This is a genomic window from Escherichia sp. WS547 (genome assembly GCF_046486065.1).
GTDB classification, from domain to species: domain Bacteria; phylum Pseudomonadota; class Gammaproteobacteria; order Enterobacterales; family Enterobacteriaceae; genus Escherichia; species Escherichia coli.
Genome location: NZ_JBJQMA010000030.1, coordinates 1 through 56,071 on the forward strand (window position 1 = coordinate 1; position 56,071 = coordinate 56,071).

52 protein-coding genes and 2 pseudogenes are annotated in these 56,071 nt (G+C 51.5%); 32 read left to right on the plus strand and 22 right to left on the minus strand.

The features are described 5' to 3' along the window. Positions 1-222 precede the first annotated feature (222 nt). Positions 223-1,458 (plus strand): anaerobic sulfatase maturase, encoded by a 1,236-nt coding sequence (locus tag ACJHWK_RS21055; protein WP_001521759.1) that lies wholly within the window; start codon positions 223-225, stop codon positions 1,456-1,458. A gap of 101 nt (positions 1,459-1,559) precedes the next feature. Here the strand turns inward: ACJHWK_RS21055 and aslA are convergent. The 5 genes and pseudogenes from aslA to hemC form a co-directional block, all read right to left on the minus strand. Then, positions 1,560-3,215 (minus strand): annotated as a pseudogene (gene aslA, locus ACJHWK_RS21060) (arylsulfatase AslA). 678 nt (positions 3,216-3,893) lie between these two features. Next, positions 3,894-5,090 carry a protoheme IX biogenesis protein HemY gene (gene hemY / locus ACJHWK_RS21065; protein WP_000921791.1) on the minus strand — a complete coding sequence of 399 codons (1,197 nt, stop codon included), beginning with the start codon at positions 5,088-5,090 and terminating at the stop codon, positions 3,894-3,896. A 2-nt stretch (positions 5,091-5,092) separates the two neighbouring features. Beyond that, on the minus strand, positions 5,093-6,292 hold the full coding sequence (gene hemX, locus ACJHWK_RS21070; protein ID WP_000139095.1) for a uroporphyrinogen-III C-methyltransferase: 1,200 nt from the start codon (positions 6,290-6,292) through the stop codon (positions 5,093-5,095). Between the two features lie 21 nt (positions 6,293-6,313). After that, positions 6,314-7,054 (minus strand): uroporphyrinogen-III synthase, encoded by a 741-nt coding sequence (gene hemD / locus ACJHWK_RS21075; RefSeq protein ID WP_000026054.1) that lies wholly within the window; start codon positions 7,052-7,054, stop codon positions 6,314-6,316. Continuing rightward, positions 7,051-7,992 carry a hydroxymethylbilane synthase gene (hemC, locus tag ACJHWK_RS21080; RefSeq protein WP_001303155.1) on the minus strand — a complete coding sequence of 314 codons (942 nt, stop codon included), beginning with the start codon at positions 7,990-7,992 and terminating at the stop codon, positions 7,051-7,053. The genes hemD and hemC overlap by 4 nt, the downstream gene beginning before the upstream one ends. A gap of 386 nt (positions 7,993-8,378) precedes the next feature. On the opposite strand from hemC, the gene cyaA reads away from it, so the two are divergent. After that, positions 8,379-10,925, plus strand: coding sequence for a class I adenylate cyclase (cyaA, locus tag ACJHWK_RS21085; RefSeq protein ID WP_000281696.1), 2,547 nt, complete (start codon positions 8,379-8,381; stop codon positions 10,923-10,925). Between the two features lie 39 nt (positions 10,926-10,964). On the opposite strand, the gene cyaY is transcribed toward cyaA, so the two are convergent. Together cyaY and ACJHWK_RS21095 are read right to left on the minus strand one after the other, a co-directional pair. Further along, on the minus strand, positions 10,965-11,285 hold the full coding sequence (gene cyaY / locus ACJHWK_RS21090) for an iron donor protein CyaY (RefSeq protein WP_000999947.1): 321 nt from the start codon (positions 11,283-11,285) through the stop codon (positions 10,965-10,967). 122 nt (positions 11,286-11,407) lie between these two features. Further along, a pseudogene (locus ACJHWK_RS21095) lies at positions 11,408-11,562 on the minus strand (DKNYY family protein); the annotation flags it as partial. Positions 11,563-11,750: 188 nt separating this feature from the next. Between ACJHWK_RS21095 and lptM the strand changes: the two are divergent. The 6 genes from lptM (at position 11,751) to uvrD (ending at position 17,374) form a co-directional block, all read left to right on the plus strand. After that, positions 11,751-11,954 (plus strand): LPS translocon maturation chaperone LptM, encoded by a 204-nt coding sequence (gene lptM / locus ACJHWK_RS21100; protein WP_000799889.1) that lies wholly within the window; start codon positions 11,751-11,753, stop codon positions 11,952-11,954. Positions 11,955-11,990: 36 nt separating this feature from the next. Next, positions 11,991-12,815 (plus strand): diaminopimelate epimerase, encoded by an 825-nt coding sequence (gene dapF / locus ACJHWK_RS21105; protein ID WP_001160654.1) that lies wholly within the window; start codon positions 11,991-11,993, stop codon positions 12,813-12,815. Continuing rightward, on the plus strand, positions 12,812-13,519 hold the full coding sequence (locus ACJHWK_RS21110; RefSeq protein ID WP_000812803.1) for a DUF484 domain-containing protein: 708 nt from the start codon (positions 12,812-12,814) through the stop codon (positions 13,517-13,519). The genes dapF and ACJHWK_RS21110 overlap by 4 nt, the downstream gene beginning before the upstream one ends. Further along, positions 13,516-14,412 (plus strand): tyrosine recombinase XerC, encoded by an 897-nt coding sequence (gene xerC / locus ACJHWK_RS21115; RefSeq protein WP_000130691.1) that lies wholly within the window; start codon positions 13,516-13,518, stop codon positions 14,410-14,412. Before ACJHWK_RS21110 ends, xerC begins: the two co-directional genes overlap by 4 nt. Continuing rightward, the gene (gene yigB / locus ACJHWK_RS21120; RefSeq protein ID WP_001213584.1) at positions 14,412-15,128 is read left to right on the plus strand and encodes a 5-amino-6-(5-phospho-D-ribitylamino)uracil phosphatase YigB; all 717 of its coding nucleotides are present in this window, start codon (positions 14,412-14,414) and stop codon (positions 15,126-15,128) included. Before xerC ends, yigB begins: the two co-directional genes overlap by 1 nt. An 83-nt stretch (positions 15,129-15,211) precedes the next feature. Next, positions 15,212-17,374, plus strand: coding sequence for a DNA helicase II (uvrD, locus tag ACJHWK_RS21125; RefSeq protein ID WP_000383407.1), 2,163 nt, complete (start codon positions 15,212-15,214; stop codon positions 17,372-17,374). Between the two features lie 44 nt (positions 17,375-17,418). On the opposite strand, the gene ACJHWK_RS21130 is transcribed toward uvrD, so the two are convergent. Together ACJHWK_RS21130 and ACJHWK_RS21135 are read right to left on the minus strand one after the other, a co-directional pair. Then, positions 17,419-18,321, minus strand: a complete 903-nt coding sequence (locus ACJHWK_RS21130) for an S-adenosyl-l-methionine hydroxide adenosyltransferase family protein (RefSeq protein ID WP_000751627.1) — start codon at positions 18,319-18,321, stop codon at positions 17,419-17,421. 82 nt (positions 18,322-18,403) lie between these two features. Continuing rightward, on the minus strand, positions 18,404-19,168 hold the full coding sequence (locus tag ACJHWK_RS21135) for a phosphodiester glycosidase family protein (RefSeq protein WP_001521766.1): 765 nt from the start codon (positions 19,166-19,168) through the stop codon (positions 18,404-18,406). Between the two features lie 161 nt (positions 19,169-19,329). Between ACJHWK_RS21135 and ysgD the strand changes: the two genes are divergently transcribed. After that, positions 19,330-19,386, plus strand: coding sequence for a protein YsgD (gene ysgD / locus ACJHWK_RS21140; RefSeq protein ID WP_211180520.1), 57 nt, complete (start codon positions 19,330-19,332; stop codon positions 19,384-19,386). A gap of 151 nt (positions 19,387-19,537) precedes the next feature. Further along, positions 19,538-20,488: a magnesium/cobalt transporter CorA gene (gene corA / locus ACJHWK_RS21145; RefSeq protein WP_000947159.1), complete on the plus strand. Its 951-nt coding sequence runs from the start codon at positions 19,538-19,540 to the stop codon at positions 20,486-20,488. Positions 20,489-20,528: 40 nt separating this feature from the next. Here the strand turns inward: corA and ACJHWK_RS21150 are convergent, their stop codons facing one another. From ACJHWK_RS21150 to yigI, 4 genes are all read right to left on the minus strand, one after another. Next, positions 20,529-21,020 carry a DUF943 family protein gene (locus ACJHWK_RS21150; RefSeq protein WP_170886202.1) on the minus strand — a complete coding sequence of 164 codons (492 nt, stop codon included), beginning with the start codon at positions 21,018-21,020 and terminating at the stop codon, positions 20,529-20,531. Further along, positions 21,017-21,865 carry a YPO3983 family protein gene (locus ACJHWK_RS21155; RefSeq protein ID WP_021516929.1) on the minus strand — a complete coding sequence of 283 codons (849 nt, stop codon included), beginning with the start codon at positions 21,863-21,865 and terminating at the stop codon, positions 21,017-21,019. The genes ACJHWK_RS21150 and ACJHWK_RS21155 overlap by 4 nt, the downstream gene beginning before the upstream one ends. 310 nt (positions 21,866-22,175) lie before the next feature. Then, complete coding sequence (gene rarD, locus ACJHWK_RS21160) at positions 22,176-23,066, minus strand: EamA family transporter RarD (protein WP_000339104.1); 891 nt, start codon at positions 23,064-23,066, stop codon at positions 22,176-22,178. 51 nt (positions 23,067-23,117) lie between these two features. Next, complete coding sequence (gene yigI / locus ACJHWK_RS21165) at positions 23,118-23,585, minus strand: acyl-CoA thioesterase YigI (RefSeq protein ID WP_170886201.1); 468 nt, start codon at positions 23,583-23,585, stop codon at positions 23,118-23,120. A gap of 164 nt (positions 23,586-23,749) precedes the next feature. On the opposite strand from yigI, the gene pldA reads away from it, so the two are divergent. From pldA to rhtC, 3 genes are all read left to right on the plus strand, one after another. After that, complete coding sequence (gene pldA / locus ACJHWK_RS21170; RefSeq protein ID WP_001521770.1) at positions 23,750-24,619, plus strand: phospholipase A; 870 nt, start codon at positions 23,750-23,752, stop codon at positions 24,617-24,619. Between the two features lie 132 nt (positions 24,620-24,751). Next, positions 24,752-26,581 (plus strand): ATP-dependent DNA helicase RecQ, encoded by a 1,830-nt coding sequence (gene recQ / locus ACJHWK_RS21175; RefSeq protein ID WP_000035581.1) that lies wholly within the window; start codon positions 24,752-24,754, stop codon positions 26,579-26,581. A gap of 63 nt (positions 26,582-26,644) precedes the next feature. After that, entirely contained in the window at positions 26,645-27,265 is a 621-nt protein-coding gene (gene rhtC, locus ACJHWK_RS21180) for a threonine export protein RhtC (RefSeq protein ID WP_001521771.1), read from the plus strand. Between the two features lie 61 nt (positions 27,266-27,326). Here the strand turns inward: rhtC and rhtB are convergent, their stop codons facing one another. After that, entirely contained in the window at positions 27,327-27,947 is a 621-nt protein-coding gene (rhtB, locus tag ACJHWK_RS21185; protein ID WP_000171710.1) for a homoserine/homoserine lactone efflux protein, read from the minus strand. 110 nt (positions 27,948-28,057) lie between these two features. On the opposite strand from rhtB, the gene pldB reads away from it, so the two are divergent. The 3 genes from pldB (at position 28,058) to bioP (ending at position 30,863) form a co-directional block, all read left to right on the plus strand. Next, positions 28,058-29,080: a lysophospholipase L2 gene (pldB, locus tag ACJHWK_RS21190; protein ID WP_000487664.1), complete on the plus strand. Its 1,023-nt coding sequence runs from the start codon at positions 28,058-28,060 to the stop codon at positions 29,078-29,080. Between the two features lie 7 nt (positions 29,081-29,087). Continuing rightward, positions 29,088-29,888, plus strand: a complete 801-nt coding sequence (yigL, locus tag ACJHWK_RS21195) for a sugar/pyridoxal phosphate phosphatase YigL (protein ID WP_000285352.1) — start codon at positions 29,088-29,090, stop codon at positions 29,886-29,888. 75 nt (positions 29,889-29,963) lie between these two features. After that, a complete protein-coding gene (bioP, locus tag ACJHWK_RS21200; RefSeq protein WP_001551984.1) occupies positions 29,964-30,863 on the plus strand; it encodes a biotin transporter in 900 nt (299 codons plus the stop codon). Here the strand turns inward: bioP and metR are convergent. Then, positions 30,751-31,704, minus strand: coding sequence for an HTH-type transcriptional regulator MetR (gene metR / locus ACJHWK_RS21205; RefSeq protein ID WP_000573618.1), 954 nt, complete (start codon positions 31,702-31,704; stop codon positions 30,751-30,753). The two genes, bioP and metR, sit on opposite strands and share 113 nt — an antisense overlap. A 117-nt stretch (positions 31,705-31,821) precedes the next feature. Between metR and metE the strand changes: the two genes are divergently transcribed. Then, positions 31,822-34,083, plus strand: coding sequence for a 5-methyltetrahydropteroyltriglutamate--homocysteine S-methyltransferase (gene metE, locus ACJHWK_RS21210; RefSeq protein ID WP_001521774.1), 2,262 nt, complete (start codon positions 31,822-31,824; stop codon positions 34,081-34,083). A gap of 168 nt (positions 34,084-34,251) precedes the next feature. Here the strand turns inward: metE and ACJHWK_RS21215 are convergent, their stop codons facing one another. The 4 genes from ACJHWK_RS21215 to ACJHWK_RS21230 form a co-directional block, all read right to left on the minus strand. After that, the gene (locus ACJHWK_RS21215) at positions 34,252-34,497 is read right to left on the minus strand and encodes a MarR family transcriptional regulator (protein ID WP_311439646.1); all 246 of its coding nucleotides are present in this window, start codon (positions 34,495-34,497) and stop codon (positions 34,252-34,254) included. A 74-nt stretch (positions 34,498-34,571) separates the two neighbouring features. Continuing rightward, entirely contained in the window at positions 34,572-34,829 is a 258-nt protein-coding gene (locus ACJHWK_RS21220) for a hypothetical protein (RefSeq protein WP_001521776.1), read from the minus strand. Further along, positions 34,826-35,959, minus strand: coding sequence for a type VI secretion system tube protein TssD (gene tssD, locus ACJHWK_RS21225; RefSeq protein WP_001521777.1), 1,134 nt, complete (start codon positions 35,957-35,959; stop codon positions 34,826-34,828). Before tssD ends, ACJHWK_RS21220 begins: the two co-directional genes overlap by 4 nt. A 391-nt stretch (positions 35,960-36,350) precedes the next feature. Beyond that, positions 36,351-37,163, minus strand: a complete 813-nt coding sequence (locus ACJHWK_RS21230) for a dienelactone hydrolase family protein (protein WP_001521778.1) — start codon at positions 37,161-37,163, stop codon at positions 36,351-36,353. Positions 37,164-37,424: 261 nt separating this feature from the next. Here ACJHWK_RS21230 and udp point away from each other — a divergent pair, with 261 nt between their 5' ends. The 9 genes from udp to tatD all read left to right on the plus strand — a co-directional run bounded on the left by udp (position 37,425) and on the right by tatD (position 45,330). Beyond that, a complete protein-coding gene (gene udp, locus ACJHWK_RS21235; protein WP_000045180.1) occupies positions 37,425-38,186 on the plus strand; it encodes a uridine phosphorylase in 762 nt (253 codons plus the stop codon). 140 nt (positions 38,187-38,326) lie between these two features. Beyond that, positions 38,327-39,754: a DNA recombination protein RmuC gene (rmuC, locus tag ACJHWK_RS21240; protein ID WP_000347717.1), complete on the plus strand. Its 1,428-nt coding sequence runs from the start codon at positions 38,327-38,329 to the stop codon at positions 39,752-39,754. Positions 39,755-39,848: 94 nt separating this feature from the next. Then, positions 39,849-40,604 carry a bifunctional demethylmenaquinone methyltransferase/2-methoxy-6-polyprenyl-1,4-benzoquinol methylase UbiE gene (gene ubiE / locus ACJHWK_RS21245; RefSeq protein ID WP_000227958.1) on the plus strand — a complete coding sequence of 252 codons (756 nt, stop codon included), beginning with the start codon at positions 39,849-39,851 and terminating at the stop codon, positions 40,602-40,604. Between the two features lie 13 nt (positions 40,605-40,617). Beyond that, entirely contained in the window at positions 40,618-41,223 is a 606-nt protein-coding gene (ubiJ, locus tag ACJHWK_RS21250) for a ubiquinone biosynthesis protein UbiJ (RefSeq protein WP_001309097.1), read from the plus strand. Next, positions 41,220-42,860, plus strand: coding sequence for a ubiquinone biosynthesis regulatory protein kinase UbiB (gene ubiB / locus ACJHWK_RS21255; RefSeq protein ID WP_000187543.1), 1,641 nt, complete (start codon positions 41,220-41,222; stop codon positions 42,858-42,860). Before ubiJ ends, ubiB begins: the two co-directional genes overlap by 4 nt. A gap of 78 nt (positions 42,861-42,938) precedes the next feature. After that, the gene (tatA, locus tag ACJHWK_RS21260) at positions 42,939-43,208 is read left to right on the plus strand and encodes a Sec-independent protein translocase subunit TatA (protein WP_001295260.1); all 270 of its coding nucleotides are present in this window, start codon (positions 42,939-42,941) and stop codon (positions 43,206-43,208) included. A 3-nt stretch (positions 43,209-43,211) separates the two neighbouring features. Then, positions 43,212-43,727, plus strand: coding sequence for a Sec-independent protein translocase protein TatB (gene tatB / locus ACJHWK_RS21265; RefSeq protein ID WP_000459600.1), 516 nt, complete (start codon positions 43,212-43,214; stop codon positions 43,725-43,727). Between the two features lie 2 nt (positions 43,728-43,729). Beyond that, the gene (gene tatC, locus ACJHWK_RS21270) at positions 43,730-44,506 is read left to right on the plus strand and encodes a Sec-independent protein translocase subunit TatC (RefSeq protein ID WP_000109943.1); all 777 of its coding nucleotides are present in this window, start codon (positions 43,730-43,732) and stop codon (positions 44,504-44,506) included. 41 nt (positions 44,507-44,547) lie between these two features. Further along, positions 44,548-45,330 (plus strand): 3'-5' ssDNA/RNA exonuclease TatD, encoded by a 783-nt coding sequence (tatD, locus tag ACJHWK_RS21275; protein WP_001521781.1) that lies wholly within the window; start codon positions 44,548-44,550, stop codon positions 45,328-45,330. On the opposite strand, the gene rfaH is transcribed toward tatD, so the two are convergent. Beyond that, positions 45,327-45,815 (minus strand): transcription/translation regulatory transformer protein RfaH, encoded by a 489-nt coding sequence (gene rfaH / locus ACJHWK_RS21280; protein WP_001192406.1) that lies wholly within the window; start codon positions 45,813-45,815, stop codon positions 45,327-45,329. The genes tatD and rfaH overlap by 4 nt on opposite strands. A 166-nt stretch (positions 45,816-45,981) precedes the next feature. Here rfaH and ubiD point away from each other — a divergent pair, with 166 nt between their 5' ends. Together ubiD and fre are read left to right on the plus strand one after the other, a co-directional pair. Next, positions 45,982-47,475, plus strand: a complete 1,494-nt coding sequence (gene ubiD, locus ACJHWK_RS21285) for a 4-hydroxy-3-polyprenylbenzoate decarboxylase (RefSeq protein ID WP_000339783.1) — start codon at positions 45,982-45,984, stop codon at positions 47,473-47,475. 45 nt (positions 47,476-47,520) lie between these two features. Further along, a complete protein-coding gene (fre, locus tag ACJHWK_RS21290; RefSeq protein WP_001306785.1) occupies positions 47,521-48,222 on the plus strand; it encodes an NAD(P)H-flavin reductase in 702 nt (233 codons plus the stop codon). A 182-nt stretch (positions 48,223-48,404) separates the two neighbouring features. Here fre and fadA read toward each other — a convergent pair whose 3' ends face one another. Both fadA and fadB read right to left on the minus strand, forming a co-directional pair. Next, complete coding sequence (gene fadA, locus ACJHWK_RS21295; RefSeq protein WP_001521782.1) at positions 48,405-49,568, minus strand: acetyl-CoA C-acyltransferase FadA; 1,164 nt, start codon at positions 49,566-49,568, stop codon at positions 48,405-48,407. A 9-nt stretch (positions 49,569-49,577) separates the two neighbouring features. After that, positions 49,578-51,767, minus strand: coding sequence for a fatty acid oxidation complex subunit alpha FadB (gene fadB, locus ACJHWK_RS21300; RefSeq protein WP_001521783.1), 2,190 nt, complete (start codon positions 51,765-51,767; stop codon positions 49,578-49,580). Positions 51,768-51,956: 189 nt separating this feature from the next. On the opposite strand from fadB, the gene pepQ reads away from it, so the two are divergent. Genes pepQ through hemG form a run of 4 tightly spaced genes read left to right on the plus strand, consistent with a single transcriptional unit; the run spans position 51,957 to position 55,949 of the window. Then, a complete protein-coding gene (gene pepQ, locus ACJHWK_RS21305) occupies positions 51,957-53,288 on the plus strand; it encodes a Xaa-Pro dipeptidase (protein WP_000444561.1) in 1,332 nt (443 codons plus the stop codon). Next, the gene (locus tag ACJHWK_RS21310) at positions 53,288-53,902 is read left to right on the plus strand and encodes an IMPACT family protein (protein ID WP_001296979.1); all 615 of its coding nucleotides are present in this window, start codon (positions 53,288-53,290) and stop codon (positions 53,900-53,902) included. The genes pepQ and ACJHWK_RS21310 overlap by 1 nt, the downstream gene beginning before the upstream one ends. A 38-nt stretch (positions 53,903-53,940) precedes the next feature. Then, positions 53,941-55,392, plus strand: coding sequence for a Trk system potassium transporter TrkH (gene trkH, locus ACJHWK_RS21315; protein WP_000545669.1), 1,452 nt, complete (start codon positions 53,941-53,943; stop codon positions 55,390-55,392). 11 nt (positions 55,393-55,403) lie between these two features. Beyond that, positions 55,404-55,949, plus strand: a complete 546-nt coding sequence (gene hemG, locus ACJHWK_RS21320) for a menaquinone-dependent protoporphyrinogen IX dehydrogenase (protein ID WP_000853963.1) — start codon at positions 55,404-55,406, stop codon at positions 55,947-55,949. Positions 55,950-56,071: the final 122 nt, after the last annotated feature.

The following is a 56,071-nucleotide window of genomic DNA, read 5'->3' on the forward strand; positions in this document are numbered from 1 at the left end:
GAAGTTGGATGCAAATGTCAGATCGTGTGCGCCTGTTAGGGCGCGGCTGGTAAGAGAGCCTTATAGGCGCATTTGAAAAACCTCCGGCTATGCCGGAGGATATTTATTTTTCTGTGCATTTCGTCACTTTCCCTTCGCAATAAACGCCCGTAATAACTCATTGCGCCACGGTATGATTTCGCCCTTAACTTATTGAAGGATGACTTCAGGCAAGGAGCGACCATGCTGCAACAGGTTCCAACGCGTGCTTTTCATGTGATGGCGAAACCGAGCGGTTCCGATTGTAATCTGAACTGTGACTACTGTTTTTATCTCGAAAAACAATCCCTTTACCGCGAAAAGCCAGTCACGCATATGGACGATGACACGCTGGAAGCGTATGTCCGTCACTATATCGCTGCCAGCGAAACCCAAAACGAAGTGGCTTTTACCTGGCAGGGCGGCGAACCAACGTTACTCGGGCTGGATTTTTACCGCCGAGCCGTGGCGCTACAGGCGAAATATGGTGCTGGCAGGAAGATAAGTAACAGCTTCCAGACTAACGGCGTTCTGCTTGATGACGAATGGTGTGCATTTCTGGCAGAAAATCATTTTCTTGTTGGGTTATCGCTGGATGGTCCGGCTGAGATCCATAATCAATATCGCGTGACCAAAGGCGGCAGACCAACGCATAAGCTGGTGATGCGTGCCCTGACGCTCCTGCAAAAACATCATGTCGACTATAACGTGCTGGTCTGCGTAAATCGCACCAGTGCGTTACAACCTTTGCAAATCTATGATTTTCTGTGTGATGCAGGCGTTGAGTTTATCCAGTTTATTCCTGTGGTCGAACGCCTGGCTGATGAAACGGCTGTTCATGCTGGACTTAAGCTACATGGTCCCGGCGATATTCAGGGCGAACTGACGGAATGGTCGGTACACCCCGAGGAGTTCGGTGAATTTTTGGTGGCGATATTCGACCACTGGATCAAACGCGACGTCGGCAAGATTTTCGTGATGAATATCGAATGGGCGTTTGCCAATTTTGTCGGTGCGCCAGGAGCGGTTTGCCATCATCAGCCAACCTGTGGGCGCTCGGTGATTGTTGAACACAACGGCGACGTTTACGCCTGCGATCACTATGTTTATCCGCAATATCGACTGGGGAATATGCTTCAGCAGACAATTGCAGAAATGGTAGATTCCCCGCAACAGCAGGTGTTTGGTGAAGATAAATTTAAGCAGTTACCGGCGCAGTGTCGCAGTTGTAATGTGTTAAAAGCGTGCTGGGGAGGCTGTCCGAAACACCGCTTTATGCTCGATGCCAGCGGCAAACCGGGACTGAATTATTTGTGTGCCGGGTATCAGCGTTATTTCCGCCATCTACCGCCATATCTAAAAGCAATGGCTGATTTGCTGGCGCACGGTCGTCCGGCCAGCGACATTATGCAGGCGCATTTGATGGTGGTGAATAAGTAAAAAAGCGGCCATTTTGTGGCCGCCTGCGGTTGATTGCCGGATAAGGCGTTCACGCCGCATCCGGCAAGGTCAGTGTGGCCCGATGTAGCGATAGCGCCGGCTTAATCAGATTTAATCTGCGCGCGTGGTGGATATTTTTTCAGGATCTCCATATACGCGTGCATTTCGGTCTGTAGCGGTACACCCATTGGGATATGGCGCACGCCGATAGAGTCGCTTTCCTGCGGATCGGTGTACAGGTTAAACACCGACGATCCCGCCGTTTGCATTACTGTGCCGGTGAATCCACCCTGATACCCGCTCTGGGTATACGCGTACGGTTGCTGGATCAGTACGTGATACTTGAACTCATCCATACGCACAGCAGCGAGTTTACCGTTGAGGAAGTAGTGCTCGGCCTTACGGTTAGACTGACCATTTGTTCCCAGGAAGAAAGATGTCTGGTCCACACCATCGATAAAGGTGGTTTTCGGTACTAAATTCGCTACTTTCGCCCCAGGATGCCCCGCCAGATCCAGTGCCGTAGGGAAGAGATCCGCCAGATCGACAATGCCGTCAGATTTACGCGGTTGGATCATGCCTTTCCAGTAAACGAAGGTTGGCACACGAACGCCGCCTTCCCATGTAGAACCTTTCGCACCGCGGAACGGCGTGCGACCGTGCGGCGGAACTTCGGCTTCCGGACCGTTATCAGAGGTGAACACAATCAGCGTGTTATCAAGCTGACCGTTTTTCTCCAGTGCTTTATACAGATTGGCGAAGATATCGTTCATCTCCACCATGCAGTCGCCGTAAGAGGTGCGCGCCGGAGAGCTACCCGCATATTTCGCATTTGGGTAGTTATCGAAGTGACAGCCGCGAGTGCCGTAGTAGAGGAAGAAAGGCTTATCGCTCTTCGCCATCTTGTCGAGGAACTTAACGCCATATTCCATCCAGCGTTGATCCAGGTCTTCCATATATTTCGGCGTAATGTCGGCAATGGCTTCCTGTTCACCGCCGCGCACGGCATGAACGTCATCTTTGCTGAACGGCAGTTTTTGGATGTATTCAGAACGATCCGGGCTCAGGGCGACTTCCGGGTTGACGTGAACATCACGCCATTCGGTATACATATCGGATACCGAGTTAAAGCCGCGGAAATCATCAAAGCCAACGTTCTGCGGCTGCGACTCTTTGTTTTCCCCCATATGCCATTTCCCGATGGCCTGAGTGACGTAGCCCTGATCGTGCAGCAACTACGGCAGAGTGGTTAACCCTTGCAGACCGCCCGGTTGCCCGTACATTGGCGGCATCAGAATGCCGTGGTGGATGGAGTATTGTCCGGTAAGAATCGTGGCGCGGGTTGGGGAAGAACTCGGTTGAGAATACGCCGAAGTTAAAATCAGCCCCTGGCTGGCAACGGCGTCGATATCTGGTGTAGGGTTACCCACCGCCACGCCGCCGCCGTTAAAGCCAACATCCATCCAGCCCACATCATCCAGCAAGAAAACAACCACGTTCGGTTTCTTACCGGTTTTTTTCTCAAGTTCTGCCAGCTTCTGCTGGGTTTCTTTGTCTTGTGCAGGATGCTGCATCACCGGCATCATGTTGTCGGCAATAGTGGTCGCCGGTTTAACCAGATACTGGTTTGGGTGATCGTATCCGGCAAAGCCTTTGCGTGCGGTGGCGGTTGACGGGGTATCTGCTGCGTTGGCCATGAGTGGAAGAGCGGCGGCGACAGCCACAACAAGAAGTTTGGGTGAAAACGAAAATTCCATGCAAAATGCTCCGGTTTCATGTCGTCAAAATGTTGACGTAATTAAGCATTGATAATTGAGATCCCTCTCCCTGACAGGATGATTGCATAAATAATAGTGATGAAAATAAATTATTTATTTATCCAGATAATGAATTGGAAAATCAGGAGAGCGTTTTCAATCCTACCTCTGGCGCAGGTGATATGTAAGGCGGTGATGTTATATCGCGTTGATTATTGATGCTGTTTTTAGTTTTAACGGCAATTAATATATATGTTATTAATTGAATGACTTTTATTATTCATTATATATATGTGTAGAATCGTGCGCAGGAGAAATATTCACTCAGGAAGTTATTACTCAGGAAGCAAAGAGGATTACAGAATTATCTCATAACAAGTGTTAAGGGATGTTATTTCCCGGTTCTCTGTGGCATAATAAACGAGTAGATGCTCATTCCATCTCTTATGTTCGCCTTAGAGCCTCATAAACTCCGGAATGACGCAGAGCCGTTTACGGTGCTTATCGTCCACTGACAGATGTCGCTTATGCCTCATCAGACACCATGGACACAACGTTGAGTGAAGCACCCACTTGTTGTCATACAGACCTGTTTTAACGCCTGCTCCGTAATAAGAGCAGGCGTTTTTTTATGTATCAGAAAGGTCCCGGAGGAGCTTGCCTCCGGGTGAGAAAGAACTACTGTGGCGGGTTGTTCTGCAACGTTAACATCAAACCGTCGCGGCGCATCGCTGCAGCTTCTTCTGGTTTGTGCAGTCTGTCCAGCGCGTCGGCAAGCCATGCGTAATCGTAGGCGTCCGGACGTTGTTTCAGCGCTGCGCGGAAGGCGAGCGATGCTTCCTGCCATTCTCCGTGCTTCATCAGCGACTGACCCAGTGTGCTCCACAACAGCGGGCGATCGCCGACGTTTTTGATTTGCTGGCGCAGCACTTTTTCAAGCTGTTCCGGGTTATTGGTTTTCAGACGCGGGATCGGCAGCAGTAGGCGATCGTCATACTGGCGTTTCAGGCCGTCGATGATAATTTGCTGGGCAGTATCATGATCGTCACATTCAATAAGATGTTCCGCCATTGCCACCTGCAACGCCACCTGATGACGCGTTTTCCGGCTTTGGTTTTTCCACCAGTTACGCAAACCTTCGCTACCGTTATCGGCACGCGCCTGATCCATCAGGCCAATCCATGCCTGTTGTTCCAGCATTGCACGATGTTCTTCATCACCAACATGGGCTTTCGCCATTGATGGGATGATATCCAGCAGCGAACTCCATGCACCTGTGCGGATATACGCCTGTTCCGCCAGACGTAATACTTCCGGATGGCGTGGCGTAACTTCCAGCAGCTTATCCACGCCGTGGCGTGCAGCATGGTTTTCATTACGGGCCAGTTGCAGACGTACACGGGTGATTTCTACCGGAATGGTGTCATTGCCGGCCAGCTCCGCTGCGCGTTCCAGATGTTGGTTGGCGCGTGCTTCATCACCACGTTGTTGCGCGGCTTCGGCAGCCAGTAGATAGTTCACCACCGGTTGTTCAGCGTGATCGGCATTTTTCGCCATCAGCTTTTCAACTTGCTGATAATCGCCTTCCGCTAGTTTCAGCAGCGCCTGTTCGGTCTGCTTACGGGCACGGCGACGCTTACGTCCGACAAACCACCCACGGGTGTGTGCGCCTGTGCGGAAGATCCGCCGCAGTAGCCACTCAATGGCAAACAGCACTACCATCGCCAGAATCAAAATAATCGCCAGGCCAGTGACGCTGGTTTCAATATTGTAGTTGTCGGTCTGAATCAATACGTAACCCTGATGACCGGCAATCATCGGGCCAACCACTATCCCCGCAATCAGCAAAACAAAGAGCAATAACACTTTTAGCATGGTTATTCTCCTTGCGGCGCGGCTGCCGGAGTATCAGCTTGCGGTGCAGGTGCAGGTGCAGGTGCAGGTGCAGGTTTAGCTTCCGTTGTCCCCGCTGCCGGTTGTGCCAACAGGTTACGCACGCGAGTCTGCATCAGTTTTTCCAGCATCGCCTGGCTTTGCAGGGTTTCCGGGAGATCCATCGAGATATTTTGCTGGCTTAACTGGTCCACCTCGTCGAGGAACGCTTTGGTGGTGGCATCATCAGTATCGTAGTAAGCACGTACCCAGGTGGAGACGTTCTCCAGCGCCTGGCGATAAGTCTCTTCCTGATGACGCGGTACGGCTTGTGCCGCGACCAGCAGGCGAGAGCGAATATTTTCGCGCAGATAGATATCCTGATTTGGCGCTAACAGCGGTACGGCGGTGTCATCACGACGGCGAATCGTAATGAAGTTGTCCATAAAGTTCTGCCAGCTTTTTTGTAGATTGATACGCCATTCGCTGATGGAACTGGAAAGCTCTTCACCGTCGGAATCCATCGGCGAACCATCGCTGTCATTATCGGCCAGACGCAGGTTATCTACCTGATTTGAAAGCTGATTAAGCTTAAGGATGATGCCGTCATAATCCACCTGCGATACCGCAGAAAGGCTGGCGATATCATCGGTAATTGCCCGACGAACGGTAATCAGACTCGGGTCATTCATATCCGCCAGGCTGGCATCTGCACTTTTCAGCAACGCTGCAGCGGTCGTGACGTCTTGATCGCTCCACAGCTTCCGTCCTGCGAGTTTCACCAGAAAATCGGCCTGAGCCAGCAGCCAGGTTTTAGCATCGCTGCCGGAAATGGTGGCGACCTTTTGTTGGACTTCATCCAACTGTTTTGCCAGCGTTTCTTGCTGACGATTCGCCTGCTCAAGCTGTACAGCTTGTTGCTTGATAATGCCTTCCAGCTCAGCTTTTTGGCTCTCCTGGGCTTTTTGCAGTGCCGTCAGTTGATTAGCCAGGGCATCGCTGGTGGCAGTCTGATTGACGGCCTGTTGTTTACCCCAGCCATACAAACCGACGCCCGCCGCCAGAGCAATAGCAATAGCCACCGCGCTGAGAATCAATGCGGTATTGTTCTTACTCTTTTTTTCTGTTGCGACAGGTTGTGACGTGGTGTCCACGGCCTCCCTGGTCTCTTCAACCACGGCGGAGGTTTTTTCTTGTTCCGTCATTATGGCTTCCTGTTATGAGAGTTATTGTAATGCCCGTAAAAGCGCATCGTTGTCAGCGTTATCGGCGACCTTAATGTCTTGCCAGCCCAGTTCCCGGGCGAGTTTCGCCAAACGCTCACTGACGACCAATAGTCGACAGTGTAGTAACCAGTGCTCACGATACCATTGTGGGATCAGCGACCAGAGTTGCTGCAACATTTCACCGCTGGTAACAACGACCGTCGTCACCTCGCGGGATTGCCAGCGCATCGCTTCTTCTGCACCATCGTAATGGATTGCGCATCGTTGATAACATTCACAAAAAGTGACCTCAGCACCGCGCGCCGTCAGGGTATCCCCAATTAGCTCACGACCGCCATTGCCACGTAATATCAGCGCACGTTTGCCCGCAATATTTTGTAATTCAGGTAATTGTAGCAAGACTTCGCTGATTTCCCGATCCTGCGGGTAGAGAATCTTCTGTCCGCTTACGGTATGTAGCGCCAGTGCGGTGGTGCGTCCAATGGCGAAATAATCAGGTAGTCGGGGCCATTTACGATCTTGCTGATGCAGCTGTGATTGGGCAAAAGCAACCGCGTGTTGCGAGAGGGCAAACAACAGATCCCTCTCCCCCAGCGCTGCAAGTTGATCAGCAAGTTGCGGTAATTGTCGACCCGGAGAAAACTCAATCAGCGGAAAATGCCAGGCCACCTGCCCCAGTGTGCGCAGACGGCTCACTAACTCTTCTCCAGCGGGAGACGGGCGGGTGACCAAGATACTCATGCCGGGGCGTCTCCGTTATAGACTTCAGCAAGGATCTCGCGCGCGCCGTTATTCAGTAGCTCTTCTGCCAGCGAAATCCCCATTTGTTCGGCATCTTGCGGCGCACCGCGGCGTTCACCGCGAATAATCTGCGAACCGTCCGGCGCGCCGACCAGCGCACGCAGCCAGATTTCGCCATCAATAAGCTCGGCGTAGCTACCAATTGGTACCTGACATCCGCCTTCGAGACGGGTATTCATGGCGCGTTCTGCGGTAACGCGCAGTGCAGTTTCGTGGTGATTCAGCGCGGCAAGCAGCTCGCGAGTGCGTGTATCATCAAGGCGGCATTCAATGCCCACCGCACCTTGTCCTACCGCCGGAAGAGAAATCTCGGGTGGCAACGCGGCGCGAATGCGTGACTCCAGACCTAAACGTTTTAGTCCGGCTACGGCAAGAATGATGGCATCGTATTCGCCGTTATCCAGTTTGCTCAGGCGAGTGCCGACGTTGCCGCGCAGGGAGCGGATAATCAGATCCGGGCGGCGTTCAGCCAGTTGGCACTGGCGACGTAAACTGGACGTCCCGACGATACTGCCTGCCGGTAACGCATCCAGACTGTCATAGTTATTGGACACAAAGGCATCGCGAGGATCTTCACGCTCACAAATAGTGACCAGTCCCAGACCTTGCGGGAATTCAACCGGCACATCTTTCATTGAATGTACGGCGATATCGGCGCGATTTTCGAGGAGCGCGACTTCCAGCTCTTTTACAAATAAGCCTTTTCCGCCTACTTTCGCCAGCGGCGTATCAAGAATCACATCGCCGCGCGTCACCATCGGTACCAGTTCAACGACCAGGCCCGGATGGCTCGCCATCAACTTGTCTTTGACATAGTGTGCCTGCCAGAGTGCAAGTGGGCTTTGGCGTGTGGCAATTCTTAAAACATTGTCTAACATGCTTGTTACCGTCATTATCATCCGTGGTCCATCCTAACATCCTTGCCAGAGCGATGTCAGTGTTGTGGTGAAACGTAGACGCCTGCGCAAACCGTAAAATGAGGTCTGGCAGTGGATCCTGACAGGAGTTTCACGCCGTCGTAATAAGGAATTTACAGAGAATAAACGGTGCTACACTTGTATGTAGCGCATCTTTCTTTACGGTCAATCAGCAAGGTGTTAAATTGATCACGTTTTAGACCATTTTTTCGTCGTGAAACTAAAAAAACCAGGCGCGAAAAGTGGTAACGGTTACCTTTGACATACGAAATATCCCGAATGCCGCGTGTTACCGTTGATGTTGGCGGAATCACAGTCATGACGGGTAGCAAATCAGGCGATACGTCTTGTACCTCTATATTGAGACTCTGAAACAGAGACTGGATGCCATAAATCAATTGCGTGTGGATCGCGCGCTTGCTGCTATGGGGCCTGCATTCCAACAGGTCTACAGTCTACTGCCGACATTGTTGCACTATCACCATCCGCTAATGCCGGGTTACCTTGATGGTAACGTTCCCAAAGGCATTTGCCTTTACACGCCTGATGAAACTCAACGCCACTACCTGAACGAGCTTGAACTGTATCGTGGAATGTCAGTACAGGATCCGCCGAAAGGTGAGCTTCCAATTACTGGTGTATACACCATGGGCAGCACCTCGTCCGTAGGGCAAAGTTGTTCCTCTGACCTGGATATCTGGGTCTGTCATCAATCCTGGCTTGATAGCGAAGAGCGCCAGTTACTACAACGTAAATGCAGCCTGCTGGAAAGCTGGGCCGCCTCGCTGGGCGTGGAAGTTAGCTTCTTCCTGATTGATGAAAATCGCTTCCGTCATAATGAAAGCGGCAGCCTGGGGGGCGAAGATTGTGGCTCCACCCAGCATATACTGCTGCTTGACGAATTTTACCGTACCGCCGTGCGTCTCGCTGGTAAGCGTATTCTGTGGAATATGGTGCCGTGCGACGAAGAAGAGCATTACGACGACTATGTGATGACGCTTTACGCGCAGGGCGTGCTGACGCCAAATGAATGGCTGGATCTCGGTGGTTTAAGCTCACTTTCTGCTGAAGAGTACTTTGGTGCCAGCCTTTGGCAGCTCTACAAGAGTATTGATTCCCCATACAAAGCGGTGCTGAAAACACTGCTGCTGGAAGCCTATTCCTGGGAATACCCGAACCCACGTCTGCTGGCGAAAGATATCAAACAGCGTTTGCACGACGGCGAGATTGTATCGTTTGGCCTCGACCCGTACTGCATGATGCTGGAGCGTGTTACTGAATACCTGACGGCGATTGAAGATTTCACCCGTCTGGATTTAGTGCGTCGCTGCTTCTATTTAAAAGTGTGCGAAAAGCTCAGCCGTGAACGCGCCTGCGTAGGCTGGCGTCGTGAAGTGCTAACCCAGTTAGTGAAAGAGTGGGAATGGGACGATGCTCGTCTGGCAATGCTCGATAACCGCGCTAACTGGAAGATTGATCAGGTGCGTGAGGCGCACAACGAGCTGCTCGATGCAATGATGCAGAGCTACCGTAATCTGATCCGCTTTGCGCGTCGCAATAACCTGAGCGTCTCCGCCAGTCCGCAGGATATCGGCGTGCTGACGCGTAAACTGTACGCCGCGTTTGAAGCATTGCCAGGTAAAGTGACGCTGGTAAACCCGCAGATTTCGCCCGATCTCTCGGAACCGAATCTGACCTTTATTTATGTGCCGCCGGGCCGGGCTAACCGTTCAGGTTGGTATCTGTATAACCGCGCGCCAAATATTGAGTCGATCATCAGCCATCAGCCGCTGGAATATAACCGTTACCTGAATAAACTGGTGGCGTGGGCATGGTTTAACGGCCTGCTGACCTCGCGTACCCGCTTGTATATTAAAGGCAACGGCATTGTCGATTTGCCTAAGTTGCAGGAGATGGTCGCCGATGTGTCACACCATTTCCCGCTGCGCCTGCCTGCACCGACGCCAAAAGCGCTCTACAGCCCGTGTGAAATTCGCCATCTGGCGATTATCGTTAACCTGGAATATGACCCGACAGCTGCGTTCCGCAATCAGGTGGTGCATTTCGATTTCCGTAAGCTGGATGTCTTCAGCTTTGGCGAGAATCAAAATTGCCTGGTAGGTAGCGTGGACCTGCTGTATCGCAACTCGTGGAACGAAGTGCGTACGCTGCACTTCAACGGCGAGCAGTCGATGATCGAAGCCCTGAAAACTATTCTCGGCAAAATGCATCAGGACGCCGCACCGCCAGATAGCGTGGAAGTCTTCTGCTACAGCCAGCATCTGCGCGGATTAATCCGTACTCGCGTGCAGCAACTGGTTTCTGAGTGCATTGAACTGCGTCTTTCCAGCACCCGCCAGGAAACCGGGCGCTTCAAGGCGCTGCGCGTTTCTGGTCAAACCTGGGGCTTATTCTTCGAGCGCCTGAATGTATCGGTACAGAAACTAGAAAATGCCATCGAGTTTTATGGCGCTATTTCGCATAACAAACTGCACGGCCTGTCAGTGCAGGTTGAAACCAATCACGTCAAATTACCGGCGGTGGTGGACGGCTTTGCCAGCGAAGGGATCATCCAGTTCTTCTTCGAAGAAACGCAAGACGAAAATGGCTTTAATATCTACATTCTCGACGAAAGCAACCGGGTTGAGGTGTATCACCACTGCGAAGGCAGCAAAGAGGAGCTGGTGCGTGACGTCAGTCGCTTCTACTCGTCATCGCACGACCGTTTTACCTACGGCTCAAGCTTCATCAACTTCAACCTGCCGCAGTTCTATCAGATTGTGAAGGTTGATGGTCGTGAACAGGTGATTCCGTTCCGCACCAAATCGATTGGCAACATGCCGCCTGCCAATCAGGATCACGACACGCCGCTATTACAGCAGTATTTTTCGTGATGAGCGTGCCGGAAAGCGAGGCTTATCCGGCATGCAATCTTAGCGGAAACTGACTGTTTCACCCGCTTGCTGCGTTGCCGCCTGTTCCAGCAAATCCCAGAAGGTTTCGCCGCTACGATCGCAAATCCACTCATCGCCTTTCAGATCAAAATGGTAGCCGCCCTGTTTGGTTGCCAGCCATACCTGGTGCAGCGGTTCCTGGCGGTTGATAATGATTTTGCTGCCGTTCTCAAAGGTAATGGTTAGTACACCGCCGTTGATTTCACAGTCGATATCGCTGTCGCCATCCCAGTCGTCCAGACGCTCTTCAATGGTCAGCCACAGTTGATCAGCCAGGCGATGAAATTCACTGTCGTTCATTGTTGTATCCTGTTTTTAAGTGATGGCGGCAGTATAGCGGCATGGGGTCAGGGCTTCAAAGTTTGCTCGTCTGCTGCGTTCTGGCATGATTCATCCGTCAACGGAATAATAATGTCTCTATATAGCGAAAGATTGGTCTTTTCATAAGGGCGCAAATACACCACGCCTTTTCCCTGTTTCTGGTAAATATTATGTTCCGCTCATCAAGCCGACATCCCCATGCCGACGATAAAAACAACGAACAAGCCAACAAACAAACCACATTGCGATAGTGCATAAAGCCATCCTGGCGCGAGGTGCCGATCACGAAACTACCAGCAAAACATAAATCGCCACGAGTAAGCGTTATACTCGCAGCATTTCCTCACTTTTCAGACTTCATAAAGAGTCGCTAAACGCTTGCTTTTACGCCTTCTCCTGCGATGATAGAAAGCAGAAAGCGATGAACTTTACAGGCAATCCATAATGAAAAACGTGTTTAAGGCACTCACTGTATTACTTACTCTCTTCAGCCTGACGGGCTGCGGTCTGAAAGGTCCGCTCTATTTCCCGCCTGCAGATAAAAACGCACCGCCGCCGACCAAACCGGTAGAGACGCAAACGCAATCCACGGTGCCGGATAAAAACGACCGCGCCACTGGCGATGGTCCATCCCAGGTGAATTACTAAAAGTCAGTTTCTGTACCCGCGTGATTGGAGTAAATGATGCAGTTCTCGAAAATGCATGGCCTTGGCAACGATTTTATGGTCGTCGACGCGGTAACGCAGAATGTCTTTTTTTCACCGGAGCTGATTCGTCGCCTGGCGGATCGGCACCTGGGGGTAGGGTTTGACCAGCTGCTGGTGGTTGAGCCGCCGTATGATCCTGAACTGGATTTTCACTATCGCATTTTCAATGCTGATGGCAGTGAAGTGGCGCAGTGCGGCAACGGCGCGCGCTGCTTTGCCCGTTTTGTGCGTCTGAAAGGGCTGACCAATAAGCGCGATATCCGCGTCAGCACCGCCAACGGGCGGATGGTTCTGACCGTCACCGATGATGATCTGGTTCGCGTAAATATGGGCGAGCCCAACTTCGAACCTTCCGCTGTGCCGTTTCGCGCTAACAAAGCGGAAAAGACCTATATTATGCGCGCCGCCGAGCAGACAATCTTATGTGGCGTGGTGTCGATGGGAAATCCGCACTGCGTGATTCAGGTCGATGATGTCGATACTGCGGCGGTAGAAACGCTTGGTCCTGTTCTGGAAAGCCATGAGCGTTTTCCGGAGCGCGCCAATATCGGTTTTATGCAAGTGGTTAAGCGCGAGCATATTCGTTTACGCGTTTATGAGCGTGGGGCAGGAGAAACCCAGGCCTGCGGCAGCGGCGCATGTGCGGCGGTGGCGGTAGGGATCCAGCAAGGTTTGCTGGCCGAAGAAGTACGCGTGGAACTCCCCGGCGGTCGTCTTGATATCGCCTGGAAAGGTCCGGGTCACCCGTTATATATGACTGGCCCGGCGGTACATGTCTACGACGGATTTATTCATCTATGAAGCAACCAGGGGAAGAACTGCAGGAAACACTCACGGAGCTTGATGACCGGGCGGTTGTCGATTATCTGATTAAAAATCCTGAGTTTTTTATCCGCAATGCGCGCGCAGTTGAAGCGATACGTGTGCCGCATCCGGTACGCGGCACCGTTTCGTTGGTCGAATGGCACATGGCCCGTGCACGTAATCATATTCATGTTCTGGAAGAGAACATGGCGTTGTTGATGGAACAGGCTATCGCCAACGAAGGGCTGTTTTATCGCTTACTCTACTTGCAGCGCAGTCTCACCGCCGCCAGCAGTCTCGATGATATGCTGATGCGCTTTCACCGCTGGGCGCGCGATCTCGGCCTGGCGGGTGCGAGTCTGCGCCTGTTCCCGGATCGCTGGCGTTTAGGTGCACCGTCGAACTACACTCATCTGGCATTAAGCCGTCAGTCTTTCGAACCGCTGCGTATTCAGCGTCTGGGGCAGGAACAGCACTATCTTGGGCCGCTTAACGGACCGGAGTTGCTGGTGGTGCTACCTGAAGCGAAAGCGGTGGGATCGGTGGCGATGTCGATGCTGGGAAGCGATGCTGATTTGGGTGTTGTGCTGTTTACCAGTCGCGATGCCAGTCACTATCAACAAGGGCAGGGAACGCAGTTACTTCATGAAATTGCGCTGATGTTGCCGGAGCTTCTGGAGCGTTGGATTGAACGCGTATGACCGATTTACACACCGATGTAGAACGCTACCTACGTTATCTGAGCGTGGAGCGCCAGCTAAGCCCGATAACCCTGCTTAACTACCAGCGTCAGCTTGAGGCGATCATCAATTTTGCCAGCGAAAACGGCCTGCAAAGCTGGCAGCAATGTGATGTGACGATGGTGCGCAATTTCGCTGTACGCAGTCGCCGTAAAGGGCTGGGAGCTGCAAGTCTGGCGTTACGGCTTTCTGCGCTACGTAGCTTTTTTGACTGGCTGGTCAGCCAGAACGAACTCAAAGCTAACCCGGCGAAAGGTGTTTCGGCACCGAAAGCGCCGCGTCATCTGCCGAAAAACATCGACGTCGACGATATGAATCGGCTGCTGGATATTGATATCAACGATCCCCTCGCCGTGCGCGATCGGGCAATGCTGGAAGTGATGTACGGCGCGGGTCTGCGTCTTTCCGAACTGGTGGGGCTCGATATCAAACACCTCGACCTGGAGTCTGGTGAAGTGTGGGTGATGGGGAAAGGCAGCAAAGAGCGCCGCCTGCCGATTGGTCGCAACGCTGTGGCGTGGATTGAGCACTGGCTTGATTTGCGCGACCTGTTTGGTAGCGAAGACGACGCGCTTTTTCTGTCGAAACTGGGCAAGCGTATCTCCGCGCGTAATGTGCAGAAACGCTTTGCCGAATGGGGCATAAAACAAGGGCTGAATAATCACGTTCACCCGCATAAATTACGTCACTCGTTCGCTACGCATATGCTGGAGTCGAGCGGCGATCTTCGTGGTGTGCAGGAGCTGCTGGGTCATGCCAACCTCTCCACCACGCAAATCTATACTCATCTTGATTTTCAACACCTTGCCTCGGTGTACGATGCGGCGCATCCACGCGCCAAACGGGGGAAATAATGCGTTTTTACCGGCCTTTGGGGCGCATCTCGGCGCTCACCTTTGACCTGGATGATACCCTTTACGATAACCGTCCGGTGATTTTGCGCACCGAGCGAGAGGCGCTTACCTTTGTGCAAAATTATCATCCGGCGCTGCGCAGCTTCCAGAATGAAGATCTGCAACGCCTGCGCCAGGCGGTACGGGAAGCGGAACCCGAGATTTATCACGACGTGACGCGCTGGCGTTTTCGTTCGATTGAACAAGCCATGCTCGACGCCGGGCTGAGTGCCGAAGAAGCCAGTGCAGGCGCACACGCGGCAATGATCAACTTTGCCAAATGGCGCAGCCGAATCGATGTCCCGCAGCAAACCCACGACACCTTAAAACAGCTGGCGAAGAAATGGCCGCTGGTGGCGATCACCAACGGTAACGCCCAGCCGGAACTGTTTGGTTTGGGGGATTATTTTGAGTTTGTGCTGCGCGCTGGCCCGCACGGGCGCTCAAAACCGTTCAGCGATATGTACTTTCTGGCTGCGGAAAAACTCAACGTGCCGATCGGCGAGATCTTACATGTTGGGGACGATCTCACCACTGACGTGGGTGGGGCAATTCGCAGCGGAATGCAGGCTTGTTGGATCAGACCGGAAAATGGCGATCTGATGCAAACCTGGGACAGCCGTTTACTCCCGCATCTGGAAATTTCCCGGTTGGCATCTCTGACCTCGCTGATATAATCAGCAAATCTGTATATATACCCAGCTTTTTGGCGGAGGGCGTTGCGCTTCTCCGCCCAACCTATTTTTACGCGGCGGTGCCAATGGACGTTTCTTACCTGCTCGACAGCCTTAATGACAAACAGCGCGAAGCGGTGGCCGCGCCACGCAGCAACCTTCTGGTGCTGGCGGGCGCGGGCAGTGGTAAGACGCGCGTACTGGTGCACCGTATCGCCTGGCTGATGAGCGTGGAAAACTGCTCGCCATATTCGATTATGGCGGTAACGTTTACCAACAAAGCGGCGGCGGAGATGCGTCATCGTATCGGGCAGCTGATGGGCACCAGCCAGGGCGGCATGTGGGTCGGCACCTTCCACGGGCTGGCGCACCGTCTGCTGCGTGCGCACCATATGGACGCCAATCTGCCGCAGGATTTTCAGATCCTCGACAGCGAGGACCAGCTACGCCTGCTCAAACGCCTAATCAAGGCGATGAACCTCGACGAGAAGCAGTGGCCGCCGCGCCAGGCAATGTGGTACATCAACAGCCAGAAAGATGAAGGCCTGCGTCCACATCATATTCAAAGCTACGGTAATCCGGTGGAGCAGACCTGGCAGAAGGTGTATCAGGCGTATCAGGAAGCGTGTGACCGCGCGGGCCTGGTGGACTTCGCCGAGCTGCTGCTACGTGCTCACGAGTTGTGGCTTAACAAGCCGCATATCCTTCAGCACTATCGCGAACGGTTTACCAATATCCTGGTGGACGAATTCCAGGATACCAACAACATTCAGTATGCGTGGATCCGCCTGCTGGCGGGCGATACCGGCAAAGTGATGATCGTTGGCGATGACGATCAGTCAATCTACGGCTGGCGTGGAGCGCAGGTGGAGAATATTCAGCGTTTCCTCAATGATTTCCCCGGTGCTGAAACTATCCGTCTGGAGCAGAACTACCGCTCTACCAGCAATATTCTGAGCGCCGCGAACGCCCTGATTGAAAACAACAACGGGCGTTTGGGTAAAAAACTGTGGACCGATGGCGCGGATGGTGAGCCTATTTCCCTCTATTGCGCTTTTAACGAACTCGATGAAGCGCGTTTTGTGGTTAACCGTATCAAAACCTGGCAGGACAACGGCGGGGCGCTTGCCGAGTGCGCCATTCTCTACCGCAGCAACGCCCAGTCGCGTGTGCTGGAAGAAGCACTGTTACAGGCAAGTATGCCGTACCGTATTTACGGCGGGATGCGATTCTTCGAACGCCAGGAAATCAAAGATGCGCTCTCGTATCTGCGCCTGATTGCCAACCGTAATGACGACGCGGCCTTTGAGCGCGTGGTGAATACACCAACGCGGGGTATTGGTGACCGGACGCTGGACGTGGTACGTCAGACATCGCGCGATCGCCAGTTAACACTCTGGCAGGCATGTCGTGAACTGTTGCAGGAAAAAGCCCTCGCCGGACGTGCTGCCAGTGCCTTACAGCGGTTTATGGAACTGATCGACGCCTTAGCGCAGGAAACTGCCGATATGCCGCTGCATGTACAGACTGACCGGGTAATTAAAGACTCCGGCCTGCGCACAATGTACGAGCAGGAGAAAGGCGAAAAAGGCCAGACGCGTATCGAAAACTTAGAGGAACTGGTGACGGCGACGCGCCAGTTCAGCTACAACGAAGAAGACGAAGATTTAATGCCGCTGCAGGCGTTCCTCTCCCATGCGGCACTGGAAGCGGGCGAGGGGCAGGCGGATACCTGGCAGGATGCGGTGCAGTTGATGACGCTACACTCGGCGAAAGGTCTGGAGTTCCCGCAGGTGTTTATCGTCGGTATGGAAGAGGGCATGTTCCCAAGCCAGATGTCGCTGGATGAAGGTGGGCGTCTGGAAGAAGAACGCCGTCTGGCCTACGTTGGCGTAACCCGCGCGATGCAGAAACTGACGCTGACCTACGCGGAAACCCGCCGTCTGTATGGCAAAGAAGTTTACCATCGCCCGTCGCGCTTTATCGGCGAGCTGCCGGAAGAGTGTGTGGAAGAGGTGCGCCTGCGCGCCACGGTAAGCCGCCCGGTCAGCCATCAACGGATGGGTACGCCGATGGTCGAGAACGACAGCGGCTACAAGCTCGGCCAGCGCGTACGCCACGCTAAGTTTGGTGAAGGCACCATTGTCAATATGGAAGGCAGCGGTGAGCATAGCCGTTTGCAGGTGGCGTTCCAGGGCCAGGGTATTAAATGGCTGGTGGCGGCTTATGCCCGGTTGGAGACGGTGTGACGTTGCGGGATGCGGTGCGCCACACCGCATTCCGCATCAGCACCTTACTTAGCGCACTTCTTCACATCAATATTCCAGTCAGCACCAGACGCAACCTGATGTTTCTGCGCAAAATTATCCATATTCAGCGCCACGGAAACATTCAATAAGCTGTTCAGATACACCATCGGCTGGCCTTCCGGCACATCGCCGAAGCTTGCGACATACGGCATTTTCCCTGCGTATTTTTGCTGGGAACCTTCGGAAATGGTCACACACAACGTGTCGTTGAGTTTGATTCCTGCCTGATTCAGCAACTCGTCGCTGATATTGCTCCAGACGTTGCCGTACTGAATATCGAGAATCGGGATATTGCCCTTCACTTCACCTTTTGTTGCTTTTGCTTTCTGATAAGAAAGTTCGACAACTTTTGCAGGAAGCTCTGGCCCCACCTGTTCGAACGTAATCGCTCCGGAAGCCAGACGCGCACCAGTGTAGGCATATACATCGCGACCATGGAAGGTATATGACTTTTCAGAACCTTTCAGGCGGTTAGCTTTTTCGTCGATTTCCCGGACGCTATCAATACCCAGAGTTTGTGCCACCAAAGTGAGCGTACCGTTATCTGGTGAAACGAAGTATTGACCGTTTTTGGTTTTCAGCACTACCGATTTACGGTCAGTGCCTACGCCCGGATCGACCACGCTAACAAACACCGAACCTTGCGGCCAGTAACTGGCAGTCTGATACAGGCGATAAGCGCCTTCCCAGATGTTATACGGTGGAATTTCGTGTGTTAAATCAAAGATTTTAAGATTATGGTCAACGCCGAATGCGACCCCTTTCATCGCCGAGACGGCACCATCTTTCAGGCTAAAATCAGTTTGTAAAATCAAAGCGTTATCCGCATAGGCGGATGATGATCCCAGACACGTTAATAAAAATAACGTTGCGAGCGTTTTTTTCATTTTTGTTTCCCTTCATTTATCTGATGATTTTCCAGCTGTGTAGCCAGTCCCAGTTTGTCTGGCCTCCTCGAGTGTACAATGCTTAACCTTTCCGCTCGACGGAAATCATGGTGACAAAAGGATAGCGTTGCCACGGGATTGCCCCGCCTTTCATATACATATGTGAAATTGTGCCATCAAGATAAAGCAACTGCTCAACGTTCAGTTTCGCTTTGGCATAACAGGCAAAATCATAAAAATTTGTCGCCTGCTGGCTCAACAAAAACACGGCGTTCCCTTGTTTATTAATCCCTACACCGTTACGAATTTTACGCGAGGCAACATTCGGGTGAATACGCGGATTAATTACGCCGTTTTCCATCAACATTGGCCCTGACTGCACCGCAAACTGAATCTCTTTACTGGTTTTAAAGGCATCCAGACGAACGATGCCGACTTTATCTCCCGCGACATAAAACACGCCGCCAGGACGAATAAAGAAATTCCCTTCACCTGAAGCGAGATTTAACGCCACCTTCTGCTGACCGTTTTCGATGTACAAACCGAGCGGCGCATAGCTTTCATCATAGATGCCGCCGTTCATCGCCATCTGCACCTGACCCTGACTATTAATATCCGCCAGCAGAGCATGTAACGTTCCCCACGCTTCGCCATTGGCTTTTTGCCAGTACATTTTCACCCGCTCTGTTTGAGGATTAACGATATACGCCTGTACGGTCAGCGCCGGATCTGAGAGTGCGCAATCATCAGCGGCAACAGCAAACAAGGGAAGTAAGGTGAGGGTGAGAAAAATCCGTTTGAGATTCAAGGTGATCATTCCTTTACCAATGAGTAGCCGATGCGCCATTATAGGTCCTGGATGTGGGATTTTTTTATCCTGTTAGCGACCTTGACGAGTACCAAAAAGCGCGAAGTTCAACTATTGTTCTGTGGTGTTCTGTTGCGTGTTGACGGCAAAATTTTGCTGGCGTAACATGCGCGCACGATCACTCTAAGAGGACATTCGCCTTGGACACACCCAGTAGATACTGGCTCACTATCCTGTCATCCAGGATCAACTCCTAAGGCTATCCCTTTTTGCTGATAGCCTTAGCGGTTGTCAGCGACCTCAATTTTTCCCGTCGCGCTGAGTCAGGCTGTTTAATGGTCTGAAACCCAATTTGTTTCTGTGTGCCCACCGAACTGTCCGATATTTTAAGCATTGGGAGTCCCGGTCATGCTGAGCGCATTTCAACTGGAAAATAACCGACTGACCCGGCTGGAAGTCGAAGAGTCACAACCCCTTGTAAATGCAGTATGGATTGATCTTGTCGAACCGGACGACGACGAGCGACTGCGCGTACAATCTGAACTTGGCCAGAGCCTGGCAACCCGCCCGGAACTGGAAGACATCGAAGCATCGGCACGTTTCTTTGAAGACGATGACGGCCTGCATATTCACTCCTTCTTCTTCTTTGAAGATGCGGAAGATCACGCCGGTAACTCCACTGTGGCATTTACCATCCGTGATGGTCGTCTGTTTACTCTGCGTGAGCGTGAACTGCCCGCTTTTCGTCTATATCGTATGCGTGCCCGTAGCCAGTCGATGGTAGACGGTAATGCCTACGAGCTGCTGCTGGATCTGTTCGAAACCAAAATCGAACAGTTGGCAGATGAAATTGAAAATATCTACAGCGACCTGGAGCAGTTGAGCCGGGTAATTATGGAAGGGCATCAGGGCGATGAGTACGACGAGGCGCTCTCCACGCTGGCGGAACTGGAAGATATCGGCTGGAAAGTTCGCCTGTGTCTGATGGATACCCAGCGTGCGCTCAACTTCCTGGTGCGTAAGGCGCGTTTACCGGGCGGGCAACTAGAGCAGGCGCGTGAAATCCTGCGAGATATCGAATCCCTGCTGCCGCATAACGAATCTCTGTTCCAGAAGGTGAACTTCCTGATGCAGGCGGCGATGGGCTTTATCAACATCGAGCAGAACCGCATCATCAAAATCTTCTCGGTGGTATCCGTCGTGTTCCTGCCGCCAACACTGGTTGCTTCCAGCTACGGGATGAACTTTGAGTTTATGCCAGAACTGAAGTGGAGTTTCGGCTACCCAGGCGCGATTATCTTTATGATCCTCGCGGGCCTGGCACCGTATCTGTACTTTAAGCGGAAGAACTGGTTGTAATATGAGTGCCGGATAAAGCTATTTTTTATCCGGCTTATTTCTAAAAATTGTCTTTTTTAAAGTCATGCGGATTGAAAACTCGCTCTATTTTATTTTCTTGTGTTAATTGATACTCAGTAAAATCGTTAATACCAATATGAGTGTTACGATAAGGGTATTCATTAATAACCATTAAGTAATTTTTCACGATGCAATTATCATTGCTCTTAATTGTCGGGAAACAGTAGAGATCTTCATACGGCCCTTCGATATATTTTTTATAGTCAGTGAAGCCATTACCGATATCAATGACATACCAGGTATGCCAACTACCTTCTGGTAGGGGATGTTGATTTTTAATTTCATTCTGATGCTTCAGATACCAATTTATTTTATCGCTGTCAGTCCATGGCAGATAATCAACGACCAGAAAGACTGAATTGCCAGCATCAGAGTATGTATACAAAATCTGTACAGGACGCAATGTCCATAAATTATAGATGCAGCATAGAAGAAATAAACATAATATAATTTTCTGGAGTTTACTTTTCATAGATAATTTTCGATTCTTTCGATAGTGTTAAAATTGGTGAAAAAAGGTTTGAAAGCAAAGTCTTTATGCCGTTGTAAAAAGAACCATATGCGAAAAAATCTATATTTGCTGTAAGTCTTGTTTTTTATATCAGTTACATCCAAACCAAAGTGGTCTTGTGCTATGAAATGAATGGTAGCGCTCCAGCCCATAGGATATTTTTGAAAATTTAAAAGAGAGATTTTTTGAGCTGAGATATCATGAATGCTGATTCCCAGGCCATTAAAATTATCTTTAAAATCATTGAATTTATTTAGTCTTGATGAAAGTAATTCGATCTTAATCTTTTGTAGGAGAAGAGGCCGGTATCCTATCGTAGGTGTTGAAGAAATATCATTTTCGATACATTCTTTGATTACACGTATTGGGCTATTATAATCATATTTGTTTATTCGTTCATGAAAAGATAAGTTCAATTCCTGGCTATGGAAACTGTTGCCATTTCCATATCTAAAATGATCAATCAGATCCTGGATGAGTGTTTTGTATTGTCCAAAAAAGGAAAACATTTTTGCCAGATCTTTCATTTCTGCAAATAAAATATCAATACATTCACTTTGTGATATTTTTGTTCCGGAAGTTGGAACACTAAAAGCACCATAAGTAGAATTCGGCCCAGGAAAATGGTATTTAATGAGGCGGTAAGGATCAACTTTTGCAGAGATGTCGCTTAAGCCGAGTGAGAGAAAATCTTGTTCTTCCATATCCCCATATTGCATATCATCAGCAGAAAAATCATCGAATAAAGTAATAGTTTCGAAAAGTGTACAGGGCATATTAATTGATGAGCCTAATATGTTGTTCATTTATATTCTCCTTTCTTATAATTAAGGGCAATGTTAATTTGATAAGAAATAATAGGGTAAAAAAATTTTAAAAAAGAAATGCACTTCACATTTTTCATTACATTCTGAAGAGAACTTGGTTAATGATTGGTCTTGCTCATCGCTAATAACATAATGCTGAATTTACTAAAAATGAAATTTATTAAAGCAAATGAAAATATACAACGACGTCTGGAAATTCTGCCTTTCCTTATGTGAGTCTCCTGTCAGCATGGCAATATGCCCACTCTCATGCAAGAGTCGGCATATTTTTTCAGAATATATTTATTTTTTATTTGGACGTTCTACGCTGCGTATAAATCGCATCCATCACAAAAATTGCCAGCGCCACCCAAATAAAGGCGAAGGTCACCATCTTATCGGCACCCGGTTTTTCACCATAAAACGTCACAGCCAGCAGGAACATCAGCGTCGGGCCAATGTACTGAAAAAAGCCTAACGTTGAGAGACGCAGGCGTGTCGCAGCCGCAGTAAAACACAACAGCGGTACGGTAGTGACAATCCCGGCGGCGATCAGCAGTAAATTCAGTGACATCGGGTTTTGCCCCATATGGCTAGTTGAGCTGTCGGCAATAGCAAACAGGTAAATCGCCGCCACGGGCAGCAACCACATAGTTTCGATTAACATGCCGGTTTGCGCTTCAACAGCAATCTTCTTGCGTACCAGGCCGTAGAAGGCAAAACTAAACGCCAGCCCCAGCGCGATAATCGGTAGTGAACCAAAAGTCCACAACTGAACCAACACGCCACATATCGCCAGAATCACCGCCAGCCATTGCATCCGGCGGAATCGCTCGCCGAGGAAAATCATCCCTAGCACAATGTTCACCAGCGGGTTAATAAAGTAACCAAGGCTCGCTTCCAGCATATGGTGATTGTTCACCGCCCAGATAAACAGTAGCCAGTTGCCACCAATCAGCACGGCAGAGACTGCCAGCATAAAAATTTTCTGTGGCGTCTGAATCAGCGTTTTTAAATAGGACCACTGGCGGCAGATGCTCATCAGCACCACCATAAAGAAAAACGACCAGATCACGCGATGCGTCAGGATCTCATCGGCGGGCACGTAGTAAATTAGCTTGAAGTACGCTGGCGCAATACCCCAAATAAAATAAGCGGCAAGAGCGAGTAATACGCCCTGCCGCGTTTGTTTTGCATCCATCGGGAATACTCATTTTTAATTGGTAACAGCAGTTTACCTGCTTTTACGTTATCAACCTACCATATAGGTGGCTGTAGCACTGGCAATATAAAGCTGTTCTTCATTGTGTAATTCAACGCGGGCGACGGCGACTTTATTGCCTGCACGTAACAGGCTACTGGTAGCAGTAAAACGCTCGCCTCTGCCTGGGCGCAGATAATCGACGCGAAGATCAATGGTCCCCATTCGCGATAGCCGCTGACGTAGTTCATCTTCACTGATGGTTTCGTGGCGGGTTAAGGTACTTCCCACGCACACCAGACCGGCGGCGATATCCAGCGCCGACGCAATGACCCCGCCGTGCAAAATGCTTTGCGCCCAGTTACCCACCATCATTGGCTGATTTTTAAAGGCCAGCTGTGCGAACTCTTTTTCGTAACGCTCCAGTTCCATCCCCAATGCGCGGTTAAATGGCATGTGATAAACAAACATCTCACCCACTAATTTCAGGGCTTGTTCAGCGGTCAGTACGGCAGACATATCATCCTTACACTTCATTAGTTAATGAAATGTTGATTTTATGCTTCTTTGTTGTTGGTTTCTACTTTAGGAAGGGATAACTAACGGCTATGGAGTTAAGTATGTAAAATAGCCCGCAGAAAAATATTCACCTTATCAATAATTCGTTACGGAGAACACGAGCGATGCGGACTCTGCAGGGCTGGTTGTTGCCGGTGTTTATGTTGCCTATGGCAGTATATGCACAAGAGGCAACGGTGAAAGAGGTGCATGACGCGCCAGCGGTGCGTGGCAGTATTATCGCCAATATGCTGCAGGAGCATGACAATCCGTTCACCCTTTATCCTTATGACACCAACTACATCATCTATACCCAAACCAGCGATCTGAATAAAGAAGCGATTGCCAGTTACGACTGGGCGGAAAATGCGCGTAAGGATGAAGTAAAGTTTCAGTTGAGCCTGGCGTTTCCGCTGTGGCGTGGGATTTTAGGCCCGAACTCGGTGTTGGGTGCGTCTTATACGCAAAAATCCTGGTGGCAACTGTCCAATAGCGAAGAGTCTTCACCGTTTCGTGAAACCAACTACGAACCGCAATTGTTCCTCGGTTTTGCTACCGATTACCGTTTTGCAGGTTGGACGCTGCGCGATGTGGAGATGGGGTATAACCACGACTCTAACGGGCGTTCAGACCCGACCTCCCGTAGCTGGAACCGCCTTTATACCCGCCTGATGGCAGAAAACGGTAACTGGCTGGTAGAGGTGAAGCCGTGGTATGTGGTGGGTAATACTGACGATAACCCGGATATCACCAAATATATGGGTTACTACCAGCTTAAAATTGGCTATCACCTCGGTGATGCGGTGTTGAGTGCGAAAGGACAGTACAACTGGAACACGGGCTACGGCGGCGCGGAGTTAGGCTTAAGTTACCAGATCACCAAACATGTGCGCCTTTATACTCAGGTTTACAGCGGTTACGGCGAATCGCTCATCGACTATAACTTCAACCAGACCCGCGTTGGTGTAGGGGTTATGCTAAACGACTTGTTTTGATGAACGGTTGAGTGGTTGGCAAATCTGGAATCCAGTATCCAGGATTACCCTCTCAGAGACTAAAAGCATTGCAGTTTCTCGCGCAGGCGCTGAAAATAGCGCCTGTTTTTATTTCAGGCAATCGGGGTGAATGTGGCGCAGGCGGAAGTGTTGAATCTGGAGTCCGGAGCTAAACAGGTTTTACAAGAAACCTTTGGCTACCAACAGTTTCGCCCCGGCCAGGAAGAAATTATCGACACTGTGCTTTCCGGCCGCGATTGCCTCGTCGTCATGCCCACTGGTGGCGGAAAATCCCTTTGCTATCAAATTCCTGCCTTATTGCTAAACGGCCTTACCGTGGTTGTTTCACCGCTGATTTCGTTGATGAAAGATCAGGTGGATCAACTGCAAGCCAACGGCGTGGCGGCGGCGTGCCTTAACTCGACGCAAACCCGCGAGCAGCAACTTGAAGTTATGACAGGCTGTCGCACCGGGCAAATCCGCCTGCTTTATATCGCGCCGGAACGTCTGATGCTGGATAACTTTCTTGAGCATCTGGCGCACTGGAATCCGGTGTTATTAGCCGTTGATGAAGCGCACTGTATCTCCCAATGGGGTCACGATTTCCGCCCGGAATACGCTGCCCTCGGTCAGCTGCGTCAGCGTTTTCCGACGCTGCCGTTTATGGCGCTGACTGCCACAGCCGATGACACCACGCGCCAGGATATCGTGCGCCTGCTGGGGCTGAACGATCCGCTGATTCAAATCAGCAGTTTTGACCGTCCGAATATTCGCTACATGCTGATGGAGAAATTCAAACCGCTCGATCAGTTGATGCGTTATGTACAGGAACAACGCGGTAAGTCGGGGATTATTTACTGTAATAGTCGTGCGAAAGTAGAAGACACCGCTGCGCGCCTGCAAAGCAAGGGAATTAGCGCGGCGGCCTATCATGCCGGGCTGGAAAATAATGTTCGCGCTGATGTGCAGGAGAAATTCCAGCGCGATGACCTGCAAATTGTGGTGGCGACGGTGGCGTTCGGCATGGGCATCAATAAACCAAACGTTCGCTTCGTGGTGCATTTTGATATTCCGCGCAACATTGAATCCTATTATCAGGAAACCGGACGCGCCGGGCGTGATGGCCTGCCCGCGGAAGCGATGCTGTTTTACGATCCGGCGGATATGGCGTGGCTGCGTCGTTGTCTGGAAGAGAAACCGCAGGGGCAGTTACAGGATATCGAACGTCATAAACTCAATGCGATGGGCGCGTTTGCCGAAGCGCAAACTTGCCGTCGTCTGGTGCTGCTGAACTACTTTGGCGAAGGGCGGCAGGAGCCGTGCGGGAACTGCGATATCTGCCTCGATCCGCCGAAACAATACGATGGTTCAACCGATGCTCAGATTGCCCTTTCCACCATTGGTCGTGTGAATCAGCGGTTTGGGATGGGTTATGTGGTGGAAGTGATTCGTGGCGCTAATAACCAGCGTATCCGCGACTATGGTCATGACAAACTGAAAGTCTATGGCATGGGCCGTGATAAAAGCCATGAACATTGGGTGAGCGTGATCCGCCAGCTGATTCACCTCGGCCTGGTGACGCAAAATATTGCCCAGCATTCTGCCCTACAACTGACAGAGGCTGCGCGTCCGGTGCTGCGCGGCGAATCCTCTTTGCAACTTGCCGTGCCACGTATCGTGGCGCTCAAACCGAAAGCGATGCAGAAATCCTTCGGCGGCAACTACGATCGCAAACTGTTCGCCAAATTACGCAAACTGCGTAAATCGATTGCCGATGAAAGCAATGTCCCGCCGTACGTGGTGTTTAACGACGCAACCTTGATTGAGATGGCGGAACAGATGCCGATCACTGCCAGCGAAATGCTCAGCGTTAACGGCGTTGGGATGCGCAAGCTGGAACGCTTTGGCAAACCGTTTATGGCGCTGATTCGTGCACATGTTGATGGCGATGACGAAGAGTAGTCAGCAGGATAAAAAAGTGCCAGGATGAAGACTCCGTAAACGTTTCCCCCGCGAGTCTAATGTATGTTGATGTTATTCCTCACCGTCGCCATGGTGCACATTGTGGCGCTTATGAGCCCCGGTCCCGATTTCTTTTTTGTCTCTCAGACCGCTGTCAGTCGTTCCCGTAAAGAAGCGATGATGGGCGTGCTGGGCATTACCTGCGGCGTAATGGTTTGGGCTGGGATTGCGTTGCTTGGCCTGCATTTTATTATCGAAAAAATGGCCTGGCTGCATACACTGATTATGGTGGGCGGTGGCCTGTATCTCTGCTGGATGGGTTATCAGATGCTGCGTAGCGCACTGAAAAAAGAGGTCGTTTCTGCGCCTGCGCCACAGGTAGAACTGGCAAAAAGCGGACGCAGTTTCCTGAAAGGCTTACTGACCAATCTCGCCAATCCGAAAGCGATTATCTACTTTGGTTCGGTATTCTCGCTGTTTGTCGGCGATAACGTCGGCACCACTGAGCGCTGGGGCATTTTCGCGTTGATTATTATCGAAACACTGGCGTGGTTTACCGTCGTTGCCAGCCTGTTTGCCCTGCCGCAAATGCGCCGTGGTTATCAACGTCTGGCGAAGTGGATTGATGGTTTTGCCGGGGCGTTATTTGCCGGATTTGGCATTCATTTGATTATTTCGCGTTGATGCCAGACGCGTCATCAGAGTAAGTCGGATAAGGCGTTTACGCCGCATCCGACATTATTTTTCACGCATGCCTCGCCGATGCTAACAGCGCTCCCACCAGCATAAACAACGAGCCGAAAATCTTATTCAGCGCCTTCATCTGCTTTGGTCCTTTAATCCATAGAGCAATCCGTTGAGCAAGGGTGGCGTAACCGATCATCACAATAATATCGACCACAATAGTCGTGACGCCGAGCACGATATACTGCATCAGCTGCGGCTGTTGCGGCATGATGAATTGCGGAAATAGCGCCGCCAGAAACACAATACTTTTGGGATTGGTGAGATTCACAAAAACTGCGCGCTGGAACAAATGTCGACGCGATTGAGTAGAGGCCAGCGATTTAAGATCAATTGCGCCAGCGGCGCGCCACTGCTGAATCCCAAGCCAAATCAGATAAGCTGCGCCCGCCCACTTCAACACTTCAAACGCAATCACTGAGCGGGAAAATAGCGTCCCCAAACCCACGCCAACCAGCACAATATGAATCGCCAGTCCGGTCTGAAGCCCAGCAATAGACGCCACCGCGCCGCGATAACCATGGTTGAGCGAGGTGGTCATGGTGTTGATTGCGCCAGAGCCTGGCGACAGGCTTAAAATGATCGATGTCAGCAGGTAGGCAAACCACCATTCTAAGGTCATGATGAACTCCCGGTGTGTCTATTTTTGTGCCACAATACGCTACTGTCGCAGCGTTGTGTCAGGCACGCTTAAAAAAACGATTTTACGTGGTTTAAGAGGCAGATTACCCGATGTTTCAGCAGCAAAAAGACTGGGAAACAAGAGAAAACGCGTTTGCTGCTTTTACCATGGGACCGCTGACTGATTTCTGGCGTCAGCGAGATGAAGCAGAGTTTACTGGTGTGGATGACATTCCGGTGCGCTTTGTCCGTTTTCGCGCACAGCACCATGACCGGGTGGTAGTCATCTGCCCGGGGCGTATTGAGAGCTACGTAAAATATGCGGAACTGGCCTACGACCTGTTCCATTTGGGGTTTGATGTCTTAATCATCGACCATCGCGGGCAGGGACGTTCCGGTCGCCTGTTAGCCGATCCGCATCTCGGGCATGTTAATCGCTTTAATGATTATGTTGATGATCTGGCGGCATTCTGGCAACAGGAAGTTCAGCCCGGTCCGTGGCGTAAACGTTATATACTGGCACATTCGATGGGCGGTGCGATCTCCACATTATTTCTGCAACGCCATCCAGGTGTATGTGACGCCATTGCGCTAACTGCGCCAATGTTTGGGATCGTGATTCGTATGCCGTCATTTATGGCACGGCAGATCCTCAACTGGGCCGAAGCGCATCCACGTTTCCGTGATGGCTATGCAATAGGCACCGGGCGCTGGCGCGCGTTGCCGTTTGCTATCAACGTACTGACCCACAGCAGACAGCGATATCGACGTAACTTACGCTTTTATGCTGATGACCCAACGATTCGCGTCGGTGGGCCGACCTACCATTGGGTACGCGAAAGTATTCTGGCTGGCGAACAGGTGTTAGCCGGTGCGGGTGATGACACCACGCCAACGCTTCTCTTACAAGCTGAAGAGGAACGCGTGGTGGATAACCGCATGCATGACCGTTTTTGTGAACTCCGCACCGCTGCGGGCCATCCTGTCGAAGGAGGACGGCCGTTGGTAATTAAAGGTGCGTACCATGAGATCCTTTTTGAAAAGGACGCAATGCGCTCAGTCGCGCTCCACGCCATCGTTGATTTTTTCAACAGGCATAACTCACCCAGCGGAAACCGCTCTACAGAGGTTTAAATTTCTTATGTACCAGGTTGTTGCGTCTGATTTAGATGGCACGTTACTTTCTCCCGACCATACGTTATCCCCTTACGCCAAAGAAACTCTGAAGCTGCTCACCGCGCGCGGCATCAACTTTGTGTTTGCGACCGGTCGTCACCACGTTGATGTGGGGCAAATTCGCGATAATCTGGAGATTAAGTCTTACATGATTACCTCCAATGGCGCGCGCGTTCACGATCTGGATGGCAATCTGATTTTTGCTCATAACCTGGATCGCGACATTGCCAGCGATCTGTTTGGCGTAGTCAACGACAATCCGGACATCATTACTAACGTTTATCGCGACGACGAATGGTTTATGAATCGCCATCGCCCAGAAGAGATGCGCTTTTTTAAAGAAGCGGTGTTCAAATATGCGCTGTATGAGCCTGGATTACTGGAGCCGGAAGGCGTCAGCAAAGTGTTCTTCACCTGCGATTCCCATGAACAACTGCTGCCGCTGGAGCAGGCGATTAACGCTCGCTGGGGCGATCGCGTCAACGTCAGTTTCTCTACCTTAACCTGTCTGGAAGTGATGGCGGGCGGCGTGTCGAAAGGCCATGCGTTGGAAGCAGTGGCGAAGAAACTGGGCTACAGCCTGAAGGATTGTATTGCCTTTGGTGACGGGATGAACGACGCCGAAATGCTGTCGATGGCGGGGAAAGGCTGCATTATGGGCAGTGCGCACCAGCGTCTGAAAGATCTGCATCCGGAGCTGGAAGTGATTGGTACTAATGCCGACGACGCGGTGCCGCATTATCTGCGTAAGCTCTATTTATCGTAATCGTTCTTTATTTGGCCAGTTGTCAACCTGATACTTCGCTACAATGGATACTCGTTAATCAAAGAGTTTTCCATTGTGGCGCTACTTATCATCACCACGATTCTGTGGGCCTTCTCCTTTAGCTTTTATGGCGAGTACCTTGCGGGGCACGTCGATAGCTATTTTGCGGTGCTGGTGCGCGTTGGCCTGGCGGCACTCGTTTTTTTGCCGTTTCTGCGTACCCGTGGCAATAGCCTGAAAACGGTCGGCCTGTATATGCTGGTGGGCGCGATGCAGCTCGGCGTGATGTATATGCTGAGTTTTCGCGCCTATCTCTACCTGACGGTCTCCGAATTGTTGCTGTTCACCGTACTGACGCCGCTCTACATTACGTTGATTTATGACATCATGAGTAAGCGCCGTCTGCGCTGGGGCTATGCTTTTAGCGCCTTGTTGGCGGTGATTGGTGCCGGGATTATTCGCTATGATCAGGTCACCGACCACTTCTGGATTGGCCTGCTGCTGGTGCAGCTCTCCAATATCACTTTTGCCATCGGCATGGTGGGTTACAAACGTCTGATGGAAACTCGCCCGATGCCGCAGCATAACGCCTTTGCGTGGTTCTATCTTGGCGCGTTCCTGGTGGCGGTGATTGCATGGTTCTTGCTGGGAAATGCGCAGAAAATGCCACAAACCACGTTGCAATGGGGCATTCTGGTGTTTCTTGGCGTGGTGGCTTCCGGGATTGGCTACTTTATGTGGAACTACGGCGCAACCCAAGTAGACGCCGGAACGCTGGGTATTATGAATAATATGCACGTTCCGGCAGGGCTGCTGGTAAACCTGGCTATCTGGCACCAACAGCCGCACTGGCCAACGTTCATTACAGGCGCGCTGGTGATCCTGGCCTCACTGTGGGTGCATCGTAAGTGGGTCGCTCCGCGCTCTTCACAAACGGCAGATGATCGCAGGCGTGATTGCGCGCTGAGCGAATAAACGCTTCAGTAATCGGCTGACGCTGCTCGCCATCGCGCACGGCGGCGTACAGTCGGCTCCACAAGCCTTCGCCCAGGGTTTTGGTCACCACCAGACCCTGGCGCTCAAAACTCTCTACTACCCAATGCGGCAGGGCGGCAATACCCATCCGCGCGGCAACCATCTGAATCAACAATAAGGTGTTATCGACGCTTTTCAGTGACGGGCTGACGCCTGCCGGCTGAAGAAAATGCCGCCAGACATCCAGTCGGCTACGCTGCACCGGATAAATCAACAGCGTCTCGCTGGCGAGATCTTCCGGTGTAATACGCGTTTTTGCCGCCAGCGGATGGTCAGGTGCCAACACCAGACGCACTTCATAATCGAACATCGGCGAATAATGCAGGCCACTGCGCGGCAGAATATCTGACGTCATCACCAGATCCAGCTCGCCCTGTTGCAACGCAGGCTGCGGGTCAAACGTCACGCCCGATTTAAAGTCCATCTCGACCTGCGGCCAGTTCTTATGGAAATTTTCTAACGCGGGCGTCAGCCACTGAATACAGCTATGGCACTCAATGGCGATGCGCAGACGCGTCTGCTGCGGTTCATTGCAGGCTTGCAGTGCCTGGCTAATTTGTGGCAGCACCTGGTTTGCCAGTTGCAACAGGATTTCTCCCTGCGGTGTAAAGCGAAGCGGCTGGCTCTTACGCACAAATAGCCGGAAGCCAAGGCGTTGTTCCAGATCGCTAAACTGGTGAGACAGGGCGGATTGCGTCTGATGCAACGTCGCCGCAGCGGCTGCGAGCGAGCCGCAGTTCCGCAACGCTTGTAGCGTTTTCAGATGTTTTACTTCGATCATGAAAGTCCTTCACTTCGGCATGAATAATTTGCGCTTGAGGAATATACAGTAACCGCCAATTATGGATGTGTAAACATCTGGACGGCTAAATACTAAAAATTCCATAAGGGGCATATAATGACAATTCTTAATCACACCCTCGGTTTCCCTCGCGTTGGCCTGCGTCGCGAGCTGAAAAAAGCGCAAGAGAGTTATTGGGCGGGGAACTCCACGCGTGAAGAACTGCTGGCGGTAGGGCGTGAATTGCGTGCTCGTCACTGGGATCAACAAAAGCAAGCGGGTATCGACCTGCTGCCGGTGGGCGATTTTGCCTGGTACGATCATGTACTGACCACCAGTCTGCTGCTGGGTAACGTTCCGGCGCGTCATCAGAACAAAGATGGTTCGGTAGATATCGACACCCTGTTCCGTATTGGTCGTGGACGTGCGCCGACTGGCGAACCTGCGGCGGCAGCGGAAATGACCAAATGGTTTAATACCAACTATCACTACATGGTGCCGGAATTCGTTAAAGGCCAACAGTTCAAACTGACCTGGACGCAGCTGCTGGACGAAGTGGACGAGGCGCTGGCGCTGGGCCACAAGGTGAAACCTGTGCTGCTGGGGCCGGTTACCTACCTGTGGCTGGGTAAAGTGAAAGGTGAACAGTTTGATCGCCTGAGCCTGCTGAACGACATTCTTCCGATTTATCAGCAAGTGCTGGCAGAACTGGCAAAACGCGGCATTGAGTGGGTACAGATTGATGAACCCGCGCTGGTACTGGAACTGCCGCAGGCGTGGCTGGACACATACAAACCCGCTTACGACGCGCTCCAGGGACAGGTGAAACTGCTGCTGACCACCTATTTTGAAGGCGTAACGCCAAATCTCGACACGATTACTGCGCTGCCTGTTCAGGGTCTGCATGTCGATCTTGTACATGGTAAAGATGACGTTGCTGAACTGCACAAGCGTCTGCCTTCTGACTGGCTGCTGTCTGCGGGTCTGATCAATGGTCGTAACGTCTGGCGCGCCGATCTTACCGAGAAGTATGCGCAAATTAAGGACATTGTCGGCAAACGCGATTTGTGGGTGGCATCTTCCTGCTCACTGCTGCACAGCCCCATCGACCTGAGCGTGGAAACGCGTCTTGATGCAGAAGTGAAAAGCTGGTTTGCCTTCGCCCTGCAAAAATGTCATGAACTGGCACTGCTGCGCGATGCGCTGAACAGTGGTGACACGGCTGCTCTGGCAGAGTGGAGCGCTCCGATTCAGGCGCGTCGTCACTCTACTCGTGTTCATAATCCGGCAGTAGAAAAGCGTCTGGCGGCGATCACCGCCCAGGACAGTCAGCGTGCGAATGTCTATGAAGTGCGTGCTGAAGCCCAGCGTGCGCGTTTTAAACTGCCCGCGTGGCCGACCACCACGATTGGTTCCTTCCCGCAAACCACGGAGATTCGTACCCTGCGTCTGGATTTTAAAAAGGGTAATCTCGACGCCAATAACTACCGCACGGGCATTGCGGAACATATCAAGCAGGCCATTGTTGAGCAGGAACGTTTGGGACTGGATGTGCTGGTACATGGCGAGGCTGAGCGTAATGACATGGTGGAATACTTTGGCGAGCACCTCGACGGTTTTGTCTTTACGCAAAACGGTTGGGTACAGAGCTACGGTTCACGCTGCGTGAAGCCACCGATTGTTATTGGTGACGTTAGCCGCCCGGCACCGATTACCGTTGAGTGGGCGAAGTATGCGCAATCCCTGACTGATAAACCGGTGAAAGGGATGTTGACCGGCCCGGTGACTATTCTCTGCTGGTCGTTCCCGCGTGAAGATGTCAGCCGTGAAACCATCGCCAAACAAATTGCGCTGGCGCTGCGTGATGAAGTGGCGGACCTGGAAGCCGCTGGAATTGGCATCATCCAGATTGATGAACCGGCACTGCGCGAAGGTTTACCGCTGCGTCGCGGCGACTGGGATGCCTATCTCCAGTGGGGCGTGGAGGCTTTCCGTATCAACGCCGCCGTGGCGAAAGATGACACACAAATCCACACTCACATGTGTTACTGCGAGTTCAACGACATCATGGATTCGATTGCGGCGCTGGACGCAGACGTCATCACCATCGAAACCTCGCGTTCCGACATGGAGTTGCTGGAGTCGTTTGAAGAGTTTGATTATCCAAATGAAATCGGTCCTGGCGTCTATGACATTCACTCGCCAAACGTACCGAGCGTAGAATGGATTGAAGCCTTGCTGAAGAAAGCGGCAAAACGCATTCCGGCAGAGCGTCTGTGGGTCAACCCGGACTGTGGCCTGAAAACGCGCGGCTGGCCAGAAACCCGCGCGGCACTGGCGAACATGGTGCAGGCGGCGCAGAATTTGCGTCGGGGATGACGAATATTAACGAGTCACTGTAAATTGCAGTACGATAATGGCTTCCAGCACTGGAAGCCATTTTGCATGAGTGCCAGATTGAAGCTGATCTTCAGGAGCAGAAATAACCGAATCGTTTTTTTCGCAAAACACAGTTTTGAGTGATTCCGTTCAGTAATCAACGCTACGTTATTTATTCTCACGTTGCACGAGATTGTATCCCTTTTCACTAACGTGGTAGTGAGGCATAGACTTATTCCCGCTATCCTCAATAATAACCAAACCTTCGTTAGCTAATTTGTTAACAATGTTAACAACATTCCCGAATCCTGGAATTTGCCTTATGGATAGTGTGCGATCGAGATTCATCCAGTTCCAGTTTATATCTTTCTTAGTCATAACGTTCAGCACGTTAAGTTCATTTTTAGTGATCACGATATTCTGTACCAAAATTGATGAGTATCTTATTGAAAGATCACAATGTAAATCATGCTCCTGTAATGGCTGGATCAGAAGAGGTTGTCTTGTTGTTCTTTGATAAGATTCAATCCATATTGAGAAACTCTGTAGCGTGGTCTAGAGTTGCCCTCACCATTTACGATATCAACCAACCCATGATTAACCAGCTTTGTTACGATATTCGCTACGTTGCCAAATCCTGGAATATTTCGTATAGCTAAAGTACGATCCAGCACCATCCAGCTCCAGTCAATATCTTTCTCAGCCATAACTTTCAGCACGTTAAATTCAACTATCGTAATCGTCATTTTGTTGCATCCGGATGAAATAAGTCAGTATCTTTAATTTTAAAGTCTTCTAGAGTTGCAGTATGTACATTATTCCATAATTCATATCCATCTAAACCTTTCGGTTCACCTGTTTCCCATCCTAAATTACAATAACGCTGATACTCGCGACATTCATGAGTATAGTAGTTCAGATCGTATTTTTCAGGAAGCAATTCTTTATTTGCTATTTTCTTTAGCCTTGAAATCATTACATCATTAGCTGGATCATGATCAAATCTGGAGATATGCTTTTCAACAATAGCGATACCTTCCCTGTTGATTGTTACGCCATCTATCGTCAGGTTTTCAATTGGACCACCGGCAAGGTCGGGATTAAATGGTCTTCCTGATACTGCTCCTCTGGCTCCGAAATGCTCAAGTGATTCCAAATCAGGGAATCTCATTCTTCCCAGAACAACTCCAGCAACTATTGAAGCACCAGCGATGAGTAACCCTTTGTTATCCATAACTTGATCGTAACCAGCAGGTGCATCTCCTCCCAACTTGTTTGCTGTTTCCCTGAATCCTTCGATATTCCCATTGTATATGCCGCCAGCAGCAAGCAGTCTGCCAACCGCTTTACTATTGAGTGTTTTGAGGCCATTATCATCTTTAGTTTTTGGCCGTGGTATAAACAGACGGTTGTAGTTATCGGGAAATGCCAAATAACTAAATTCAGTATTAGCAATCAGATGCCTGGAGAGTATATATTCATAACTGACAGTGATGGTTTCTGTATCCAGATTGTTCTCAGTAAACAGGTGATTGATTGCTGATAAGAGCGCGCCGCGAAGTTGAATGTTGTAATATTTCTCCCATCGACCAAATCTATTGATCCGATAGAAGTCAAACTCCATGAACAACTGCTCGTTATTGTTAATAGCGTTAATAAGTAACGGGGAGCTTTTGTCAATCAATTTACAGAAACTAAGGCCATGCAATTGTGACCCTTTGCCTGTATTCGTAATACTATTAGAGAGCGAGAACGCGAAGATTTCATCTTCATGGCCAATCTGCCAGCGATTACCTATTGATGCGCTCGTTCCACAACGAGAGGAAATACATCCTTGTTGTTCTCCGGTTATGTTCAGGTAAATAATATCACTCATCCTTGAAAAACCTTTTGTTAATTCTTTTGTGAAAGAAAAATAGTATTGTTATTTTTTACCTTTATTTACGCCTAAAAGGGATGAACTAAAATGTGAAAAACAAAATGTTTCACTTTAATATCTTTTTATCAGGAAGGTCTGAGATAATTTATAATTAATGTGAATGTGTTGATAATAATTAATGTTTGTTTGAGAATGGGAGTTGATGGTAAATCTCTAAGGTGTCTGCCAGTGAAGAGATTCACTTATGACTATTACTTGCCGACTTTCTTAAGGTCAAATAGCGGAGTCGTGCTCTCCAATCAATTCATACTGATTATTTTTTGGGGGACAGAGATGGCAGCAAAACGCACTCGTTCACTCACCATCTCAAATATAGACTAAGAGGAAACTAATTCCGCTTCCCACCATACTGCTTAAACCACTCCAGCATACGCTGCCAGCCATCTTTCGCAGATTCGGCATGATAGCTCGGGCGATAATCGGCGTTGAATGCATGCCCGGCATCCGGGTAGACGATAATCTCTGCTTTCGCATTAGCAGCCCGCAGCGCCTGGCGCATGGTTTCAACGCTCTCCTGCGGAATGCTGTTATCCTGACCACCATATAAGCCGAGAACCGGCGCGTTAAGATCGGTTGCGATATCAACAGGTTGTTTCGGTGAATTCAGCGACTTATCGCCTGTCAGTTTGCCGTACCATGCCACCGCCGCTTTCAGTTGCGGGTTATGCGCAGCATACAGCCAGGTGATACGTCCACCCCAGCAGAATCCGGTGATCATTAAACGATGAACATCGCCGCCGTTGCGGGAAGCCCAACTGGCGACATGATCGAGATCGGCCAGCACCTGCGAGTCAGGCACTTTTGCTACCAGACCGCTAAGCAACGTGGGGATATCGGCAAAATCATTCGGATCGCCTTCGCGGAAGTAAAGTTCAGGTGCAATAGCCAGATACCCCTCCAGCGCCAGACGGCGACAAATGTCGCGGATATGTTCATGCACGCCAAAAATATCCTGCACTACAATGACCACTGGCAGTGGGCCATCGCTCTGCTTTGGTCTGGCATGGTAAGCAGGCATGTTATCCCCTTGTGAAGGGATAGAGGTGAAGCCCGCCACAATCGCGTCGTCCGGAGTCTGAACGATGGTCGAAGCGAGAGGCGATGCAGCAGGTGCAAATCCAGATTGTTGTGTTGTTGCCATGGTATTCTCCGTACCCTTATAAAAATGTTGCGCAATGTTAACTATAGTCAGCATGCAACAAATCACATTGCCTGAATCGGCTCATCTTTTATGCAGTCCTGCAGAATGAAGAGTGATTTATGTGATTTGCATCACTTTTGGGGGGTAAATTTATGCAACGCATTTGCGTCATGGTGATGAGTATCACGAAAAAATGTTAAACCCTTCGGTAAAGTGTCTTTTTGCTTCTTCTGACTAAACCGATTCACAGAGGAGTTGTATATGTCCAAGTCTGATGTTTTTCATCTCGGCCTCACTAAAAACGATTTACAAGGGGCTACGCTTGCCATCGTCCCTGGCGACCCGGATCGTGTGGAAAAGATCGCCGCGCTGATGGATAAGCCGGTTAAGCTGGCATCTCACCGCGAATTCACCACCTGGCGTGCAGAGCTGGATGGTAAACCTGTTATCGTCTGCTCTACCGGTATCGGCGGCCCGTCTACCTCTATTGCTGTTGAAGAGCTGGCACAGCTGGGCATTCGCACCTTCCTGCGTATCGGTACAACGGGCGCTATTCAGCCGCATATTAATGTGGGTGATGTCCTGGTTACCACGGCGTCTGTTCGTCTGGATGGCGCGAGCCTGCACTTCGCACCGCTGGAATTCCCGGCTGTCGCTGATTTCGAATGTACGACTGCGCTGGTTGAGGCTGCGAAATCCATCGGCGCGACGACTCACGTTGGCGTGACGGCTTCTTCTGATACCTTCTACCCAGGTCAGGAACGTTACGATACTTACTCTGGTCGCGTAGTTCGTCACTTTAAAGGTTCTATGGAAGAGTGGCAGGCGATGGGCGTAATGAACTATGAAATGGAATCTGCAACCCTGCTGACCATGTGTGCAAGTCAGGGCCTACGTGCCGGTATGGTAGCGGGTGTTATCGTTAACCGCACCCAGCAAGAGATCCCGAATGCTGAGACGATGAAACAAACTGAAAGCCAAGCGGTGAAAATCGTGGTGGAAGCGGCGCGTCGTCTGCTGTAATCCTCTTCTCCTGTCTGAAGGCCGACGCGTTCGGCCTTTTGTATTTTTGCGTAGCGCCTCGCAGGAAATGCCTTTCCAACTGGACGTTTGTACAGCACAATTCTATTTTGTGCGGGTAAGTTGTTGCGTCAGGAGGCGTTGTGGATTTCTCAATCATGGTTTACGCAGTTATTGCGTTGGTGGGTGTGGCAATTGGCTGGCTGTTTGCCAGTTATCAACATGCGCAGCAAAAAGCCGAGCAATTAGCTGAACGTGAAGAGATGGTCGCGGAGTTAAGCGCGGCAAAACAACAAATTACCCAAAGCGAGCACTGGCGCGCTGAGTGCGAGTTACTCAATAACGAAGTGCGCAGCCTGCAAAGTATTAACACCTCTCTGGAGGCCGATCTGCGTGAAGTAACCACGCGGATGGAAGCCGCACAGCAACATGCTGACGATAAAATTCGCCAGATGATTAACAGCGAGCAGCGCCTCAGTGAGCAGTTTGAAAACCTCGCCAACCGTATTTTTGAGCACAGCAATCGCCGGGTTGATGAGCAAAACCGTCAGAGTCTGAACAGCCTGTTGTCGCCGCTGCGTGAACAACTGGATGGTTTTCGCCGACAGGTACAGGACAGCTTTGGTAAAGAAGCACAAGAACGCCATACCCTGACCCACGAAATTCGTAATCTACAACAACTCAACGCGCAAATGGCCCAGGAAGCGATCAACCTGACCCGCGCGCTGAAAGGCGATAACAAAACCCAGGGGAACTGGGGCGAAGTGGTACTGACGCGGGTGCTGGAGGCTTCCGGACTGCGTGAAGGGTATGAATACGAAACCCAGGTCAGCATCGAAAATGACGCCCGCTCGCGGATGCAGCCGGATGTCATCGTGCGGCTACCGCAGGGGAAAGATGTGGTGATCGATGCCAAAATGACGCTGGTCGCCTATGAACGCTACTTCAACGCGGAAGACGACTACACACGCGAAAGCGCATTGCAGGAGCATATTGCTTCGGTACGTAATCACATCCGCTTGCTTGGGCGCAAAGACTATCAACAGCTGCCGGGGCTACGAACGCTGGATTACGTGCTGATGTTTATCCCTGTGGAACCCGCTTTTTTACTGGCGCTTGATCGCCAGCCGGAGCTGATCACCGAAGCATTAAAGAACAACATAATGCTGGTTAGCCCCACCACGCTGCTGGTGGCGTTGCGTACTATCGCCAACCTTTGGCGTTATGAGCATCAAAGCCGTAACGCCCAGCAAATCGCCGATCGCGCCAGCAAGCTGTACGACAAGATGCGTTTGTTCGTCGATGACATGTCAGCGATTGGTCAAAGTCTCGACAAAGCGCAGGATAACTATCGCCAGGCAATGAAAAAACTCTCTTCAGGTCGCGGAAATGTGCTGGCGCAGGCAGAAGCGTTTCGCGGTTTAGGGGTAGAAATTAAACGCGAGATTAATCCGGATTTGGCTGAACAAGCGGTGAGCCAGGATGAAGAGTATCGACTGCGGTCGGTTCCGGAGCAGCCGAATGATGAAGCTTATCAACGCGATGATGAATATAATCAGCAGTCGCGCTAGCCCATTGGGGGTAGTTAAGCCGGGTAGAAATCTAGGGCATCGACGCCCAATCTGTTACACTTCTGGAACAATTTTTTGATGAGCAGGCATTGAGATGGTGGATAAGTCACAAGAAACGACGCACTTTGGTTTTCAGACCGTCGCGAAGGAACAAAAAGCGGATATGGTCGCCCACGTTTTCCATTCCGTGGCATCAAAATACGATGTCATGAATGATTTGATGTCATTTGGTATTCATCGTTTGTGGAAGCGATTCACGATTGATTGCAGCGGCGTACGCCGTGGGCAGACCGTGCTGGATCTGGCTGGTGGCACCGGCGACCTGACAGCGAAATTCTCCCGCCTGGTCGGAGAAACTGGCAAAGTGGTCCTTGCTGATATCAATGAATCCATGCTCAAAATGGGCCGCGAGAAGCTGCGTAATATCGGTGTGATTGGCAACGTTGAGTATGTTCAGGCGAACGCTGAGGCGCTGCCGTTCCCGGATAACACCTTTGATTGCATCACTATTTCGTTTGGTCTGCGTAACGTCACCGACAAAGATAAAGCACTGCGTTCAATGTATCGCGTGCTGAAACCCGGCGGCCGCCTGCTGGTGCTTGAGTTCTCGAAGCCAATTATCGAGCCGCTGAGCAAAGCCTATGATGCATACTCCTTCCATGTGCTGCCGCGTATTGGCTCACTGGTCGCGAACGACGCCGACAGCTATCGTTATCTGGCAGAATCCATCCGTATGCATCCCGATCAGGATACTCTGAAAGCCATGATGCAGGATGCCGGATTCGAAAGTGTCGACTACTACAATCTGACGGCAGGGGTTGTGGCGTTGCATCGTGGTTATAAGTTCTGACAGGAGACCGGAAATGCCTTTTAAACCTTTAGTGACGGCAGGAATTGAAAGTCTGCTCAACACCTTCCTGTATCGCTCACCCGCGCTGAAAACGGCCCGCTCGCGTCTGTTGGGCAAAGTGCTGCGCGTGGAGGTAAAAGGCTTTTCGACGTCATTGATTCTGGTGTTCAGCGAACGCCAGGTTGATGTACTGGGCGAATGGGCAGGCGATGCTGACTGCACCGTTATCGCTTACGCCAGTGTGTTGCCGAAACTTCGCGATCGCCAGCAGCTTGCCGCCCTGATTCGCAGTGGTGAGCTGGAAGTGCAGGGCGATATTCAGGTGGTGCAAAACTTCGTTGCGCTGGCAGATCTGGCAGAGTTCGACCCTGCGGAACTGCTGGCCCCTTATACCGGTGATATCGCCGCTGAAGGAATCAGCAAAGCCATGCGCGGAGGCGCAAAGTTCCTGCATCACGGCATTAAGCGCCAGCAACGTTATGTGGCAGAAGCCATTACTGAAGAGTGGCGTATGGCACCCGGTCCGCTTGAAGTGGCCTGGTTTGCGGAAGAGACGGCTGCTGTCGAGCGTGCTGTTGATGCCCTGACCAAACGGCTGGAAAAACTGGAGGCTAAATGACGCCAGGTGAAGTACGGCGCCTATATTTCATCATTCGAACTTTTTTAAGCTACGGACTTGATGAACTGATCCCCAAAATGCGTATCACCCTGCCGCTACGGCTATGGCGATACTCATTATTCTGGATGCCAAATCGGCATAAAGACAAACCTTTAGGTGAGCGACTACGACTGGCCCTGCAAGAACTGGGGCCGGTATGGATCAAGTTCGGGCAAATGTTATCAACCCGCCGCGATCTTTTTCCGCCGCATATTGCCGATCAGCTGGCGTTATTGCAGGACAAAGTTGCTCCGTTTGATGGCAAGCTGGCGAAGCAGCAGATTGAAGCTGCAATGGGCGGCTTGCCGGTAGAAGCGTGGTTTGACGATTTTGAAATCAAGCCGCTGGCTTCTGCTTCTATCGCCCAGGTTCATACCGCGCGATTGAAATCGAATGGTAAAGAGGTGGTGATTAAAGTCATCCGCCCGGATATTTTGCCGGTCATTAAAGCAGACCTGAAACTTATCTACCGTCTGGCTCGCTGGGTGCCGCGTTTGCTGCCGGATGGTCGCCGTCTACGCCCAACCGAAGTGGTGCGCGAGTACGAAAAGACCTTGATTGATGAACTGAATTTGCTGCGGGAATCTGCCAACGCCATTCAGCTTCGGCGAAATTTTGAAGACAGCCCGATGCTCTACATCCCGGAGGTTTACCCTGACTATTGTAGTGAAGGGATGATGGTGATGGAGCGCATTTACGGCATTCCGGTGTCTGATGTTGCGGCGCTGGAGAAAAACGGCACCAACATGAAATTGCTGGCGGAACGCGGCGTGCAGGTGTTCTTCACTCAGGTTTTTCGCGACAGCTTTTTCCATGCCGATATGCACCCTGGCAACATCTTCGTAAGCTATGAACACCCGGAAAACCCGAAATATATCGGCATTGATTGCGGGATTGTTGGCTCGCTAAACAAAGAAGATAAACGCTATCTGGCAGAAAACTTTATCGCCTTCTTTAATCGCGACTATCGCAAAGTGGCAGAGCTACACGTCGATTCTGGCTGGGTGCCACCAGATACCAACGTTGAAGAGTTCGAATTTGCTATTCGTACGGTCTGTGAACCTATCTTTGAGAAACCGCTGGCCGAAATTTCGTTTGGACATGTACTGTTAAATCTGTTTAATACGGCGCGTCGCTTCAATATGGAAGTGCAGCCGCAACTGGTGTTACTCCAGAAAACCCTGCTCTACGTCGAAGGGGTAGGACGCCAGCTTTATCCGCAACTCGATTTATGGAAAACGGCGAAGCCTTTCCTGGAGTCGTGGATTAAAGATCAGGTCGGTATTCCTGCGCTGGTGAGAGCATTTAAAGAAAAAGCGCCGTTCTGGGTCGAAAAAATGCCAGAACTGCCTGAACTGGTTTACGACAGTTTGCGCCAGGGCAAGTATTTACAGCACAGTGTTGATAAGATTGCCCGCGAGCTTCAGTCAAATCATGTACGTCAGGGACAATCGCGTTATTTTCTCGGAATTGGCGCTACGTTAGTATTAAGTGGCACATTCTTGTTGGTCAGCCGACCTGAATGGGGGTTGATGCCCGGCTGGTTAATGGCAGGTGGTCTGATCGCCTGGTTTGTCGGTTGGCGCAAAACACGCTGATTTTTTCATCGCTCAAGGCGGGCCGTGTAACGTATAATGCGGCCTTGTTTAATCATCATCTACCACAGAGGAACATGTATGGGTGGTATCAGTATTTGGCAGTTATTGATTATTGCCGTCATCGTTGTACTGCTTTTTGGCACCAAAAAGCTCGGCTCCATCGGTTCCGATCTTGGTGCGTCGATCAAAGGCTTTAAAAAAGCAATGAGCGATGATGAACCAAAGCAGGATAAAACCAGTCAGGATGCTGATTTTACTGCGAAAACTATCGCCGATAAGCAGGCGGATACGAATCAGGAACAGGCTAAAACAGAAGACGCGAAGCGCCACGATAAAGAGCAGGTGTAATCCGTGTTTGATATCGGTTTTAGCGAACTGCTATTGGTATTCATCATCGGCCTCGTCGTTCTGGGGCCGCAACGACTGCCTGTGGCGGTAAAAACGGTCGCGGGCTGGATTCGCGCGTTGCGTTCACTGGCGACAACGGTGCAGAACGAACTGACCCAGGAGTTAAAACTCCAGGAGTTTCAGGACAGTCTGAAAAAGGTTGAAAAGGCGAGCCTCACTAACCTGACGCCCGAACTGAAAGCGTCGATGGATGAACTACGCCAGGCCGCGGAGTCGATGAAGCGTTCCTACGTTGCAAACGATCCTGAAAAGGCGAGCGATGAAGCGCACACCATCCACAACCCGGTGGTGAAAGACAATGAAACTGCGCATGAAGGCGTAACGCCTGCTGCTGCACAAACGCAGGCCAGTTCGCCGGAACAGAAGCCAGAAACCACGCCAGAGCCGGTGGTAAAACCTGCTGCGGACGCTGAACCGAAAACCGCTGCACCTTCCCCTTCGTCGAGTGATAAACCGTAAACATGTCTGTAGAAGATACTCAACCGCTTATCACGCATCTGATTGAGCTGCGTAAGCGTCTGCTGAACTGCATTATCGCGGTGATCGTGATATTCCTGTGTCTGGTCTATTTCGCCAATGACATCTATCACCTGGTATCCGCGCCATTGATCAAGCAGTTGCCGCAAGGTTCAACGATGATCGCCACCGACGTGGCCTCACCGTTCTTTACGCCGATCAAGCTGACCTTTATGGTGTCGCTGATTCTGTCAGCGCCGGTGATTCTCTATCAGGTGTGGGCGTTTATCGCCCCAGCGCTGTATAAGCATGAACGTCGCCTGGTGGTGCCGCTGCTGGTTTCCAGCTCTCTGTTGTTTTATATCGGCATGGCGTTCGCCTACTTTGTGGTCTTTCCGCTGGCATTTGGCTTCCTTGCCAATACCGCGCCGGAAGGGGTACAGGTATCCACCGACATCGCCAGCTATTTAAGCTTCGTTATGGCGCTGTTTATGGCGTTTGGTGTCTCCTTTGAAGTGCCGGTGGCAATAGTGCTGCTGTGCTGGATGGGGATTACCTCGCCAGAAGACTTACGCAAAAAACGCCCGTATGTGCTGGTTGGTGCATTCGTTGTCGGGATGCTGCTGACACCGCCGGATGTCTTCTCGCAAACGCTGTTGGCGATCCCTATGTACTGTCTGTTTGAAATCGGTGTCTTCTTCTCACGCTTTTACGTTGGTAAAGGGCGAAATCGGGAAGAGGAAAACGACGCTGAAGCAGAAAGCGAAAAAACTGAAGAATAAATTCAACCGCCCGACAGGGCGGTTGTCATATGGAGTACAGGATGTTTGATATCGGCGTTAATTTGACCAGTTCGCAATTTGCGAAAGACCGTGATGATATTGTAGCGCGCGCTTTTGACGCGGGAGTTAATGGGCTACTCATCACCGGCACTAACCTGCGTGAAAGCCAGCAGGCGCAAAAGCTGGCGCGTCAGTATTCATCCTGTTGGTCAACGGCGGGCGTACATCCTCACGACAGCAGCCAGTGGCAAGCTGCGACTGAAGAAGCGATTATTGAGCTGGCCGCGCAGCCAGAAGTGGTGGCGATTGGTGAATGTGGTCTCGACTTTAACCGCAACTTTTCGACGCCGGAAGAGCAGGAACGCGCTTTTGTTGCTCAGCTACGCATTGCCGCAGAATTAAACATGCCGGTATTTATGCACTGTCGCGATGCCCACGAGCGGTTTATGACATTGCTGGAGCCGTGGCTGGATAAACTGCCTGGTGCGGTTCTTCATTGCTTTACCGGCACACGCGAAGAGATGCAGGCGTGCGTGGCGCATGGAATTTATATCGGCATCACTGGTTGGGTTTGCGATGAACGACGCGGACTGGAGCTGCGGGAACTTTTGCCGTTGATTCCGGCGGAAAAATTGCTGATCGAAACTGATGCGCCGTATCTGCTCCCTCGCGATCTCACGCCAAAGCCATCATCCCGGCGCAACGAGCCAGCCCATCTGCCCCATATTTTGCAACGTATTGCGCACTGGCGTGGAGAAGATGCCGCATGGCTGGCTGCCACCACGGATGCCAATGTTAAGACACTGTTTGGGATTGCGTTTTAGAGTTTGCGGAACTCGGTGTTCTTCACACTGTGCTTAATCTCTTTATTGATAAGATTAAGTAACAGCATGGAGCGAGCCTCGCCGTCGGGTTCGGTGAAAATGGCCTGAAAACCTTCGAACGCGCCTTCGGTAATAATCACCTTATCACCCGGATAAGGGGTTGCCGGATCGACAATGTCTTTCGGTTTATATACCGATAGCTGATGAATCACCGCCGATGGGACTATCGCTGGCGATGCGCCAAAGCGCACGAAGTGGCTGACACCGCGGGTCGCGTTGATAGTCGTGGTATGAATCACTTCTGGATCAAATTCCACAAACAGGTAGTTGGGGAACAATGGTTCACTGACTGCAGTACGTTTGCCACGCACCATTTTTTCCAGGGTGATCATCGGTGCCAGGCAATTCACAGCCTGTCTTTCGAGGTGTTCCTGGGCACGTTGAAGTTGCCCGCGCTTGCAGTACAGTAAATACCAGGATTGCATAATGACTCTTATCCGTTTAATCGGGGCGCAAGGATAGCAAAAGCTTTACGCTAAGTTAATTATATTCCCCGGTTTGCGTTATACCGTCAGAGTTCACGCTAATTTAACAAATTTACAGCATCGCAAAGATGAACGCCGTATAATGGGCGCAGATTAAGAGGCTACAATGGACGCCATGAAATATAACGATTTACGCGACTTCTTGACGCTGCTTGAACAGCAGGGTGAGCTAAAACGTATCACGCTCCCGGTGGATCCGCATCTGGAAATCACTGAAATTGCTGACCGTACTTTGCGTGCCGGTGGGCCTGCGCTGTTGTTCGAAAACCCTAAAGGCTACTCAATGCCGGTGCTGTGCAACCTGTTCGGTACGCCAAAGCGCGTGGCGATGGGCATGGGGCAGGAAGATGTTTCGGCGCTGCGTGAAGTTGGTAAATTATTGGCGTTTCTGAAAGAGCCGGAGCCGCCAAAAGGTTTCCGCGACCTGTTTGATAAACTGCCGCAGTTTAAGCAAGTATTGAACATGCCGACAAAGCGACTGCGTGGTGCGCCGTGTCAGCAAAAAATTATCTCCGGCGATGACGTCGATCTTCACCGTATCCCCATTATGACCTGCTGGCCGGAAGACGCCGCGCCGCTGATTACCTGGGGGTTGACCGTGACGCGCGGCCCGCATAAAGAGCGGCAGAATCTGGGCATTTATCGCCAGCAGCTGATTGGTAAAAACAAATTGATTATGCGCTGGCTGTCGCATCGCGGCGGCGCGCTGGATTTCCAGGAGTGGTGTGCGGCGCATCCGGGCGAACGTTTCCCGGTTTCTGTGGCGCTGGGTGCTGATCCCGCCACAATTCTCGGTGCAGTCACCCCCGTTCCAGATACGCTTTCAGAGTATGCGTTTGCCGGATTGCTGCGCGGCACCAAGACCGAAGTGGTGAAGTGTATCTCCAATGACCTTGAAGTGCCCGCCAGTGCGGAGATAGTGCTGGAAGGGTATATCGAACAAGGCGAAACTGCGCCGGAAGGGCCGTATGGCGACCACACCGGTTACTATAACGAAGTCGATAGTTTCCCGGTATTTACTGTGACGCATATTACCCAGCGTGAAGATGCGATTTATCATTCCACCTATACCGGGCGTCCGCCGGATGAACCTGCGGTGCTGGGTGTCGCACTGAACGAAGTGTTTGTGCCGATTCTGCAAAAACAGTTCCCGGAAATTGTCGATTTTTACCTGCCGCCGGAAGGCTGCTCTTATCGCCTGGCGGTAGTGACGATCAAAAAACAGTACGCCGGACACGCGAAGCGCGTCATGATGGGCGTCTGGTCGTTCTTACGCCAGTTTATGTACACTAAATTTGTGATCGTTTGCGATGATGACGTCAACGCACGCGACTGGAACGATGTGATTTGGGCGATTACCACCCGTATGGACCCGGCGCGGGACACGGTGTTGGTCGAAAATACGCCTATTGATTATCTGGATTTTGCCTCGCCTGTGTCCGGGCTGGGTTCAAAAATGGGGCTGGATGCCACGAATAAATGGCCAGGGGAAACCCAGCGTGAATGGGGACGTCCCATCAAAAAAGATCCGGATGTTGTCGCGCATATTGACGCCATCTGGGATGAACTGGCTATTTTTAACAACGGTAAAAGCGCCTGATGCGCGTTTGTTTTGCCCTATTTATCGATCCGACAGAGAAAGCGCATGACAACCTTAAGCTGTAAAGTGACCTCGGTAGAAGCTATCACGGATACCGTATATCGTGTCCGCATCGTGCCAGACGCGGCCTTTTCTTTTCGTGCTGGTCAGTATTTGATGGTAGTGATGGATGAGCGTGACAAACGTCCGTTCTCAATGGCTTCGACGCCGGATGAAAAAGGTTTCATCGAGCTGCATATTGGCGCTTCTGAAATCAACCTTTACGCGAAAGCAGTCATGGACCGCATTCTTAAAGATCATCAAATCGTGGTCGATATTCCGCACGGTGAGGCATGGCTGCGCGATGATGAAGAACGTCCAATGATTCTCATCGCGGGCGGCACCGGGTTCTCTTATGCGCGCTCGATTTTGCTGACGGCGCTGGCGCGTAACCCAAACCGTGATATCACCATTTACTGGGGCGGGCGTGAAGAGCAGCATCTTTATGATCTCTCCGAGCTTGAGGCGCTTTCGCTTAAGCACCCTGGTCTGCAAGTGGTGCCGGTGGTTGAACAACCGGAAGCGGGCTGGCGTGGGCGTACTGGCACTGTGTTAACGGCGGTATTGCAGGATCACGGTACGCTGGCAGAGCATGATATCTATATTGCCGGACGTTTTGAGATGGCGAAAATTGCCCGTGACCTGTTTTGCAGTGAGCGTAATGCGCGGGAAGATCGCCTGTTTGGCGATGCGTTTGCATTTATCTGAGATATAAAAAACCCGCCCCTGACAGGCGGGAAGAACGGCAACTAAAACTTTATACAGTGGCATTTAGATCTATGTCGCATCCGGCATACGCTGCCTGATGCGACGCTGGCGCGTCTTATCAGGCCTACATTGGTGCTGGATCGGTAGACCGGATAAGGCGTCACGCCGCATCCGGCAAGTGGTTAAATCCGCTCAAACACCGTCGCAATACCCTGACCCAGACCGATACACATCGTCGCCAGACCAAACTGGGCATCTTTGCGCTCCATCAGATTCAGCAGCGTGGTGCTGATACGCGCACCGGAACAACCCAGCGGATGACCCAGCGCGATCGCGCCACCGTTGAGGTTGATCTTCTCGTCAATCTGCTCAATCAGTCCCAGATCTTTAATACATGGCAGGATCTGCGCGGCAAAGGCTTCGTTCATCTCAAACACGCCGATATCACTGGCAGAAAGCCCCGCTTTTTTCAGCGCCAGCTTCGAGGCCGGAACCGGGCCGTAACCCATAATCGATGGGTCACAACCAACGACCGCCATCGAACGCACACGGGCGCGCGGCTTAAGACCTAATTCACGGGCGCGGCTTTCACTCATCACCAACATGGCAGCTGCACCATCGGAAAGCGCAGAAGATGTGCCCGCCGTTACCGTACCGCTGACGGGATCAAACGCCGGACGCAGCGTGGCGAGGGCTTCCACGGTGGTTTCCGGGCGAATCACTTCGTCGTAATTAAACTGCTTCAGGACGCCGTCGGCATCGTGACCACCGGTCGGGATAATTTCATTTTTAAATGCACCCGACTGCGTGGCAGCCCAGGCGCGGGCGTGTGACCGCGCGGCAAAGGCATCCTGCATTTCACGGTTGATACCGTGCATACGCGCCAGCATTTCTGCCGTTAAGCCCATCATGCCCGCCGCTTTGGCGACATTGCGGCTCAGGCCGGGGTGAAAATCGACGCCGTGACTCATCGGCACATGGCCCATATGCTCCACGCCGCCAACCAGACATGCCTGCGCATCGCCGGTCATGATCATTCGTGCTGCATCATGCAGTGCCTGCATGGATGAACCACACAAGCGATTGACGGTAACCGCCGGGACAGAGTGTGGTACTTCTGCCAGCAGCGCCGCGTTACGGGCGATATTAAAACCCTGCTCCAGCGTCTGCTGCACACAACCCCAGTAAATATCGTCGAGGGCCGCCGCTTCCAGCGCCGGGTTACGCGCCAGCAGGCTACGCATTAAATGAGCGGAGAGATCTTCTGCACGCACGTGACGAAAAGCACCGCCCTTCGAACGGCCCATCGGGGTGCGAATTGCATCGACAATGACAACCTGTTCCATTGTGACTCCTTAAGCCGTTTTCAGGTCGCCAACCGGACGGGCTGGCTCAACCGGGGGATAGTACGGTTCGTTATGACGCGCTTTATTACGCAGACCTTCCGGCACTTCATACAGCGGGCCGAGGTGCTGATATTGCTGTGCCATATCGAGGTATTTTGCGCTACCGAGGGTGTCCAGCCAGCGGAACGCACCGCCGTGGAACGGAGGGAAGCCCAGGCCGTAGACCAGCGCCATATCCGCTTCTGCCGGAGTGGCGATAATGCCTTCTTCCAGACAGCGGACCACTTCGTTGACCATCGGGATCATCATGCGGGCGATAATCTCTTCTTCGCTGAAATCGCGCTTCGGCTGGCTCACTTCTGCCAGCAGGTCGTCAACGACGGCGTCTTCTTCTTTCTTCGGCTTACCTTTGCTGTCTTCTTTATAACGCCAGAAACCGAGGCCGTTCTTCTGACCAAAGCGGTTGGCATCAAACAGCGCGTCGATGGTATCGCGATAATCTTTCTGCATCCGCTGCGGGAAGCCTGCTGCCATGACAGCCTGGGCATGATGCGCGGTGTCAATGCCCACAACGTCCAGCAGATATGCCGGACCCATAGGCCAGCCAAACTGTTTTTCCATCACTTTGTCGATCTTGCGGAAATCCGCGCCGTCGCGCAGCAGCTGGCTGAAACCCGCGAAGTAGGGGAACAGCACGCGGTTAACGAAGAATCCGGGGCAGTCGTTAACCACAATCGGCGTTTTGCCCATCTTGCTCGCCCAGGCGACGACTTTCGCGATGGTTTCGTCGGAGCTTTTCTCGCCGCGAATAATTTCCACCAACGGCATCCGGTGCACCGGGTTAAAGAAGTGCATCCCGCAGAAGTTTTCCGGACGTTCCAGCGCGTTGGCCAGTTCGCTGATAGGAATGGTTGAAGTGTTAGACGCCAGCACGGTATCCGGGCGTACTTTCTGCTCGGTTTCTGCCAGTACGGCTTTTTTCACTTTCGGGTTTTCGACAACCGCTTCTACCACAACATCCACGCGGTCAAAACCAGAGTAATCGAGCGTTGGGTGGATTGTGGAGATCACGCCAGCCAGTTTCAGACCATCGATCTTGCCGCGCTCAAGCTGCTTGTTCAGCAGTTTCGCGGCTTCGGTCATGCCGAGGGTTAACGACTTGTCGTTGATATCTTTCATGACAACCGGTACGCCTTTCCACGCAGACTGGTAAGCGATGCCGCCACCCATAATGCCTGCGCCCAGCACAGCGGCCTGTTTCGGGGTTTCAACGTCTTTGGTGAGTTTCTTCGCTTTGCCTTTTACATATTGATCGTTAAGGAAAATGCCGACCAGTGCGCGGGCTTCGTTGGTGTGCGCCAGCGGGACAAAGCTTTTGTTTTCCAGATTTAATGCTTCTTCACGACCAAAACGGGCCGCCGCTTCAATGGTTTTTACTGCGGTGATGGGGGCCGGATAATGTTTCCCCGCCGTTTGTGCGACCATCCCTTTAGCGATGGTGAAGCTCATGGTGGCTTCAATCTTGCTCAGTTTTAGCGGTTCCAGCTTCGGCTGACGTTTCGCTTTCCAGTCGAGGTCGCCGTTAATGGCCTGGCGTAAAATCGCCATCGCCCCTTCAACCAGTTTTTCTGCTTTGACTACACCATCCACCAGACCGATTTTCAGCGCCTGATCCGCGCCGACATCTTTACCGGCGGCAATGATTTCCAGCGCACTGTCAGCGCCCAGCATACGTGGCATACGTACAGAACCGCCAAAGCCCGGCATGATGCCCAGTTTGGTTTCCGGCAGACCGATGCGCAGATCCGGCGTCGCCAGACGATAATCGGTCGCCAGCACGCATTCGCAGCCACCGCCCAGCGCATAGCCGTTGACGGCAGCAATGGTCGGCACCGGGAGATCTTCCAGGCGATTAAACACGCTATTGGCAAAGTGCAGCCACTGACTTAACTGTTCTTCAGGAACGAGGAACAGGGACAAAAATTCGGTGATATCAGCACCGACGATAAAGGCTGATTTGTTCGAACGTAGCAGCAGCCCTTTTAGATCTGATTGCTGTTCCAGCACGCCGATGGCCTCGCCGAGGCTGGCGACGGTCGCAGTGTCGAGTTTATTAACTGAACCTGGGGCATCAAATACCAGTTCGGCAATGCCATCTTCCAGCCAGTCAAGGTACAGGGTGTCGCCTTTGTAAAGCATGTCAGTCTCCTGAATCCGCAAGGTGATCTGGTCGTACCAGATGCATCGAAGTGTGTATTTTGTGTTAAAAATATGCAAATAAAAGATTAAAGAAATGCCGATCTGATCACGCTCGGCAGAAATCACGCTCTGGATGAACGATGTGCTAAGATGCGGAGACTTAAGGTCAAAAAAACAGAAGGGTAAAAAATGGAATCACTGGCCTCACTCTATAAAAATCATATAGCTACCTTACAAGAACGGACTCGCGATGCGCTGGCGCGCTTCAAGCTGGATGCGTTACTTATTCACTCCGGCGAACTGTTCAACGTTTTTCTCGACGATCATCCCTATCCGTTTAAAGTGAATCCGCAATTCAAAGCGTGGGTGCCGGTAACTCAGGTGCCAAACTGCTGGCTGTTGGTGGATGGCGTGAACAAGCCGAAACTGTGGTTTTATCTGCCGGTTGATTACTGGCACAACGTCGAACCGCTGCCGACCTCCTTCTGGACTGAAGATGTAGAAGTGATCGCGCTGCCGAAAGCCGATGGCATTGGTAGCCTGCTGCCTGCTGCGCGCGGGAATATCGGTTATATCGGTCCGGTGCCGGAGCGTGCGCTGCAACTGGGTATTGAGGCCAGCAATATCAACCCGAAAGGGGTGATCGACTACCTGCATTACTACCGCTCCTTCAAAACCGAGTACGAACTGGCCTGTATGCGTGAAGCGCAGAAAATGGCGGTCAACGGTCATCGCGCGGCAGAAGAAGCGTTCCGTTCTGGCATGAGCGAGTTCGATATCAATATTGCCTATCTGACCGCGACCGGTCATCGTGATACCGACGTACCTTACAGCAACATTGTGGCGCTTAACGAACACGCTGCGGTGTTGCATTACACCAAACTGGACCACCAGGCACCGGAAGAGATGCGCAGCTTCCTGCTGGATGCCGGGGCCGAATATAACGGCTATGCGGCTGACCTGACCCGTACCTGGTCGGCAAAAAGCGATAACGACTACGCACAGCTGGTGAAAGACGTAAATGATGAACAACTGGCGCTGATCGCCACCATGAAAGCAGGCGTCAGCTATGTGGATTACCACATCCAGTTCCATCAGCGCATCGCCAAACTGCTGCGTAAACATCAAATCATCACCGATATGAGTGAAGAAGCGATGGTCGAAAACGATCTCACCGGACCGTTTATGCCGCACGGTATCGGCCATCCGCTGGGCCTGCAGGTGCATGACGTAGCCGGTTTTATGCAGGATGATAGCGGTACGCACCTCGCGGCACCGGCAAAATATCCGTACCTGCGCTGCACCCGTATTCTCCAGCCGGGCATGGTGTTAACCATCGAGCCGGGTATCTACTTCATCGAATCGCTACTGGCACCGTGGCGTGAAGGGCAGTTCAGTAAACACTTTAACTGGCAGAAAATTGAAGCACTGAAACCGTTCGGCGGCATTCGTATCGAAGACAACGTGGTGATCCACGAAAACAACGTGGAAAACATGACCCGGGATCTGAAACTGGCGTGATGGAAAGCTGGTTAATTCCTGCGGCACCAGTCACGGTCGTTGAAGAGATCAAAAAGAGCCGCTTCATAACGATGTTGGCGCATACCGATGGCGTTGAGGCGGCGAAAGCGTTTGTTGAATCGGTGCGGGCAGAACACCCCGATGCCCGCCACCATTGCGTGGCGTGGGTGGCGGGTGCGCCGGATGATTCTCAACAGCTCGGTTTCTCTGACGACGGGGAACCGGCGGGAACGGCCGGTAAACCGATGCTCGCCCAACTAATGGGCAGCGGCGTCGGGGAAATTACCGCTGTGGTGGTGCGCTACTACGGCGGCATATTGCTTGGTACCGGTGGGTTAGTGAAAGCGTATGGCGGCGGAGTGAATCAGGCGCTGCGCCAGCTAACGACCCAACGCAAGACGCCATTAACCGAATATACTTTGCAATGTGAATATAGTCAGTTAACCGGCATTGAAGCGTTGCTGGGGCAGTGTGACGGCAAAATTATCAACAGTGATTATCAGGCATTCGTTCTGCTGCGGGTGGCGCTTCCGGCGGCGAAAGTGGCTGAATTTTCCGCAAAGCTGGCGGATTTTAGCCGTGGTTCATTGCAATTGTTAGCGATTGAAGAATAATCCCCACTTCGTTTTGCAGAACTAAGGAAGCGGCAGAGATGCATTTTCGCGCCATTACCCGAATCGTTGGACTACTGGTCATCTTATTTTCAGGGACCATGATTATCCCTGGGCTGGTAGCACTCATCTACCGGGATGGAGCGGGCCGCGCTTTTACCCAGACCTTTTTTGTCGCCCTCGCCATTGGCTCTATGCTGTGGTGGCCGAACCGCAAAGAGAAGGGCGAACTGAAATCCCGTGAGGGGTTTCTGATAGTGGTGCTGTTCTGGACCGTGCTGGGTAGCGTCGGTGCGCTCCCTTTTATCTTCTCGGAAAGCCCGAACCTCACGATTACCGATGCGTTTTTTGAATCTTTCTCTGGCCTGACCACCACGGGGGCCACTACGCTGGTGGGGCTGGATTCGCTCCCTCACGCCATCCTCTTTTATCGCCAGATGCTGCAATGGTTTGGCGGGATGGGGATCATCGTGTTGGCGGTTGCGATACTGCCTATCCTCGGCGTGGGTGGGATGCAGCTCTATCGCGCAGAAATGCCCGGCCCGCTGAAAGATAACAAAATGCGCCCGCGAATTGCGGAAACGGCGAAAACCCTGTGGTTGATTTATGTCTTGCTGACCGTCGCCTGTGCGCTGGCGTTGTGGTTTGCCGGAATGGATGCCTTTGATGCCATCGGCCATAGCTTTGCGACTATCGCTATTGGCGGCTTCTCGACACATGATGCCAGTATCGGTTATTTCGACAGCCCGACAATTAACACTATCATTGCTATCTTCCTGTTGATCTCCGGCTGTAACTACGGTCTGCACTTTTCGCTGTTAAGTGGGCGTAGTCTGAAGGTTTATTGGCGCGATCCGGAATTTCGCATGTTTATCGGCGTACAGTTTACGCTGGTGATTATTTGTACCCTCGTGCTGTGGTTTCATAATGTCTATAGTTCGGCGCTGATGACAATTAACCAGGCGTTTTTCCAGGTGGTGTCGATGGCGACAACCGCCGGGTTTACGACTGACAGCATTGCCCGCTGGCCGCTCTTTTTGCCGGTACTGCTCTTATGTTCAGCTTTTATCGGCGGTTGTGCCGGGTCAACGGGCGGTGGCCTGAAAGTGATCCGCATCCTGCTGCTGTTTAAGCAGGGGAACCGTGAGCTGAAACGACTGGTGCATCCGAACGCCGTCTATAGCATTAAGCTGGGGAATCGCGCACTGCCGGAACGTATCCTCGAAGCCGTTTGGGGATTTTTCTCCGCCTATGCATTGGTGTTTATTGTCAGTATGCTGGCGATTATCGCCACGGGCGTGGATGACTTTTCTGCCTTTGCCTCAGTTGTTGCGACATTGAATAACCTGGGGCCAGGGCTTGGCGTGGTTGCTGATAACTTTACCAGTATGAACCCGGTGGCTAAATGGATCCTGATTGCCAACATGCTGTTTGGTCGTCTTGAGGTCTTTACATTGCTGGTGCTCTTTACCCCGACTTTCTGGCGTGAATGATGGAGTAATACGTGAAAACATTAATTCTTTTCTCAACAAGGGACGGACAAACGCGCGAGATTGCCTCCTACCTGGCTTCGGAACTGAAAGAACTGGGGATCCAGGCGGATGTCGCCAATGTGCACCGCATTGAAGAACCACAGTGGGAAAACTACGACCGTGTGGTCATTGGTGCTTCTATTCGCTATGGTCACTACCACTCTGCGTTCCAGGAATTTGTCAAAAAGCATGCGACGCGGCTGAATTCGATGCCGAGCGCCTTTTACTCCGTAAACCTGGTGGCGCGTAAACCTGAGAAGCGTACTCCACAGACCAACAGCTACGCGCGGAAGTTTCTGATGAGTTCACAATGGCGTCCCGATCGCTGCGCGGTCATTGCCGGGGCGCTGCGTTACCCACGTTATCGCTGGTATGACCGTTTTATGATCAAGTTAATTATGAAGATGTCAGGCGGTGAAACGGATACGCGCAAAGAAGTTGTCTATACCGATTGGGAGCAGGTGGCGAATTTCGCCCGAGAAATCGCCCATTTAACCGACAAACCGACGCTGAAATAAGCATAAAGAATAAAAAATGCGCGGTCAGAAAATTATTTTAAATTTCCTCTTGTCAGGCCGGAATAACTCCCTATAATGCGCCACCACTGACACGGAACAACGGCAAACACGCCGCCGGGTCA

Bases quoted from the DNA above. Each gene is read 5' to 3' on its own strand.
- ACJHWK_RS21055 (WP_001521759.1), top strand. From the start codon at position 223: ATGCTGCAACAGGTTCCAACGCGTGCTTTTCATGTGATGGCGAAACCG.
- hemY (WP_000921791.1), bottom strand. From the start codon at position 5,090: ATGCTAAAAGTGTTATTGCTCTTTGTTTTGCTGATTGCGGGGATAGTG.
- hemX (WP_000139095.1), bottom strand. From the start codon at position 6,292: ATGACGGAACAAGAAAAAACCTCCGCCGTGGTTGAAGAGACCAGGGAG.
- hemD (WP_000026054.1), bottom strand. From the start codon at position 7,054: ATGAGTATCTTGGTCACCCGCCCGTCTCCCGCTGGAGAAGAGTTAGTG.
- hemC (WP_001303155.1), bottom strand. From the start codon at position 7,992: ATGTTAGACAATGTTTTAAGAATTGCCACACGCCAAAGCCCACTTGCA.
- cyaY (WP_000999947.1), bottom strand. From the start codon at position 11,285: ATGAACGACAGTGAATTTCATCGCCTGGCTGATCAACTGTGGCTGACC.
- lptM (WP_000799889.1), top strand. From the start codon at position 11,751: ATGAAAAACGTGTTTAAGGCACTCACTGTATTACTTACTCTCTTCAGC.
- dapF (WP_001160654.1), top strand. From the start codon at position 11,991: ATGCAGTTCTCGAAAATGCATGGCCTTGGCAACGATTTTATGGTCGTC.
- ACJHWK_RS21110 (WP_000812803.1), top strand. From the start codon at position 12,812: ATGAAGCAACCAGGGGAAGAACTGCAGGAAACACTCACGGAGCTTGAT.
- xerC (WP_000130691.1), top strand. From the start codon at position 13,516: ATGACCGATTTACACACCGATGTAGAACGCTACCTACGTTATCTGAGC.
- yigB (WP_001213584.1), top strand. From the start codon at position 14,412: ATGCGTTTTTACCGGCCTTTGGGGCGCATCTCGGCGCTCACCTTTGAC.
- uvrD (WP_000383407.1), top strand. From the start codon at position 15,212: ATGGACGTTTCTTACCTGCTCGACAGCCTTAATGACAAACAGCGCGAA.
- ACJHWK_RS21130 (WP_000751627.1), bottom strand. From the start codon at position 18,321: ATGAAAAAAACGCTCGCAACGTTATTTTTATTAACGTGTCTGGGATCA.
- ACJHWK_RS21135 (WP_001521766.1), bottom strand. From the start codon at position 19,168: ATGGCGCATCGGCTACTCATTGGTAAAGGAATGATCACCTTGAATCTC.
- corA (WP_000947159.1), top strand. From the start codon at position 19,538: ATGCTGAGCGCATTTCAACTGGAAAATAACCGACTGACCCGGCTGGAA.
- ACJHWK_RS21150 (WP_170886202.1), bottom strand. From the start codon at position 21,020: ATGAAAAGTAAACTCCAGAAAATTATATTATGTTTATTTCTTCTATGC.
- ACJHWK_RS21155 (WP_021516929.1), bottom strand. From the start codon at position 21,865: ATGAACAACATATTAGGCTCATCAATTAATATGCCCTGTACACTTTTC.
- rarD (WP_000339104.1), bottom strand. From the start codon at position 23,066: ATGGATGCAAAACAAACGCGGCAGGGCGTATTACTCGCTCTTGCCGCT.
- yigI (WP_170886201.1), bottom strand. From the start codon at position 23,585: ATGTCTGCCGTACTGACCGCTGAACAAGCCCTGAAATTAGTGGGTGAG.
- pldA (WP_001521770.1), top strand. From the start codon at position 23,750: ATGCGGACTCTGCAGGGCTGGTTGTTGCCGGTGTTTATGTTGCCTATG.
- rhtC (WP_001521771.1), top strand. From the start codon at position 26,645: ATGTTGATGTTATTCCTCACCGTCGCCATGGTGCACATTGTGGCGCTT.
- rhtB (WP_000171710.1), bottom strand. From the start codon at position 27,947: ATGACCTTAGAATGGTGGTTTGCCTACCTGCTGACATCGATCATTTTA.
- pldB (WP_000487664.1), top strand. From the start codon at position 28,058: ATGTTTCAGCAGCAAAAAGACTGGGAAACAAGAGAAAACGCGTTTGCT.
- yigL (WP_000285352.1), top strand. From the start codon at position 29,088: ATGTACCAGGTTGTTGCGTCTGATTTAGATGGCACGTTACTTTCTCCC.
- metR (WP_000573618.1), bottom strand. From the start codon at position 31,704: ATGATCGAAGTAAAACATCTGAAAACGCTACAAGCGTTGCGGAACTGC.
- metE (WP_001521774.1), top strand. From the start codon at position 31,822: ATGACAATTCTTAATCACACCCTCGGTTTCCCTCGCGTTGGCCTGCGT.
- ACJHWK_RS21220 (WP_001521776.1), bottom strand. From the start codon at position 34,829: ATGACGATTACGATAGTTGAATTTAACGTGCTGAAAGTTATGGCTGAG.
- tssD (WP_001521777.1), bottom strand. From the start codon at position 35,959: ATGAGTGATATTATTTACCTGAACATAACCGGAGAACAACAAGGATGT.
- ACJHWK_RS21230 (WP_001521778.1), bottom strand. From the start codon at position 37,163: ATGGCAACAACACAACAATCTGGATTTGCACCTGCTGCATCGCCTCTC.
- udp (WP_000045180.1), top strand. From the start codon at position 37,425: ATGTCCAAGTCTGATGTTTTTCATCTCGGCCTCACTAAAAACGATTTA.
- ubiE (WP_000227958.1), top strand. From the start codon at position 39,849: ATGGTGGATAAGTCACAAGAAACGACGCACTTTGGTTTTCAGACCGTC.
- ubiJ (WP_001309097.1), top strand. From the start codon at position 40,618: ATGCCTTTTAAACCTTTAGTGACGGCAGGAATTGAAAGTCTGCTCAAC.
- ubiB (WP_000187543.1), top strand. From the start codon at position 41,220: ATGACGCCAGGTGAAGTACGGCGCCTATATTTCATCATTCGAACTTTT.
- tatA (WP_001295260.1), top strand. From the start codon at position 42,939: ATGGGTGGTATCAGTATTTGGCAGTTATTGATTATTGCCGTCATCGTT.
- tatC (WP_000109943.1), top strand. From the start codon at position 43,730: ATGTCTGTAGAAGATACTCAACCGCTTATCACGCATCTGATTGAGCTG.
- tatD (WP_001521781.1), top strand. From the start codon at position 44,548: ATGTTTGATATCGGCGTTAATTTGACCAGTTCGCAATTTGCGAAAGAC.
- rfaH (WP_001192406.1), bottom strand. From the start codon at position 45,815: ATGCAATCCTGGTATTTACTGTACTGCAAGCGCGGGCAACTTCAACGT.
- ubiD (WP_000339783.1), top strand. From the start codon at position 45,982: ATGGACGCCATGAAATATAACGATTTACGCGACTTCTTGACGCTGCTT.
- fre (WP_001306785.1), top strand. From the start codon at position 47,521: ATGACAACCTTAAGCTGTAAAGTGACCTCGGTAGAAGCTATCACGGAT.
- fadA (WP_001521782.1), bottom strand. From the start codon at position 49,568: ATGGAACAGGTTGTCATTGTCGATGCAATTCGCACCCCGATGGGCCGT.
- fadB (WP_001521783.1), bottom strand. From the start codon at position 51,767: ATGCTTTACAAAGGCGACACCCTGTACCTTGACTGGCTGGAAGATGGC.
- pepQ (WP_000444561.1), top strand. From the start codon at position 51,957: ATGGAATCACTGGCCTCACTCTATAAAAATCATATAGCTACCTTACAA.
- ACJHWK_RS21310 (WP_001296979.1), top strand. From the start codon at position 53,288: ATGGAAAGCTGGTTAATTCCTGCGGCACCAGTCACGGTCGTTGAAGAG.
- trkH (WP_000545669.1), top strand. From the start codon at position 53,941: ATGCATTTTCGCGCCATTACCCGAATCGTTGGACTACTGGTCATCTTA.